Source organism: Acinetobacter haemolyticus (assembly GCF_900406815.1).
Taxonomy (GTDB): Bacteria; Pseudomonadota; Gammaproteobacteria; order Pseudomonadales; family Moraxellaceae; genus Acinetobacter; species Acinetobacter haemolyticus_A.
Genome location: NZ_OVCN01000018.1, coordinates 1 through 56,201, shown reverse-complemented (window position 1 = coordinate 56,201; position 56,201 = coordinate 1). Strand labels below are relative to the sequence as shown.

The window sequence follows — 56,201 nt, the reverse complement described above, 5'->3', positions numbered from 1 at the left end:
GAAACAAAATACACAAGCGTTTATGCAGGTAGGGGGTAAATTGGAAACCAATGAAGCCCCTGAAATCACGATTCAACGTGAAATTTTAGAAGAGATTGGTTGTGAGTGTGAGATCCAGCAATTTGTTGGAAAATTTGAAACAGCTGCTGCCAACGAACCTGATCATAAATTGGTGAGTTATCTCTATACGGTTGAGTTAAAACAGCAACCTCAAATTGCGGCTGAAATTGCAGAAATGAAATGGATAGATTTGGATGATCAGTCTACGTTACTCGCTCCTTTAACCAAAGAGGTGGTGATCCCGTGGATGTCTAAAAAACAGCTGTCAGAGGCGAGTGTTTAACCCCACCAGCAGCTAGACAAACAGCATAAATCTTTTGGCAGCCCAATTGGTGTAATCTCTGGGATAATGCATCAATTGAGCTGCCTGTCGTAATCACATCATCTACGATCAAGACTGTTCGATAACGGATTTTATTGGGTGGATGCGCAACAAATTGATGTTCAATATTTTCCAAACGTTCTAAGCGTGATAAGCCTTTTTGTGAATGCTGAGCCAAACGTTGCACAGGCTGCCAGACGGGTATATTTAATGTTTGGGCTAAGGCTTGAGCCAATAATAAAGATTGATTAAAGCCACGTTCGACTAAGCGATCTGTAGAAATCGGCATCGGAACAATGGCTTGAACTTTAGGAAGTTTAACTTGTTGTAATATACCACTGAGCAATCTCTGGTGATGTAGCTTCTGCTCATATTTAAATTGTTGAATAATGCGGTTGATGGGATACTGATAATGGCAGGCAACAAAAACCTGTTGCTGATTGCGTTCAATTTTTTGTTGTAGCCAAGGCATCTGTTCCCAACAATTTTTGCACACCCCAAAGTATTGTTTAGTTCCTATTTCGCATAAATCACAAGCAGTGAAGTGATCCAGAATTCGTTGGGTTTGATGGTTGAGTAACTTAAACATAGGCATATCTTGGTGCTTCAGGTAGCCAGCGTTTTAATAAACCATCTGCATGTTGTGGATAGTCTTTCAGAATCTGTTCTGCAACGTAATGTGCTTGTGTGAGCAAATGATCATCGCGTTCTAAGCGCGCAACACGGAAACCCATGTCTCCCGTTTGTTTGGTTCCGAGTAATTCACCAGGTCCACGAATTTCGAGATCTTTTTCTGCAATCACAAAGCCATCATTACTTTCTCGTAATATGGAGAGTCGTTCCTGACCATTTTGCGATAATGGTGTTTTATAAAGAAGGGCACAGAAACTCGCAGTCGCGCCTCGTCCCACACGGCCTCGAAGTTGATGTAATTGGGAAAGGCCTAAACGTTCTGCATTTTCAATCACCATAATCGAAGCATTAGGAACATCCACTCCTACTTCAATGACTGTGGTGGCAATCAACAGTTGTAATTGATTATCTTTAAAGGCTTGCATAACAGCTTGTTTCTCATCGGCTTTCATTTTGCCATGTACAAGTCCGACATTTAGATCAGGGAAACGTTCTTTAATTTCTTGATTGGTGGCTTCTGCAGCTTGAGCATCAAGTGTTTCAGATTGTTCAACCAAGGTACAGACCCAATAGGCTTGTTTACCTTCACGACAATTTTGGGCAATTCGCTGTAGTACTTCTTCACGACGATCTAGCGGAATGGTTACGGTTTGAATGGGTGTACGTCCTGGTGGGAGTTCATCAATCACTGAGGTATCTAAATCACCGTACGCACTCATAGCTAAGGTGCGGGGAATGGGTGTCGCCGTCATGACGAGTTGGTGTGGTGTAAATTGATCCGCACCTTTATTGCGTAAGGCAAGGCGTTGGTCAACACCAAAACGATGTTGTTCATCAATAATCACCAAACCAAGCTTAGAAAATGCAACATTGTCTTGGAATAAAGCATGTGTACCGACGATCAGTTGCGAATGGCCTTCTCTAATGTGCTGTTCTGCTTGGGTTCGAGCTTTGCCTTTTTGTTTACCAGACAACCATGCGACATCGATGCCTAAGGGTTCAAACCAGCGTTTAAAATTCAAATAATGTTGTTCTGCTAAAATTTCAGTCGGTGCCATGAGTGCGACTTGCCACTCTGCTTCAAGTGCATGACACGCTGCGATAGCTGCCACAAGTGTTTTACCTGCACCAACATCACCTTGAACCAACCGTAACATGGGTTGCTGTTGTTTTAGATCTTGCAAGATTTCTTTGGATACGCGCTTTTGGGCATTGGTCATCTGAAACGGCAACGCTTCTAAGAGCTGTTTGGCTAAAACTTTACTGCTGGTAAATTGGGGGGCTGCAATTTGGCGAATATAGGCACGACGGGTTAATAGGCTAATCTGATGCGCAACCAATTCTTCAAAAATCAAACGTTGTTGTGCGGGATGAGAACCTTGATTGAGTTGAACCATATTGGCATCAATCGGTGGCTCATGGATATAATGCAGCGCTTGTTTTAATTCATAACCATTGCTGTATTTACTGGGTAATAGCTCTGCTAAATCATCACTATGATGTGCCAAAGCCTGCCGCACATATTCGCGTAATTTGGGCTGCGTGAGCCCTTCAGTGCTCGGATAGATCGCTGTCAGTTGTGTTTTAGGCAAAGGTGTGTGCTGTAGAATCACTTGTATCTCAGGATGATAAAGTTCAAGCCCCCGTGCACCTACTCTAACTTCACCAAATATGCGTAATCGATTTCCTACTTGAATACGATCAGTTAAGCCTTTGTAGATATGATAGAAACGCAAAGTGACTTTGCCAAAATCATCTTGTAGCAATGCTGCAAGAGATTTCTTTTTTCCAGGTGGAAAGTCGATAGAACGAACTTCGCCTTCTAGCAGGTAACTACGTCCGACCATGAGCTGATTCATCGGAATAATAGTGCTACGATCCTCATAGTCACGCGGTAGATGAAACAACAAATCATCCGTGCTAAAAATATGAAGCTTTTCTAATAAGGTCGCTGCGGCAGCACCAACGCCTTGTAACTGCTGGACTGAAGTCATTCTTGATCAAGGATATATATGCATATTTTATTTATTGGTTATGGTAAAACATCTCAGCGTGTTGCTAAACACTTATTTGAGCGTGGTCACCACATTAGCACAATTAGTCGTACACCGAAAACAGATTGTTACGCGACGCATTATACTCAAGATGTTCATTGCTTGGATGTGACTGACCTAGCACCGATTGATGTGGTTTATGTGATCTTAGCCCCGTCTCAAAGTGGTATAGATGCGTACCAACACACTTATGTGGATAGCATTAAACCGATTGTACAAGCGCTAGCCTCGCATCCTGTAAAACGTATCGTGATTGTATCTTCAACACGTGTCTATGGTCAGAATGCAGGGGAGCGAGTTGATGATGATTCTGAAATCCAACCAGTTGATGAGCAAGGACACTTATTACGGAAGATGGAATTACTTTGGCAGTCCTATTATCCACTGCAGAGTATTATTGTTAGACCGACGGGGATCTATGGCATCTCGATTGCACGATTGAAGCGTTTGGCTGAGCAGACTTTAAGCTATCCAAACCTGCATTTTAGCAATCGTATTCATATCGATGATTTAGCGAAATTTTTAGCATTGTTGGTCGATCTGCCCCATGTAGAAGCCAGTTATATTGTGTCTAATAATCAGCCATTGCCAATGCATGAAATTTTGCAGTGGTTTCAACAGCAGTTAGATTTACCTCTTTTAAAACTTCTCACTGAGCAGCAAACAGGCAAACGAATTTATGCAACCAGATTAATGCAGACAGGTTTTAAATTTGACCATTTGATTTGCTTTAATGACTACGCAGCAGCCTTATCGGCACATAGTAATGCTGAAAAATTAGATTAAACTAAAAACAATATTAAGGTGTTTTTGATATTTAAGCGCCCATAATACTTGGTATGGATTTTGGATTTTAAATACCAATAGATTCCGTAAAGGAACTGCCTGAATTGTGCACAGGGTTTGCAGCGAGGCATTGAAGGTCAATGATGAAAAAAATAATGTGTTCGATGTTACTTGGTCTGATGGCAACAATCAGTTGGGCTGGAGAGCAGACATGGTGTGTATTTGATCCTTTAAGTACTCAAGGTGATATAAGCCGTCGTTTGCAAGATGTACATGTGCATGCAATGCAAAGCCAAGTACAGTTGAAATTTAAAACGTTTAAAAATGAACAAGAGGCGATTAAAGCATTTGATCAAAAAGAATGTTCAGGTTTGGTTGCCTCAAATTTTAATACCTATCGTTATAATCGATTTATGGGTAGTACTGCCGCCATTGGTTTAATTCCCAATAATCGAACCGCACGTGTATTTTTACAGTTATTTACCAATCCGAATGTTGAAAAGCGCATGCGAGAAGCTGAGTATGAAGCGGTTGGAATGATTCCTGTGGGTACGGTTTATATGATTATGAATACCCAAAGGATTAATAAAGTTTCACAGCTTAGGAATAAGAGTATCGGCATTTTGGTAGATAACCCTCCGCAGTTGGCACTAGCGCAAAGTGTTGGGGCAAAACCTACGTATGTGGACTTCTCAAATGCGATTGATTTATTTAAACAAAAGAAAATGGATATTTTAGCTTCGCCAGCCTATGGTATTTTGCCGTATAACCTGAAACAAGAATTTGGAGAATCGACTCAAGTGGTCAATTTTCCTATTGCATATTTCGCAGTCAATATTGTAATCAGACCACAAGCTTACCCTACAGGATTTGGTCATACGATTCGCGCATGGTTTGCAAAAAATAGCCATGTATTGGCTGCACAAGCGATGCAGTGGGAAAACCATTTGCCTGCCTATTATTGGGCAGATATTTCGAGTTACGAAAAGCAGGGCTATGATGCATTAGTCACCAGAATTCGCAATCGCTATGTTGCATCGGGATATTATGATGCTTATTTGGTTGAACTGATTCGGCGATTACGATGTCTGGATGACCCCAAATATATAGAATGTAGAAAGTAGGGATGAATAAAAACGGCAACTCAAAGTTGCCGTTTTATTTTTACTGCACCTATGCTTTTTTACGTTTTAAACGTCGTTTTGCTTGTTGTGATGCCATCGCTTCTAAAGCAGCGGCAAGCTCTTCATCACTAAATGTGGTGATATGTTGCAGCATTTGCAAAGTAGTCTCATCCAGTACCAGTTGAGCACCTGCCGCCATTTCACTAAAGTTATCATCGTATTCAATGAAGCCTTGTTCATTGTTGCGAATATAGTTTTGCTGAGTCAGTACCTTGATAAAACTTTGGAACAATGATTTATCGAAGAATTCAGGTGAGTTGAACTCATAAAGTACAGAGAGTCGTTGACCCAATAAATGACTCAGTTCTTCAACTTGTTTGGTCGAGATATTGCCAGAGCCACGTTGTGTAATGAGCGCAAGGGTCATGTAATAACGCTCTAAACTTTGTTTTACTGGCATCGCCAAAGTGAGAAGTTTTTGATGCTCTTCGCTATTTGGTGTTGGGCTGAATAGATTGCCATCATGATCTTGGAAAATTAACCCGATTTCTGACAAGGCATCGATATAGGCACCGATCTGTTGTTGTAACTCAGATGACTGCCATTTCATAAACAATTCAGCTTTTAAGAATGGATATAAGGTGCGAATGACATTACTTAAATCTGTTTTGTGAATCTTGCCATTATGTTCAACCAAAGATGCAACCAATGAAGGTAGGACAAAGGCATGTAAAATGTTATTGCGGAAATACGTTAGTAATACGGCTTGATTGTCTTCGATCGCAATAATATCGCCTAAGACATGTTGAACGCGTTTGATGAGTTTAAGTTTTAAACCGTATTCGATAATCTCTTTACCTGATAACGACGTCACTTGGGTACGTTGATCATAAGGCTGTTTAGCGGCAAGGTCACGGTAGATATCTAGTTGCTTTGCGCAAATTTCTTCATCTAAAGTATGTTTTGGTGTCGCTAATAAAATTAAAGACAATAGCGATACAGGGTTGATCACTACTGCGCGGTTAATGTTTTCTAAGATACGGTTTGCTGAATCAGAGACAACGCGAGAAATTTCAATTGGTGCTGGTGCATCATTCTTTTCAATTTGAATCTTGTCAGCATTGTGCTGTTTTAATACATCATCTAAGAATACAGGCTCACCGAAGTTCACATGTACTTTACCAAAGATACGTTCAATTTTTCGCAATGACTTGAGAATACCAAAAATGGATTCAGCTTCTTTAGGTTTACCTTGCATTTCACCAACATAGGTTGAACCTTCCATTAAACGTTCATAACCAATATAGGTCGGAACAAAGGCAATCGGTTTGGCGCGACCACGTAAATGTCCGTGTACGGTCATTGCCAACATGCCTGTTTTTGGTGGTAATAAGCGACCTGTACGTGAACGTCCACCTTCAATAAAGTACTCGATCGGGGTGTTGCGAGATAAGATGTTGTATAAATATTCTTTAAACACAGAGGTGTAGAGCGCGTTTCCGCGGAATGAACGGCGAATAAAGAAAGCACCACCACCACGTAATAGCTGACCAACAAAAGGTAAATTGAGGTTATCACCGGCTGCAATATAAGGAATCATCAGACCACGTTTAAAAATCACGTAGGACAGTAATAAATAGTCAATATGGCTGCGATGACATGGGGTATAAATAATTTCGTAATCTTTGGCAAGTTCACGAACAGTACTAAAGTTATGTACGTCTACACCATCGTAAAGCTGTGTCCATAATCGTGTTAAGGCCATATCAGCAAAGCGAACTGCCGAGGCTGAATAGTCTGATACAATTTCATTTACATAACCAATCGCACGTCGCTCTGCTTCGAGCATACTAATTTTATGTTGAATACTTTCACGGCGAATCGCATCTTGTACGTCAGGTGCTTTCACTACAGACTGCATTACATTACGACGATCTGATAAATCTGGGCCAAGTACCACTTCACGCTGTTGGTCGAGGTAGCTATCCAGTGAGCTTGCAATATAAGTAGCTGGCGAAACATTTGGATGATTGGTTTTGGCGTACTCAACCAATTCTCGTAAGGATTGTGGTTCATGGAACTCTAAATACGATTGGCGACCATGTAAGCCTATATTTACCAATTGTTTTACAGTGCTTGGGGTTGCCCAAGTGTCTGAAAATAAAAGCTTAAACCAAGAGTCTTCTTTATCAGGGGAGCGTCCCCATAGCACAGTAACAGGGATGAGTTGTACTTCGATTTCTGGATTTTTTTCGAGTGCTTCAATGAGTTGTAAAAGACGAGGTGGGAAGGTTTGTGTATTAAAAAGAATATTGTCATTTTGATGTAAAAAAAGAACAGAATTTTTTTCTTGATAATCGCCAAAACTCAAAGGATCCAAAGCGGGTTTGAGTTGTAGACGACGGGTTTCACCATCAACCACCAGTGCATTACTATGAGAGTGGTTTTGTAATACATAACACACGACTTTTTTTGCATCGTTTGTGCTTTGTTCTGTGGTGGACTCTACAGGAACTTCACCAAGAATATGTGGTGTAACCACAAGGTCAAGTAACTTACTCGAAAGTTGGCGATACATTTGACCAAATCCAGTCTTGGACATTACAAACTCCTAAATGATAACCCTAAGCAAATGCATAGCGCTGCAATCTAAACAGCACAAGGCCATGTCCAATACACAAACATGAACACGACATTCTGCGGTATTCTTACATAAAACGGTATGTTGTTTTCTGACAAAATATAGCGTATTTGGTAGATTTTATCGTTAAAAAACGTATTTTTAGCGGTTATAAATATAAAGTTATACTGAGAAAAACATTTATATTGAGTGCTAACTGTATTAATCGATAAATCTCGATTAATATAATTGTTCTTGTTTCGTGCTAGTCCTTATTCTCACTAGGACCTTGCTTTTGCTTGAATTATCTCTCCCTAATTGTTGTTAAAAAGGTGATTAAATGAATGCGTTAACGCAAGAACTCGTCGAGCTTTTGACGCTAGAAAGGCTGGAAGCCAATATCTTTCGGGGTAATAGTCGTAATTTGGTTGGCAAACGTGTGTTTGGTGGACAGGTCTTGGGGCAAGCATTAAGAGCAGCATCCTATACGACCAATCGTCCAGCGCATTCGCTTCATGCATATTTTCTCTATGGTGGAGATGTAGACGCACCGATTATTTATGAAGTTGATTCTCTTCGAGATGGAAAAAGTTTTGCCAGTCGTCAAGTGCGTGCTATTCAGCATGGACGTATTATCTTTTCGGCAATGGTATCTTTTGCCAATCCAGAAGAAGGATTGAATTACCAACACAAAGAGCCTGAATATCCTGCACCAGAAAATTTAAAATCTGAAAATGAATTAAAAGAAAGTATGCTCAACTTCGTGCCAGAGAATGTTCGAGCAAGTTTCATGCGTGAACGTCATGTTGAGATTCGTCCAGTTCAGCCTGTCAATCCTTTTCAGCCACAGCCTGAAGCGCCATTTTATGCGCATTACATTCGTACACATGGTGATATTGCAAAAAATCTTGATGAGATATCGTTACATCAGGCGATTGTCGCATTTTATTCTGATTTTACGTTAATGACCACAGCATTACGTCCACATGGTTTATCTTGGATTTCTCCAAATCTTCAGTGTGCAAGTATTGACCACACGATTTATTTTCATCGTCCTTTGCGTGCAGATGAATGGATGCTCTACGAAATGGAAGCAACCGTGAGTGCAAGTTCACGTGGACTGAATTTTGGTCGTATGTGGCAAAATGGTCAGCTGGTTTGTAGCACGGTTCAAGAAGGTTTGATTCGGCTCAGAGAAATTGAAACGCAGTAACGATTAAATTAGATTAAAGCCATTATTATGATGGCTTTTTTTAAGATGCAAATGTGACAAAAAATTGCTCGATTGTTATGTTTGAGCATGCGATAGTACTGAAAAGTTAAAATGCTTTCATACCGATAATGAATTTAAATACCCAGATCTTATTTGCAGCCATTTTAGGCGTAGTGTTTGGCTTCCTGTTAAACGCCTTCCCTGAAACAGCATTTGTAGAGCATAGTCTTTATGGCTTAGGAATTTTAAGCAGCATTTTCATTGGTCTTTTGAAAATGTTATTGATTCCATTGATTTTTAGTTCAATTGTTGTGGGCGTATCTAATCTACAAGCAGGTGGACAATTTGGTCGTGTTTGGAAGATCGCGGCATTATGTTCCATTACAACGACCACACTAGCGCTCATTTTAGGTATAGGATGTGCTCATCTCTTTGATGTGGGTAAAGGTGTTGATATTCAGCTTTTTCAAGCGGATATGCAGAGTCATCAAAGCCCTGATACTTTGACTCCTTCGAGTTTTCTAAGCAATTTTGTCCAAAACACCTTAATCAATCCATTCAAAGCATTTAGTGAAGGGAATGTATTGGCTGTTGTAGTATTTGCCTTATTTTTAGGTGTGGCCTTGGTACAAGGGGGAGAACGTTTCGCACTGGTACGGAATAGTTTTCAGCAGTTTTTTGAAATAATGATGATGCTGGTTGGGTGGGTGATGAAACTTGCTCCGATTGGTATTTTTGCTCTGTTGGCGAAACTGATCGTGACAGAGGATCTTTCTGTCTTGAGCCGCTTAGCTGAGTTTGCTGCGGTGGTGACAGGGACGACGATTTTTCATGGTCTTGTGGTACTACCACTTTTGCTATGGATTTTTGGACGCATGGATCCGATCACATTCTTTCGTGGGGCCAGAACGGCTTTAGTAACTGCTTTTGCCACGAGTTCTAGTTCGGCGACGATGCCATTAAGCCTAAAATGCGCGCAAGAAAATCTAGGTGTTCGGCCACAAACTGCAGGCTTTGTAATCCCTTTGGGGACGCAGCTGAATATGGATGGAACTGCACTCTATGAGGCAGCTGCAGCTTTATTTATTGCAAATTTAATGGGATTGGAGTTATCCATTACACAACAAATTATTGTGTGTTTAGTGGCAATCATTGCATCTTTAGGTGCGCCAGGAATTCCGAGCGCGGGGATGGTCACCATGATTATGGTGCTTCAGTCTGTTGGCTTACCTGCGGAAGCGATTGCCATATTATTACCAATTGATCGTTTATTAGATACGGTACGTACTGTGGTCAATGTTCAGGGGGATATGATGATTAGTGTTGTTGTGGATCGACACGCATCGGAGTCCACAACAGATCAAGGGTAAGCTGATGCAAAATTTGCATCAGTTTTATTTCTTAACTAAAAAATTGGCACATCAATATAGTAGATACATTTATGTGAAATGGTTGAAAAGTGAATTAAAAAATAATGATTAAATTTTCTAATAGGCAGATTTAAAACAATAAAGTGTGTGAATATTAATTTAATAAAATAGGTTTATTAAAATTAAAGTTATGAAAATAAAGTAATTTATTTCGAAATTCTTAATATTTTATGGATAATCATTCTTGTTTGCACTATCATTTGTCAGTTTTCGTTTGGTGTCTTTTTTAGCCGTTGATTGAAGTAAGGGGTTGGAAGAGATAATCCATATTTTGCTGCTTCGGGGGAAGCTATGAAAAACCGTTCTTTTCTAAAAAATCCAATCGTGATGAGTGGCTTATTGTTTGGTGGTTTCGCGCCTATGTTGCATGCTGCAACTGAGCAAGATCGAAAAACTGTAGTACTACCAACTATTCAGGTAATCGGCTCACAAGATGATGCAGTCTCAAAAATTCCTGGCGCGGCTGTGATTGTGGATCAAGAGCAGATTCAGCAGTTTGTTCCAACATCGACAGAAGATATCTTAAAGCGTGTTTCTGGCGTATATGTGAAACCTGAGGAAGAATCGGCTGTTGTCGCAAATATTGGTATGCGCGGTATTAGTTCAGCTGATTATAAAACCTTAATTTTAGAAGATGGTGTACCTGTTGCACCGGGTTTGTTTGTTGGAAATGGCCGTTATTACAATCCACGTGTACAGCGCATGGATAGTATTGAAGTACTAAAAGGTTCTTCGGCATTACGTTATGGACCATCGAATATCGGTGGTGTAATTAACTATCGTACCAAGCAACCAAAAGATGGTGCTTTGGTGGATGTATCGATTGGATCTTGGGAAACCTATAAAACAACGGTTGAGCTCGGTGGTAGTTCTCCAAATAAAGACAGCAATTTTGGCGCAATTTTAAGTTGGGCGAAAAGTGATGGTTTCATGGACAAAGGCTATGAAATGAAAGACGCTGTGATCAAAGCAGGCACGGCGATTGGTGATAACCAATGGTTAGGTGTTAAATTTACTCATTATGAGAATGATGCCAATATTTCATATCGTGGACAGTTCTTGGGTGAATATGATGCTAAGAAAAAGAATAACCCAGCACCAGATGACTGGTATTTGACAGAACGTAATTCATTCGATATTAACCACCGTTGGAATATCAATGCGGATACAGAACTTCAGACTCTAGTGTATTGGAGTGAAATGAACCGTGACTACTGGCGTTATGAGGTTGATAAAATTAACCCAATTACTGATGATGGGCGATGGAATTACCGTAATGGACCAGGAACACGTGGTAATGAAAAAGGTGGTCAAGATAATTGGGATTTGCGTGGCAATAACCGTGCTTTTGAACGTATTGGTGCTGAAACTCGCTTGGTGGCAAAACATGCGCTATTTAATATTCCAAGTGAGGCTGAAGTTGGTCTACGCTTGATGAATGAAAAAATGGATGACATTACTATTGATGCAACACGCGCAATGCCACGTACAGGTAGTGTTAGTAAAGACACTAAAGATTCAGCAAAAAGTGTTGCATTATATGCACAGAATCGTTTGGATATAACGGATCAACTATCAGTAACACCTGGTTTGCGTATTGAACGTTATGAACAAGAGCGTTTAGATAAGAAAAAGAATGAAACAGTCAAAACTTCAAATACTGAAGTGATGCCTGGTCTGGGACTTACTTTCCAATTAGTTCCTGCAGTACAGCTCTATGGTAGTGTATACAAAGCATTTTCTCCTGCTTTGAATGGCGATTCCCTCAGTGGTATGAAAGATCAAAAACTGGATGCAGAAACTGCAGTTAGTTGGGAGTTCGGTTTAAGAGGGCAGCAAGATATCTTTAAATATGAGTTGACTGCCTTCCGAATGGATTTTGACAATCAAATCATCCCTGCGAACAGTAATTCTGATTTCCAAACAACTAATGGTGGTAAGACTTTTAACCAAGGTCTTGAGGGTGCGATTAATGTTGAGTTAGAAAACGGTTTTGATATGTTTGCTAATGTGACTTGGGTTGCAGATGCTAAGTTTAAAGGTGACCGTTTTAATAAAAATGGCACGCTTAAATCAAAAGATGGTGATCGTGTACCATACACACCAGAATGGATTGCAAATCTTGGTTTTGGTTATACTTATGCTGGTTTGCGTACACAACTGAGTGCAAATTACACGGGCTCTCAATTTACTGATGATTTGAATACTAAGCCAATTACAGAAAACACGTCAGGTTTCTTTACGGGTAAAATCAATGGTTATACGACTGTTGATTTAACCTCTCGTTATACTTTGAATGATCAAGTTGAGTTCTATGGTGCAGTAAAGAATTTAGAAGATAAGCGCTATATTGCGAGCTTACGCCAAGGTATCTACGTAGGTCCTGAACGTTCGTTTGAAGCTGGTGTTCGCTATCGTTTCTAATTGTATTTGCTGATTGTGAAAAACCCCTCATCCTAGGATGAGGGGTTTTTTGTATAAGGAAACAATAATTTGTTTTAAGCTGCTTGTTGTAAAGCGCGCTTTGCAGCAGGTGAGCTGTTTAAATAGTTGACCGCATCTTGGGTATTTCCTTCTTTGACAGGATCATACCACGGCATGAGGTAATCAATTTGTTGTGCAACGAGCCAAATTGGATTTGGGAGGATTTGGTCATCTTTGCGGCCTTGTTTATACCATTCAATCCAGATCCAAGGTTTAAATAAACTTGGTTTTTTATCCGCAAAGCGAGGATCTTGGCTCATGATATGCGCTGCGCCATCTACCCATAAACCTAGTACGCCGATAATCACCGCAACACTGAGATAATAACGAGCAATATAGCCACCGCCTAAATGGCGATAAAGATCAAATGCAACAGTACGGTGTTCGATCTCTTCAGAGCCATGCCATTTGATGAGATCGATCATCTCAGGGTCTGCGCCTAATTCTTCCCAACGTTTATTGTAAAGTGCATATTTACCCAGTACACAAGTCATATGTTCGACAGTTGCAATGACACCTAAACGGAATAAATCCCATTGATGCTCTAGAAACTGTGGCACTTCTTTATCAAAAGGCTTGTCTGCAAGCGCTTTAGTGAAAAGGAAGTCCATAATATCTAAGTTACGTTGAATATCTATATTGCGCTGGCTTAGATATTCCTTGTTTGCAGAAGTGTGTGCCACAGCGTGCATCGCTTCTTGACGAATAAAAGCTTGGACATCTTGCTTTAATTTTTCATCGGTAATTTGCGGGAGTACTTTGTTGTACAATCGGCAAAACCAAAATTCACCAGCAGGTAATATGTTATTAATTTCATTAATAAAATAACTTGCAAAAGGTTGGTTTGGAATCCAGTCTACTGGTGTTTTTTCCCAGTCAAATTTTACTTTGCGTGGGAGAATTTTATAGTCAATCGAAGAACCAAGAACTTTGTTCTTCACAAATGATAGTAATTTCATCGTTTAGTCCTAATCGATAGTGCAATGAACCAACACTAAGCAGTATATGAAAACTCCCTAGTGTTTGTGTTTAGCAATACAGGACAATTAAAAATTATTTTATGCATCAAGTTGCATGAAAAGCGCAATTTACTCTTCAGCGTCTGTTTCTGAGGCTTCAGGAATCTGATCAAGGTCAAATTCAGTGGGTTGATCGAGGGTGTAATTTAAGCGTCCTGCCATAACACTGGCGAGCTCTTCTAAACCAATACGATTCAGAGATGAAAACAGTTGAATCGAGAAATCTAATTTCATTTTCTTCAATTGTTGTTTTACATCAAGTAGGGTTTTATTGGCTGGACCACGATTCAGTTTGTCCGCTTTGGTTAAAAGAATATGCACAAATAAATGGCGAGAGTGAGCCCATTCCAGCATCATCAAATCAAAGTGCTGTAGAGGATGGCGAATATCCATCAATAAGACTAGACCTTGTAGGCTTTTGCGATGGATTAAATAGTTTTCGAGTTCTTTTTGCCACACAATTTTCATCGATTCAGGCACGGCCGCATAACCATAACCCGGTAAATCCACAAGGCGTTGATCTGGGTTGCCTAAACTAAAAAAGTTGATCATTTGTGTACGACCCGGTTTTTTAGAGGCGCGTGCTAATTGCTTTTTATTGGTCAGTGCGTTGATCGCGCTAGATTTACCTGCATTTGAGCGTCCTGCGAATGCAATTTCATATCCCGTATCTTCTACGCACAAAGCCAGTTTTGGCGCACTCATTAAAAACTCAGCTTGACGTAGCCAATTCAAAGACTGTACCGCATATTCAGTCAATGCAGGATCAGTCTTTTTTTCATAACTGATTTTTTGTTTGGGTGCGAGTTTGGCTTTGGTGTCTTTTGATTGTTGACGCTGACGCATAGAAGCTTACTTTTGAATTGAAATAGCAAAGCTATTATAAAGGATGTCAGTCAATCGTGCGAATCTGGTGGTTATGCTTTTTGAATGAGTTCTAGAAACTCAATATTTGAATGCTTCGAAGATGGAAGAATGCCGTGCTGTATGACCTCACCAAGCGTATATTGATTTAGACTTTGATAAAAACTTTCTAAAGCTTGGTCTAAAATTCCTTTGAGCCCGCAATGTGAGCGTAAAACACAGGGTGGGGTATTGCATTCAACAATGTGTTGATGACCTTGCAGAGTGCGTACGATCTCACCGAGTTTAAGACTTTTTGCTTCAGGATTGAGGCGAAGACCGCCTCCTTTACCACGAATCGTGACAATCCACTGTTGCTTTCCCATAAAATGAACCACTTTAACCAAATGGTTTTGGGAGACATGTAAGTCTTTTGCAATATCTGCGATTGTATAAGGCACATCACTCGGACGAGCGACATACATTAAAATTCTCAGCGCATAATCAGTAAACTTATTGAGTTGCATTGGATTTCACTCAATCTATTGCTTTAAATACAAAGGGCTAGTCTATCATAGACTAGCCCTGTGCAAAATGCAGTGTCGATTAGCTGAGTTTGACCCCACCTGTACCAAAAGCTTCACTGTGAATGTTCTGGGCAGGAACACCGCGCGCGATTAAAGCTTTATGTTGTTCCGCCATAAATGGCATAGGGCCGCATAAGTAATAATCTGCATTAATAGGTAATAAAGCCGCATCTACATTGCTGAGGTCTAAACGCCCAGCAATATCATAATCAATACCTAATATATCGCCGTCATGTGGAAATTCATAAGCTGTAAACGTACTAAGACGGGGATACTTATCTTTAAGATCATGAATATGTTTTTTCATAGCATGTACTTGGCTACTACGACATGCGTGAATAAAGCTCACAGGCTGTGGCATATCTAAGGTAACAAGTTGATTTAACATCGCAATCATTGGAGTTAAGCCGACACCCCCACTAATAAATACATTACGTTTTGTATGATCAATCAGATAGAAGTTGCCTGTAGGTGCTGACACTTCAATTTGTGAGCCTTCGGCTAAGCTGTGTAGTGTATTGGACACCCAGCCCGCAGCTAAATTTTCTTTTTCATCTTCACGTTTGACTGAAATTCTTAAATAGTCAGCTTGAGGTGAGGTTGATAGCGTATATTGACGTGGTTGTCTTAACCCTAGCTCAGGTACAAATACCCGCACAGAGATGTATTGACCTGCTTCATATTTGGGTAAATCACCACCATCGACAGGAGCTAAATAGAACGAAGTAATTTCATCGCTTTCAATCACTTTTTGAGCGATTTTAAAATTACGCCAACCTAGCCAGCTCCCCTTTGTTTGCTGGTGTTGATCATAAATCGCTTTTTCTGTGCTGATAAATAAATCAGCCAATTGCCCGTATGCCGCAGCCCATGCATCAATGAGTGGATCATCCATAGAGATACTCAAGACCTCACTGATCGAGTGCAGCAGGTTTTCGCCCACAATGCTGTAATCAGGTGCTTGGATATTGAGGCTGACATGTTTATGCGCAATCAATTCAACTACTGGCAGCAATACTGATGGATCTTCAATATTTTCTGCATAAGCGAGAACGGCACCTGCAAGTGCTTGAGCTTGAGCACCACTACGTTGATGACCCATATTGAAGGTTTCTTTTAAGTCAGGATTGTTCCCTAACATGCGGTTATAAAAATAACCAGTGAGTGCCACGCCATTTTCACGAAGAACAGGGACGGTTGCTTTTACGAGTTCAATTTGCTGCGGAGTCATGTTTGATCTCTCTTGGCTATCATTTTATAAGATATATTTAAAATACATCTTATAAAATGTATTTGCAATACATCTTATGATAAAAGCCATAAAAAAATTAAGGGATAATTTATTATCCCTTAATTTATAAGCAGATGTGGTTGTTATTTACCAAATAAAGATCCAAGTAAACCTCTGACAATCTTTTGTCCTGAGCTTCCCCCTAGACTACGTGCAGCACTTTTCGCAAAAGTCCCTACAATGTCTTGTGTGAGTTTTTCTCGATCGCGTTGTGCTTTTTCAGCGGCTCGTTGTTGCTCACGTGCAAAACGTTCTTGTTCTCTGGCTTGTTGTTTGGCTAAAGCGTCTTGTTCTTTTTCCTGTTGTTTTGCCAAGGCATCGGCTTCTTTTTGTTGAGATAGTTGCAAGACTTTCTTTTGTAGCATTTCATACGCGCTGTCTCGGTCAACGGCTTGATCGTAAATACCTGCAACAATACTCTGTGCAATGATAACTTGACGTTCTTCCGGTGTAATTGGGCTAAAGGATGAGTAAGGTGGCATCACCCAGCCGCGCTCAACAATTTGTGGTGTTCCTTGCTCGTCGAGGCAACTCACGAGTGCTTCACCTACAGCAAGCTCGGTAATCGCTTGATCAACTTTAAACTCTGGATTGGCACGGAATGTATCTGCTGCTGTTTTGACCGCTTTTTGATCTTTTGGCGTGAATGCACGTAAAGCATGTTGTACGCGATTACCTAATTGCCCAAGTACACTCTCTGGTAGATCCAGTGGATTCTGAGTAATGAAATAAATTCCGACACCTTTAGAGCGGATCAAACGAACTACTTGTTCAATCTTTTGTTGCAAAGCTGTGCTGGCATTATCAAAAAGTAAGTGTGCTTCATCAAAGAAGAAAACCAATTTAGGTTTGTCCATGTCACCCACTTCTGGAAGCTGTTCAAATAACTCGGATAACATCCAAAGTAAGAAAGTGGCATATAACTTTGGTGTATTCATAAGCTTATCCGCAGCTAAAATGTTGATATAGCCGTGACCGTTGGTATCGGTCTGAATAAAGTCTAAAATGTTGAGACTCGGTTCACCAAAGAATTGTTCGCCACCTTGATCACCTAGTGCTAGTAAATTGCGTTGAATGGCACCAAGACTTGCGGGAGAGAGGTTGCCATATTCAGCTTTAAGTGCCGAAGCATTTTCACTGACATAGCTCAACATCGATTTTAAATCTTTAAAATCAATTAATAATAAACCTTGATCATCTGCGATTCGGAAAACTGCTGAAAGCACACCTTCTTGTGTGTCATTGAGATTGAGCATTCTGGCTAATAATAAGGGTCCAATCTCAGAAATGGTGGTACGAATAGGATGACCTTGCTCACCAAATAAATCCCAAAAAATGACAGGTGATGCTGCAAAAGGGATATCGCTGATTTTGAGTAGACTAAGGCGTTCTTCAAATTTGGGATTGCTCGAACCTGCCTTGGCGAGACTCGAGACATCACCTTTAGCATCAGCAAGAAATACAGGCACACCAAGGCGAGAAAAACTTTCTGCCAATACTTTTAAGGTAACGGTTTTACCTGTTCCTGTTGCACCTGCAATCAAACCATGTCGGTTGGCAAATTTAGAATGTAGAACAATATCTTGTGTGGTATCTGTGGTTTTTTTAGCAATAACGATGGGTGTATTCATTCTTCACCTATTCTTGATTTCATTCCAGTTGTTTTAATGCATTTTGAATATCTTGGATTAAATCTTCAGCATGTTCTAGTCCAATACAGAAGCGAACCAATAATCCTTGTTGTAAATGTGTATTTTCAAGTGTGCGCATCTGTTTTAAGTCGTACAGCATGACTAAGCTGATAGGCCCACCCCAACTAAAACCTAGTTTGAAGAGGTCTAAGCTATCGCAAAATTTTCGAACGGCGGTCAGGTCATATTCAGGCTTAAAGATGACACTGACAAGACCTGCACTTTTTCCTGTGGTGCAAATTTGTTTCCAAAATGCATGGCCAGCAGAGTCTGGAAGGCTTGGATGGAGTACTTGGGCGAATTGAGGTTGTTGCTTTAACCAGTTCATTAAAGTAAGCGCATTTTGTGCTTGTTGGTCATATCTAAAGGACATGTGTGCCAAACTACGTTGAATTTGAGCAGTGTCATCACCTGAAACAGAAATGCCTTGAATGGCATGCATACGGAACAATTTGTGATGTAAAGCTTGATCACGTGTCACCACTGAACCCATTAATATGTCGCCACCACCACTTGGATATTTGGTTAAAGCATGAACAGTGATATCAATTGAAAGGTGTTCATCTGAAAAATCAAAAGCATTAAATGCAAGGCCCGCCCCCCAAGTATTATCCAGTGCAGTCAGCACGTTGGCTTGTTGGGCTTTTTTAACTAAATTTTTTAGATCGGGAAATTCTAAGGTAACTGAACCTGCTGCTTCTAGCCAAATTAGCTTGGTTTTCTCTGTCGGTTGGAAACTGTCAGCATCAATTGGATTGTAAATGCTAACAATGATGCCGTAGCGTTCTTGCAGATTTCTTAAATGTTCTAAATTAGGGCCATAAATATTATCAGCGACCCAGACTTCATCTCCCTTGCTTAATATTGCACTATTCACGAGATTAATCGCGGATAGACCACTCGGTGCAAGTAAGCAATATCGCCCCCCTTCAATCTGAGCAATATTATCGGCTAGAGTGAATGTTGTGGGGGTGCCATGTGTGCCATAACTATAGTCATAGGCATCGGTCCAGTGACGATCAAAAAGGTGCGCTGTCGACTGGAAAATGATGGTGGATGCACGAAATAGGGGAGGTTGTATGGTTTCAATGTATTGAGGGGCTTGGCGTGGTGCATGAATAAGAAGCGTTTGTCTATTTTTATGTGTAGTCATGGGGCAAAATCAAAACGATATGATGATCTAGGTTAAGATAAAAGTGATCTATCTGCCAGTAATTTGCAGCTTTTGTACAGAATCGGTACGGGCATCATGCTTTGGAATAAAACTGGCGTTATTTTTGCTAAGAATTATTATCATTCTAACGATAATAGGTTTTAGCGCATGAAGTCGCATTTAAGAGTGCATTATTTTCAGCACATCGCCGGTGAGGGTTTTGGAAGTTGTTATGAATTTCTAAAGGCACATAAAGCAAAAATCACAGCCACTGAATTTTTTGCTTTGCCTGTAGATTTGCCGCTTGAGCTAGAGGCGTTGCCGCGTGTGGATGAGGTGGACTTGCTCATTATCATGGGGGGAACCATGAGTGTAAATGATGAAGCGAACTATCCTTGGTTGAGGCTGGAAAAACGCTGGTTACGCCGCTATTTGGCAGCAGGAAAACCCGCCATTGGTCTATGCTTAGGTGGGCAGTTGATTGCAAATGCTTTAGGTGCTGCTGTAAGCCGCAATCCTCATCAGGAGCTAGGTTGGATGGATGTTGGGCGTGCTTCACATATTCCAGAAACATGCTTCCAATTTCCTGAGCGGATCAATATCTTACAGTGGCATAGTGAAACTTTTGAAATCCCGAAGGGGGCAGTACATTTGGCAGAAAATAAAGTTTGTCGAAACCAAATGTATCAAATTGGACGCAATGTGCTTGGTTTTCAATTTCATCCAGAAATGACACCACATGCATTGGAGTTGTTGATTGAAAATGAAGAAGAAATGGCAATTTTTGATGGCGAGTACGTTCAACCCATATCGGAGCTAAAAAGGACACTAAAAAGTAGATTCGAACAAGGTAATCAGTTGTTGAATCGAGCGATAGAATATGTTGTAGGTGTTTAAAGAGGATAAAATTATAAAAAATAAAAAACAGGAATTGCATAAGACTTAAACAATCGCTATAATGGGCGACCCTCAAAAGGAGGGCGTTTTCTACGAAGAAAGTAGTTAACGCATTACAGTCGTGGCATCGATCACGACCATAGTGATTTTCACTGCCCTTGACACTTACCAAAAAAAGGTGAGGTGCGTCATGGGTGATTCTTTATATATTTGGCTTGGAGTTTACTGGTATGTCTAACCAGAGAATTCGTATCCGTTTGAAGTCTTTTGATCATCGTCTGATTGATCAATCTGCTCAAGAGATCGTAGAAACCGCTAAGCGTACTGGCGCACAAGTGTGTGGTCCAATCCCGATGCCTACTCGCATCGAACGCTTCAACGTTCTTACTTCACCACACGTCAACAAAGACGCTCGTGATCAGTATGAAATCCGCACTTATAAACGTTTGATCGATATCGTTCAACCAACAGATAAAACTGTTGATGCATTGATGAAGTTAGATCTTGCTGCTGGTGTTGATGTTCAGATCGCTTTGGGTTAAGGCTTTCGGTTAATTAACTCTAAGTTAATTAGGCCGCTTTTTTAGAGGTTTATGCACATGGCTATTGGTTTAGTCGGTCGCAAATGTGGTATGACTCGCGTCTTTACAGATGCTGGTGTATCTGTACCTGTTACAGTTATCGAAGTCGATCCAAACCGCATTACGCAAATCAAAACACTTGAAACTGATGGTTATCAAGCAATTCAAGTAACTACTGGTGAACGTCGCGAATCGCGCGTAACGAACGCTCAGAAAGGTCACTTCGCTAAAGCGGGTGTTGCTGCTGGTCGTTTAGTTAAAGAGTTCCGTGTTACTGAAGCTGAGCTTGAAGGTCGTGAAGTTGGTGGTTCTATCGGTGTTGATTTGTTCACAGTTGGTCAAATTGTTGACGTAACTGGGCAATCAAAAGGTAAGGGCTTCCAAGGTGGTGTTAAGCGTTGGAATTTCCGTACGCAAGATGCTACTCATGGTAACTCTGTATCTCACCGTGTATTAGGTTCTACAGGTCAAAACCAAACACCTGGTCGCGTGTTCAAAGGCAAGAAAATGGCTGGTCACTTAGGTGATGAACGCGTAACAGTTCAAGGTCTTGAAATTGTATCTATTGACGCTGAACGTTCTGTTTTAGTTGTTAAAGGTGCTATTCCTGGTTCAACTGGCGGCGACGTTATCGTGCGTCCTACCATCAAGGCCTGAGGGGAAATACTGTGAATTTAAAAACTGTTTCCGGCTCTGCTGTTGAATTGTCTGAAGTTGCTTTCGGACGTGAATTTAACGAAGCTCTTGTACACCAAGTTGTTACAGCTTATTTAGCTGGTGGTCGTCAAGGTACTCGTGCTCACAAATCACGTGCAGATGTTTCTGGCGGTGGTAAAAAACCATTCCGTCAAAAAGGTACTGGTCGCGCTCGTGCGGGTTCTATTCGTAGCCCGATCTGGGTTGGTGGTGGTAAAACTTTTGCTGCTCGTCCACAAGATTGGTCTCAAAAAGTAAACCGTAAGATGTATCGCGGTGCAATGCAATGTATCTTAGCTGAACTTGTTCGCCAAGATCGCCTTGTATTAGTTGAAGAGTTTGCTGTTGCGGCTCCAAAAACTAAAGAATTGCTTGCAAAACTTACCGACTTGAATGCAACTCGCGCATTGATCATTACAGATGCTGTAGATGAGAACTTGTATCTCGCAGCTCGCAACCTTCCACACGTTGATGTGGTTGATGCTACTGCTATTGATCCTGTTAGCTTGATCGCATTTGATAAAGTTGTAATGTCTGTAGCTGCTGCTAAGAAAATTGAGGTAGAACTCGGATGAACAACGAACGTATCTATCAAGTCCTATTAGGACCAGTATTCTCAGAAAAAGCACAAGTTTTAGGTGATACTGCTGGTGTTCAAGTGTTCAAAGTTGCATTAAATGCAAACAAACTTGAAATCAAAAAAGCAGTTGAACAGCTCTTCGGTGTTGAAGTTGTAAAAATTAATACAACGATCACTAAAGGTAAAACAAAACGCTTTGGTAAAACATTAGGACGTCGTTCTGATGTGAAAAAAGCATACGTCACCCTGAAAGCTGGCCAAGATGTAGAAATGGCTGACTTGGGCGATACCGCTGAAAACGCAGCGGAATAAGGACGAAAATTATGCCAATTCAAAAATGTAAGCCAACGTCTCCAGGACGTCGCTTTGTAGAGAAAGTGGTTCATAGCCATCTTCACAAAGGCGCACCTTATGCACCGTTGGTAGAAGCAAAAAAACGTACTGGTGGTCGTAATAACAATGGTCACATCACTACACGTCATGTAGGTGGTGGTCATAAACAACACTATCGTATTGTTGACTTTAAACGTAATAAAGATGGTATTCCAGCGACTGTAGAGCGCATTGAGTACGATCCTAACCGTACAGCTCATATTGCTTTATTGAAATATGCTGACGGTGAACGTCGTTATATCATTGCTCCTAAAGGTTTACGTGCGGGTGATAAAGTTCAATCTGGTAACGATGCTCCAATTCGTCCAGGTAACTGCTTACCACTTCGTAACATGCCTATTGGTTCTACACTTCATAACCTTGAACTCAAAATCGGTAAAGGTGCTCAATTAGCGCGTTCTGCTGGTACTTCAGTTCAGTTGTTAGGTCGTGATGGTTCTTACGCTATCGTTCGTTTACGTTCTGGTGAAATGCGTAAAGTCCATGTTGAATGTCGTGCTGTAATTGGTGAAGTTTCTAACCAAGAAAGCAACCTTCGTTCATTGGGTAAAGCTGGTGCTTCGCGCTGGCGCGGTGTTCGTCCTACCGTTCGTGGTATGGCGATGAACCCAGTTGACCATCCACACGGTGGTGGTGAAGGACGTAGTAAAGGTATTCAACCTGTAAGTCCATGGGGTCAAAAAGCTAAAGGGTACAAGACACGTACCAATAAGCGTACGACTAAGATGATTATTCGCGACCGTCGCGTCAAGTAAAGGAATCTGACTAATGCCTCGTTCATTAAAAAAAGGTCCATTCGTCGACGCGCACTTGTTCGCTAAGGTTGAAGCGGCTATTGCAGCAAACAACCGTAAGCCGATCAAGACTTGGTCTCGTCGTTCAATGATCCTTCCAGACTTTGTTGGTTTAACAATTTCTGTTCACAATGGTCGTAACCACGTTCCAGTAATTGTTACTGAGCACATGGTTGGTCATAAACTAGGTGAATTCGCGCCAACTCGTACCTATCGTGGTCACGGTGTTGATAAGAAGTCTAAACGTTAATAGGTGCTATGATGGAAGTAACTGCTAAATTACGCGGTGCCGCTATCTCGGCACAGAAGGCACGTTTAGTTGCTGATTTGATTCGTGGTAAATCGGTTGCACGCGCGCTAGACATTTTAAACTTCAGCAACAAGAAAGCAGCTGTGCTCGTTAAAAAAGCACTTGAATCTGCGATCGCGAATGCTGAACACAATAACAGCTTAGATGTTGACGATCTTAAAGTAACTACGATTTACGTTGATGAAGGCATGAGCCTTAAACGTATCATGCCGCGTGCTAAAGGCCGTGCAGATCGTATTACTAAGCGTACTTGTCACATCACCGTTAAGGTAGGGGTTTGATATGGGTCAGAAGGTTCATCCAATCGGTATCCGCCTGGGTGTTGTGAAACGCCATAACGCTAACTGGTATGCGAGTCCGAAACAATACGCTGAATACTTGCTTAAAGATCTTCAAGTTCGTGAGTTTCTAACTAAGAAACTTAAAAACGCGATGATCAGCAACATTCTTATCGAACGTCCTACAGGCGCTGCTAAAGTAACAATTAGCACTGCTCGTCCTGGTATCGTAATCGGTAAGAAAGGCGAAGACATTGAAAAATTACAGCGCGAACTCACCAATATTATGGGTGTTCCAGCGCAAGTTAGCATCAACGAAATCGATCGCCCAGACTTAGACGCTCGTTTAGTTGCTGAAGCAATCGCTTCTCAATTAGAAAAGCGTGTAATGTTCCGTCGTGCTATGAAGCGCGCGGTTCAAAACACCATGCGTGCTGGCGCAAAAGGTATCAAAGTTGAAGTTTCTGGCCGTTTAGGTGGTGCAGAGATTGCTCGTACTGAATGGTATCGTGAAGGTCGTGTACCTTTGCATACACTTCGTGCTGACATCGACTATGCAACTATGCGTGCAGAAACAACTTACGGTACGATCGGTGTTAAAGTTTGGATTTTCCGTGGCGAGATTTTAGGTGGCATGAAACAAGTCATGAACCCTGCTCCTGCTGAAGAGCGTCCAGCTAAACGTGGTCGTGGACGTGGTGAAGGTCAAGAGCGTCGTGGTCGTCGCGGTGACCGTGCTGCTGACAAGGGAGAATAATCCATGTTGCAACCTAAACGTACCAAATTCCGTAAAGTGCACAAAGGCCGTAACACTGGTCTAGCGCATCGTGGTAGTACAGTATCATTTGGTTCGATTGCAATTAAAGCAACTGAACGTGGTCGTATGACTGCGCGTCAGATTGAAGCTTGCCGTCGTACCATCAGCCGTCGTATTAAGCGTGGTGGTAAAATCTTCATCCGCGTATTCCCGGACAAGCCAATTACCGAAAAACCATTAGAAGTTCGTATGGGTAAAGGTAAAGGTAGCGTGGAATATTGGGTTTGTCAGATCCAACCAGGTAAGATCCTGTACGAAATTGAAGGTGTTAACGATGAGTTAGCGCGTGAAGCTTTTGCTTTAGCTGCTGCTAAACTTCCGTTTAAAACCACTATCGTGACTCGGACGGTAATGTAATGAAAACTAAAGATCTACGTGAAAAATCGGTAGAAGAGTTGAAAGCTTTGCTTGATGAGCAACAGCTTAACCAATTCCGTCTTCGTATGGCGAAAGCAACTGGTCAATTAGGCAAATCGCATGAAGTGCAAATTGCTCGTAAGACAATTGCTCGTATCAAGACACTCCTTACCGAAAAACAGGGGAACGGACAATGAGTGAAAAAACAGTCCGCACGTTAACCGGCAAAGTCGTAAGTGACAAAATGGACAAGTCTATTGTTGTACTTATTGAACGCCGTGTTCAACACCCGTTGTATGGCAAATCAATCCGCCGTTCAACTAAACTACACGCTCATGATGAGAACAATGTTGCTAAAACTGGCGACTTGGTAACCATCAAAGAAAGCCGCCCAATTTCTAAAACTAAAGCTTGGACTTTAGTGGAAGTCGTTGAAGCAGCTGCTGAGTAATTAGACGTTCTTGTTGCATCATCGGACAATTTCGAGTACTCTTTGAGCCTTTCGAAATTGTGACCGGTGATGCTCGGTTTTGGAGTAGGGCAATGATTCAAACCGAAAGTATGCTCGACGTAGCAGACAACAGTGGTGCACGCCGCGTACAATGTATTAAAGTACTTGGTGGTTCACACCGTCGTTATGCTTCAGTTGGCGACATTATTAAAGTTACTGTAAAAGAAGCAATCCCACGCGCACGTGTTAAAAAAGGTGACGTGATGAATGCTGTAGTTGTTCGTACAAAATTCGGCATCCGTCGTCCAGATGGTTCAGTTATTCGTTTCGACGATAACGCAGCTGTTATTTTGAATAACAACAAAGCTCCGATTGCTACTCGTATCTTCGGACCAGTGACTCGTGAACTTCGTACTGAACAGTTCATGAAAATCATTTCATTGGCTCCTGAAGTTCTATAAGAGGCAATCATGGCTAAGATTAAAAAAGGCGATCAAGTAATTGTGATCGCAGGTAAAGAAAAAGGCAAACAAGGTGTTGTTTTGTCTGTTTCTGAAGATCGAGTTAAGGTCGAAGGTCTTAACTTAGTGAAGAAGCATCAAAAGCCAAACCGTGTAACTGGCGCTGAAGGCGGTATCGTTACTCAAGAGGCAACGCTTCATATTTCAAACGTGGCAATTTTTAATGCTACAACCCAAAAGGCTGACCGTATTGGTTACCAAGTGATTGATGGCGCGAAAACTCGTGTTTACAAATCAAATGGTGAATCAGTGGCGGTAGCGAAGTAATAGGTTGAAAAGGCAATGGCCAGACTTAAAGCACGTTACAACGACGAACTTAAAGCGAAGTTACAAGAAGAACTTGGCGTTAAGAACGTGATGGATATTCCTCGCATCACGAAAATCACTCTTAACATGGGTGTAGGCGCAGCTGCAACTGATAAGAAATTATTAGATGGTGCTGTTGCTGATATGCAACTCATTGCTGGTCAAAAACCAGTTGTGACCCTTGCGCGTAAATCAATCGCTGGTTTCAAAATCCGTGACGGTTGGCCGATCGGTTGTAAAGTTACTTTACGCGGCGACCAAATGTACGAATTCTTGGATCGTTTGATCTCTATCGCAATCCCTCGTATTCGTGACTTCCGTGGTTTCTCTGCGAAATCATTTGATGGTCGCGGCAACTACTCTATGGGTTTAAAAGAGCAAATCGTTTTCCCTGAAATCGATTTTGACAAAATTGATCGTATCCGTGGTTTAGATATCACGATTACGACCACTGCTCGTAGCGATGACGAAGGCCGTGCGCTTATGCGTGCATTCGGCTTCCCGTTCAAATAAGAGGTCGATATGGCTAAGAAAGGTATGATTAATCGCGAATTGAAACGCGAAAAGACAGTTGCTAAATACGCTGCAAAACGTGCTGAATTAAAAGCAACGATTGCAAATGTAAATGCGAGTGACGAAGAACGTTTCGAAGCGACATTAAAGTTACAGGCATTGCCACGTAACGCATCTCCAGTACGTCTTCGTAACCGTTGTGGTTTAACTGGTCGTCCTCATGGTTACTTCCGTAAGTTCGGTTTAAGCCGTAACAAATTACGCGATACAGTAATGCAAGGTGATGTGCCGGGCGTTGTTAAGGCAAGCTGGTAAGGAGCGACTAAATGAGTATGCAAGATACCGTTGCCGACATGTTAACACGTGTTCGTAACGCACAAATGGCGAAGAAACAAACTGTTTCTATGCCGTCTTCTAAGTTGAAAGTTGCAATTGCAAATGTACTTCAACAAGAAGGTTATATTTCAAATGTAGAAGTGGCTCAAGAAGAGATCAAATCTACTTTGACTATTACGTTAAAATATTTCGAAGGCAAACCAGTTATCGAAACCGTTAAGCGTGTAAGCCGTCCAGGTCTTCGCCAATACCGCGGTAAAGATAAAATTCCTAGCGTTAAGCAAGGTTTAGGTATTGCAATTGTTTCTACAAGCAAAGGCATCATGACTGATCGCGCTGCACGTGCTGCGGGCATCGGTGGTGAAGTTATTGCTTTTGTTTCTTAATAGGTGATTCCTCATGTCTCGTGTGGCTAAAGCCCCAGTAACTGTACCGAATGGTGTAACAGTTACTCAGAACGGCCGGCAGGTCGAAGTGAAAGGCAGCAAAGGTACATTGTCTTTCAACCTGCATGCGCTGGTCGAGCTAAAACAGGAAGAAGGTAAACTTCAACTTGCTCCGGCTAAAGAGTCGAAAGACGCTTGGATGCAGGCTGGTACTGCTCGCGCTGTATTGAACAACCTTGTAAAAGGTGTTAGCGAAGGCTTCGAACGTAAGTTACAGCTTGTTGGTGTTGGTTATAAAGCTGCGGTTAAGGGTACTGTTGTAAACCTTAACCTTGGTTACTCACACCCGATTGACTACGCTTTACCGGAAGGTGTAACAGCGGAAACTCCAACTGCAACTGAAATCATTTTGAAATCAGCAAACAAGCAGTTGTTAGGTCAAGTGGCAGCGGAAATCCGTGCATACCGTGCTCCTGAACCATATAAAGGTAAAGGTGTTCGTTATTCGGATGAAGTTATTCTTCGTAAAGAAGCTAAGAAGAAATAAGGCGCGAGGTTCTTATGAACGAAAAGAAACAAACCCGTTTGCGTCGTGCGAAAAGCACACGCTTGCACATTCGTGCATTGGGTGCGACTCGTTTGTGTGTAAACCGCACTCCGCGTCACATCTATGCGCAAGTTATTTCAGCGGATGGTGGCAAAGTTTTAGCGCAAGCTTCAACTTTAGATGCATCTTTACGTAGTGGTACTACTGGTAATGTTGAAGCGGCTACGAAAGTTGGTGCTTTGATCGCAGAACGTGCTAAAGCAGCTGGCGTTACTAAAGTTGCATTTGACCGTTCTGGTTTTAAATATCATGGTCGTATCAAAGCCTTGGCTGATGCTGCTCGTGAAGGCGGCTTGGAGTTCTAATCATGGCGAAAGTTGAACAAAACGAAGGTCTCGTTGAAAAGCTGGTTGCCGTTGATCGTGTAGCCAAGGTAGTAAAGGGTGGTCGTATCTTCTCTTTCACAGCACTAACTGTTGTGGGCGATGGTAATGGTCGTGTAGGTTTTGGTCGTGGTAAAGCACGTGAAGTTCCAGCTGCTATTTCTAAAGCACTTGAAGCTGCTCGTCGCAACATGATTACTGTAGACCTTGCGGGGACTACTTTACAACACCCTGTGAATGCTCGTCATGGCGCAAGCCGTGTATACATGCAACCTGCTTCAGAAGGTACTGGCGTAATTGCTGGTGGCGCGATGCGTGCTGTTCTTGAAGCTGCAGGTGTACATAACGTACTTGCTAAATGTTATGGTTCTACTAACGCTGCTAACGTAGTAAACGCGACTTTTAAAGGTTTGCGTGATATGACTTCTCCTGAGAAAGTCGCTGCGAAACGTGGTAAGTCAGTAGAAGAAATTCAAGGGTAATCAATCATGAAAACGATTAAAGTTACCCAGACTAAGTCTTCTTCACATCGCTTGAAAAATCACAAGCTTTGCTTACAAGGTTTAGGTCTGCGTCGTATTGGTCATACTGTAGAAGTGCAAGATACGCCTTCTAACCGCGGCATGATCAACAAAGTTTACTATATGGTTAGTGTAGAGGAATAATGCCATGACTCTGCGTTTAAATGAGCTTGCACCTGCTGAAGGTGCAAAGCGTGAAAACCGTCGTTTAGGCCGTGGTATCGGTTCTGGCGTTGGTAAGACTGGTGGCCGTGGTGTCAAAGGTCAAAATTCACGTAAAAGTGGTGGTACTCGTCCAGGCTTTGAAGGCGGTCAAACTGCGTTATATCGTCGTTTACCAAAATTCGGTTTCACTAGCCAAATCGCTTTGAAAACTGCTGAAGTACGTTTGTCTGAGCTAAACAAAGTTGAAGGTGATGTTGTTTCACTAGAAACTTTGAAGGCTGCGAATGTTGTTCGTCGTGACCAAGTTCGTGCTCGCATCGTGCTTTCAGGTGAAATCACTCGCGCGTTCACTGTACAAGGTGTAGCGTTGACTAAAGGTGCTAAAGCTGCTGTTGAAGCTGCTGGCGGTAAAGTCGAGGAGTAATCTCGAGTGTCTATGACTCCTAGTTCTTCTGGTCATGTAAACATGATGAAAGGCCAACCGTTTCATGTGAAATACCGTGAAATTATTCGTCGATTAATGTTTTTAATTGGCGCGTTATTGGTCTTTCGACTAGGAGCGCATATTCCGTTGCCGGGCATTGATAGTGTGGCACTAGCAAGCTTTTTTAAGGCCAATGAAGGTACCTTCTTGGGCTTATTTAATATGTTTTCTGGTGGTGCATTAGAACGCATGTCAATTCTAGCGTTAGGGATCATGCCATACATCTCTGCATCGATTATCGTGCAGTTGATGTCAACAGTGGTTCCTTCGTTAGAAGCTTTGAAAAAAGAAGGCGAGCAAGGCAAACGTAAACTGAATCAATATACGCGTTACGGCACTCTATTTCTTGCACTCGTGCAGGGTATAGGGATGTGTGCTGGTCTGATTAGTCAGGGTATTACTTTGACTTCAGGCTTGGCATTCTATGTTCCAGCAGTGACTTCGCTTGTTGCAGGAACAATGTTTTTGATGTGGTTGGGTGAACAGATTACCGAACGTGGTGTTGGTAACGGTATCTCAATGATTATTTTTGCTGGTATTGTAGCTGGCTTGCCAAACCTTGTAATTCAGTCGTTCACGTCTGTACAAAATGGTCAAGGTAGCTTAATTGGTTTGGCGGTATTCGGTTTATTATCGTTAGCTGTCTTAGCCGCGATTGTGTTTATTGAAAAAGCACAACGTCGTATTCCAGTAAATTATGCTCAAAAACAACAGGGCCGTCGTGTATTTACTGCACAGCAAACACATTTGCCATTAAAAATTAATATGGCAGGTGTGATTCCAGCGATTTTCGCTAGCTCACTGTTATTATTTCCAGCGAGCTTGGGGCAATGGTTAGGAAGTGCTGATCCAAATGCAGGATTTGTTAAGCGTAGCCTGCAAGATCTGGCATTGGTGTTATCACCTGGACAGCCGTTATATTTAATGCTCTTTGGTGCGTTAATTATCTTCTTCTGTTATTTTTATACGGCGCTTGTTTTTAGCCCGAAAGAAGTTTCAGAGAATTTGAAACGTAGCGGAGCATATGTGCCTGGTATCCGCCCAGGTGAGCAAACGGCTCGTTATTTAGATCATATTCTTAACCGTTTGACATTTATTGGTGCTATCTACATTACCGTAGTGTGTTTAATGCCTATGGTGCTACAAAGTTCGTTTGGTATTCCATTCCATTTGGGTGGGACATCTTTACTGATTGTAGTTGTAGTTGTGATGGACTTTATGGCGCAACTTCAAGCGCACTTGACCTCGCATCAATATGATAATCAAACGTTAATGAGAAAAACGACTGCTCATCCGCAGGGATAAGCGCACTTAGAGGTTTTCATCATGAAAGTACAAGCTTCTGTAAAGAAAATTTGTGGTAGCTGTAAAGTTATCCGTCGTAATGGGGTTATTCGCGTAATTTGTAGCGCAGAACCTCGTCATAAGCAGCGTCAAGGTTAATTTAATTAAGACCTGTTGATTTCAGTAGGCTAATTAGGTTATTATCCGCCCCTCAAGATTTTTGTGGGGCGGTTGATTATCTTGACTGCCTTTTTGGAGAAAATTGAATGGCTCGTATTGCCGGTGTAAACATTCCGGATAACAAGCACGCTGTTATCTCTCTCACGTATATTTTTGGTATCGGTCGCCACACTGCTAAGAATATCTTAGCTGCTGTAGGTATTGCTGGAACTACGAAAATTCGTGAATTAGATGATGCTCAGCTTGATGCGATTCGTGCAGAAGTTGCTAAGGTTCCGACCGAAGGTGATTTACGTCGCGAAATTTCCATGAACATTAAACGTTTAATGGATTTAGGCTGCTACCGCGGTCTTCGTCATCGTCGCAGCTTGCCTGTTCGCGGACAACGCACCAAAACTAACGCACGTACCCGTAAAGGTCCGCGCAAACCGATTAAAAAGTAAGATTTCTGGAAGCTAAAAGATGGCTAAAGATACTCGCACACGCAAGAAGGTCTCTCGTACCGTCTCTGAAGGTGTTGCACACATTCACGCGTCTTTTAATAACACCATTGTTACGATTACCGATCGTCAAGGTAATGCATTGGCTTGGGCCACCTCAGGTGGACAAGGCTTCCGTGGTTCACGTAAATCAACTCCGTTTGCTGCTCAGGTAGCTGCTGAAGTTGCTGGTAAAGCAGCTTTAGATTACGGTTTGAAAAACCTAGACGTCCTTGTAAAAGGTCCTGGTCCAGGTCGTGAGTCTGCGGTTCGTGCATTAGGCGCAGTGGGTTATAAGATTAACAGCATTACCGATGTGACTCCAATTCCTCACAACGGTTGCCGTCCACCTAAAAAACGTCGCGTGTAAGGAGAAACATTCATGGCTCGTTATATTGGTCCAAAATGCAAACTCTCTCGTCGCGAAGGGACAGACCTGCAACTTAAATCAGGCGTTAAACCGTTTGATGTAAAAACCAAAAAACACAATAAAGCACCTGGTCAACATGGTCAGGCTCGTGGTGGTAAGCAATCTGAGTATTCACTACAATTACGTGAAAAACAAAAAGTCCGTCGTATGTACGGTGTGTTAGAGCGTCAATTTAGTAACTACTATAAAGAAGCAGCTCGTGTGAAAGGCGCAACAGGTGAAAACTTGTTGAAATTGCTTGAAAGCCGTCTTGATAACGTAGTTTATCGCATGGGTTTTGGTTCTACACGTTCAGAAGCTCGTCAGTTAGTTTCTCACCGTTCTATTACTTTAAATGGTCGTCGTGTCAACATTGCGTCTATTCAAGTAAAAGCGGGCGATGTAATTGCGGTTCACGAAGGCGCTAAACAACAATTGCGTATTAAAAATGCAATTGAATTGGCTGCTCAACGTGGTATCCCTGCTTGGATGGAAGTTGACCATTCTAAGCTAGAAGGTACGTTCAAAACTGCACCTGATCGTTCTGATTTACCTGCTGAAATCAACGAAAGCTTGATTGTAGAATTGTATTCTAAATAATCCTTGAGGTAGCAATAAATGACGCGTACTGCAAACGAGTTTCTAACTCCGCAAGCGATCAAGGTCGAAGCGGTGAGCGGGACCTCGGCAAAAGTGATTCTGGAACCTTTAGAGCGTGGCTTTGGTCATACTCTAGGTAATGCTTTACGTCGCATTCTATTGTCTTCTTTGCCTGGCGCTGCTGTGGTTGAAGTTGAGATAGAAGGCGTCGAGCACGAGTACAGTACTTTAGAAGGCTTGCAGCAGGACATCGTCGAGCTCTTGCTGAACCTAAAAGGATTGTCTATTAAGCTGTTCGATCAAAATGAAGCATATTTAACATTAGAGAAACAAGGTGCAGGTGACGTAACAGCAGCCGACCTTCGTTTACCTCATAATGTTGAAGTGGTTAACCCTGATCATTTAATTGGTACTTTGAGTGCTAGTGGTTCATTGAAAATGCGCCTTAAAGTTGCTCAAGGTCGTGGTTATGAAACATCTGACTCTCGTTTCCCAGAAGGCGAAACTCGCCCAGTGGGTCGTTTACAGTTAGATGCTTCTTATAGCCCGATTAAACGTGTTTCTTATACCGTTGAAAATGCGCGTGTAGAACAACGTACCGATCTTGATAAGCTAGTGATCGATCTTGAAACAAATGGAACTGTTGATCCAGAAGAAGCTATCCGCAAAGCGGCAACAATCTTGCAACAACAAATTGCAATTTTTGTTGATCTTCAGAAAGATCAAACTCCTGTTGCTCAAGAACCTCGCGAAGAAGTTGACCCAATTTTGCTTCGTCCAGTAGATGATCTCGAGCTAACTGTTCGTTCTGCTAACTGTTTGAAGGCAGAAAATATTTACTACATTGGTGATCTTGTTCAACGTACTGAAGTTGAGTTGTTAAAAACTCCTAACTTGGGTAAAAAATCGTTAACAGAGATCAAAGATGTTTTGGCATCGAAAGGTTTACAACTCGGCATGCGTTTAGAGAACTGGCCACCAGCTAGTCTCCGTATGGATGACCGTTTTGCCTATCGTAGCCGTTAATTAAGTAGGACTATCACCATGCGTCATCGTAATAGTGGTGTGAAATTAGGCCGTACAAGCAGCCACCGTAAGGCGTTGTTTCAAAACTTAACGAATGCTTTAGTTGAGCATGAGTTAATTAAAACAACTTTGCCTAAGGCGAAAGAACTTCGTCGTGTTGCTGAGCCTTTAATCACTTTGGCAAAAAACGATACAGTAGCAAACCGTCGTTTAGCGTTTGCTCGTACTCGTTCTGCAGCAACTGTTGGTAAGTTATTTACCGTTCTTGGCCCTCGTTACAAAGAGCGTAACGGCGGTTATCTACGTGTTCTTAAAGCGGGCTTCCGTGCAGGTGATGCTGCACCGATGGCTTACGTTGAACTTGTAGATCGTGAAGTAAAATAATACTTCTACGTACAAGAACAGCTCAGTTGTTCAAAAAAGGTCGGTGTAATAACCGACCTTTTTTATTGTTTAACAAAAAGTCTTATAGATTAATTTAATTAGCAGTTTTAGTTCACATGATCTTTCTATGTTTAACAGCGTTAATATAAACGCATAAAAGAGACATAACTTATCGTTTGATTTTTAATCTATTACAAAAAATAAAGGAAAAGTAGTAATGTACTCTAATTAGTTTTTATTATGAATTACTTGGAGTTATATTATGTCACGACCTGAAATACCTAACTTAAGAACGTGGCCCCGTAATCTCAGTACGGCTCAAGGCGGTGGTCTATCTACAATGCAAGATGGTGGAATGTCTACATTGCAGTACGGCGGAATGTCCACATTACAGTACGGTGGAATGTCCACATTGCAGAACGGTGGAATGTCCACATTACAATATGGCGGATTATCGACTTTACAGTATGGCGGATTATCAACGTTACAGTATGGTGGATTATCAACATTACAGTATGGTGGATTATCAACGTTACAGTATGGTGGATTGTCCACATTGGATGGTGGTGGTATGTCAACTTCTTCAAATAATGTATATCGTAGCAATATCCCACCATGGCCAGTTTTTTTATTAGAATTAGAAAAAAGAGGCTATTCAGGTCAAGCTCAATTAATTAGACGTCATATTCCATCATTTTTATATCCTGAGAATTTTTTCTAGTTAAAACTTCTTTGTAACGTACAGAATAGGTTTTATGCCGAGTGTCGCCTAGAGTTTTTTTTATATTACTTAGTATGTCAAATCATTCTAGTGTCTAGCACATTAGAATGATTTTAATTTTTTATGAATATTTTAAATATTATTTTCTAATGAATTCGAGCAGATAAAATGCCTAAACACTGCTATCTTCTCTTTTAACTAAGAGACTCTGATAAAAGAAACCCAAGCAAAAATCTCAGGATTTTTTAACCACTTTTTTTCTCAAAATGTCCCGAACTGACATAAAAAAACCGATGAATGACTAAACTTGACATTGTGTATTGTCAAATTTGTGCTTTAATAAAGACATGGTTTATACAGGGTATAAAAAAAATGGAAAAGCAAGTTGATGTATTAATTATTGGTGCAGGTATCTCAGGAATAGGGTTGGCCGTGCATCTCTCTAAAAACTGTCCACAACGCCAATTTGAAATTTTAGAGCGTCGTGATAGTTTTGGTGGGACTTGGGATTTGTTCCGTTATCCTGGTATTCGTTCTGACTCAGATATGTCTACATTTGGCTTTAACTTTAAACCTTGGGCGAAAGAAAAAGTCCTGGCAAGTGGTCCAGAAATCAAAGGCTATCTTTCTGAAGTTATTGATGAGTTTAAGCTAAAAGAAAAAATCCATTTTGGTCATCGTGTTCTTTCTGCAAATTATGATTCTGCTAAGAAAAAGTGGCTTGTTGAAATCGAAGATAGCAACAATAAAAAACAAACTTGGTCAGCAAATTTTGTAATGGGTTGTACCGGTTACTATAACTATGATCGAGGTTATGCGCCACAATTCCCAGAGCAAGATAAATTTAAAGGTCAATTTATCCATCCACAACACTGGCCTGAAAATCTAGATTATACAGGTAAGAAAGTCGTAATTATTGGTAGTGGCGCGACTGCGATTACCCTCGTGCCTTCTATGGTTAAAGGTGGTGCAGGGCATGTAACCATGTTACAGCGTTCTCCTACTTATATTGCGACAGTACCTTCGATTGACTTTGTGTATGAAAAAACTCGTAAATTTATGTCAGAAGAAACAGCATATAAATTTACTCGTGCTCGTAATATCGGGATGCAACGTGCGATTTATGCATTAGCGCAAAAGCATCCAAAAACTGTGCGTCGTTTATTGCTAAAAGGCATCGAGTTACAGTTGAAAGGTAAGGTGGATATGAAGCACTTTACACCAAGCTATAATCCTTGGGATCAACGTTTGTGTGTTGTGCCTGATGGTGATTTATTCAAAGCATTGCGTCAAGGTCAAGCAAGTATTGAAACTGATCAAATTGAGAAGTTCACTGCAAATGGTATTCAGTTAAAATCTGGAAAACATTTGGAGGCTGATATTGTAATTTCAGCGACTGGCTTAGAAATTCAAATCTTGGGTGGCGTAAAAGGCTCGATTGATGGTCAGCCGATGAATACCTCACATCATATGTTGTATCAAGGCGTGATGGTAAGTGATGTGCCGAATATGGCTATGATCATTGGTTATATCAATGCTTCTTGGACATTAAAAGTTGATATTGCCGCTGATTATATCTGCCGCTTGCTCAATCATATGGACAAGAATGGCTTTGATGAAGTGATTGCGCATGCCGATCCTGCTCAGTTTGAACAAGATACGATTATGGGCAAACTCTCTTCGGGTTATATCGCTCGTGCGGCGGATATTATGCCAAAACAAGGCAAGCAAGCACCATGGAAAATTTCTAACAACTACCTTTCTGATCGTAAAGAATTGAAAGATGCCAAATTCAATGATGGTGTTTTACAATTCCGTAAACGTGATGAACAAGCAGATCGTAAACCTAAATTAGTGTCTTAATTTATATTTGATCCGAGCAAGAACCCTGTGTAGACACAGGGTTCTTTTGTTTTAAATAGGGATCCTTATTATTAAAATATCGCGTATATTGAGCTGATTATAAAATCATGTATTTAGGACAATTCAATGAAAAAATTATGGTTTTTGGGGATATTATTCTTTAGTAATACAACATTTGCGGATGATCTAAAGCAAAAACAGAAATTGGCTCAACAATTGGTTTCCATTGATGGTACTGAGCAAGGTTTACAGAGCACTGATAAAATGATTCTAGAACAGATTCGGATGCGTTTACCTAAAGATCTACCAGAGAGCTTTTATGTAGATTTGACTAAGAATTTGAATAGTGAGCAACGTAAGCAATTTATTGTGCAACGTTATGTCGAGACTTTTAATCAAAAAGAATTGCAAGCGGCATTAAATTTTTATCAATTACCTGAAGGCAAAGCATGGGCAAATAAAGCCAGTGAAGTTGGAAGCGAGGTCGCACATTTCACGACACAACATGCTCGTATTGCATTAAATGAAACGATGCAACAGCATAGTGAGCATCCGAAGGTTAAGCAGTTGATGGTTCGGATGAATCCAACATCTCAATCATCTGAAACGCCACAATCAAAGTAAATAAAAAAGGGATAGCGCATGAAACGCTATCCCTAGTTTTTTAATCAAGTAATTAAAGGGTACGTGAAATTAATTCTTTCATAATTTCATTGGTACCCGCATAAATACGGTTTGCTCGATTGTCGATATAGGCACGTGCAATAGGATACTCAAGCATATAACCATAGCCCCCGTGCAATTGTAAGCACTCATCTACAACTTTTGAGAACATATCTGAAATTTTGTATTTAGCCGCTGCAGCCGCATCTACACCTAAACTTTCTTCGAGTTGTAATTCCATACAACGATCTAAATAAGTACGGCAAAAATCGATTTCTGTGCGTAATTCTGCCAATTTAAATCGTGTATTTTGGAATGTTCCAATCGGTTTACCAAAAGCTTTACGGTCTTTGGTGTATTGTACAGTGTGAGCAAATGCAGCTTCAGCTCCTGCTTGGCAAATGATCGCAACGAGCATACGTTCCCAAGCTAGCTCTTTCATTAGCATCATAAAGCCCATGCCTTCCATACCAAGAAGGTTTTCTTTTGGTACGCGAACATTATCGAAGAAAAGTTCACAAGTATCCTGACCTTTCATCCCAATTTTATTCAAAGGCTTGCCTTTGCTAAAACCAGCACGGTCTGCTTCAACAATGATTAATGATAAATTGGCAGATCCTTTTTCTGTGTTGCCAGTTTTACATACCACAATTGCCATATCACAGAGATAGCCATTGGTAATAAAGATTTTAGAACCATTGATGACATATTCATCGCCATCAAGTACGGCTGTTGTGCGAACTGCTTGTAGATCTGAACCCGTACCTGGTTCAGTCATAGCGATGGCAGTGACGGTTTCACCTGTTGCCATTTTAGGTAACCATTTTTGTTTTTGCTCTTCGTTACCGAAGTTATTGATGTAATTGGCAACAATATCTGAGTGCAAAGAAAAACCAGTACTAGAATCCATCGCATAAGCTTGTTCTTCAATCAGAATCATGCTGTATAAGCGATCTACACCTGAACCACCGTATTCTTCTGGCATGGTGGTACAAAGTAGACCCAGCTCACCAGCTTTATTCCATAGATCACGGTCTACATGTTGTTGTTTTTCATATTTTTCAATATTTGGAACAACTTCTTTTTCATAGAATTTACGCACAGTCTCACGAAATGCTTCATGATCTGAAGTAAATAATTTTCGCGCTAGCATGTTTGGAATTGGACGAATTGCACCTGATTGCATTTGTTATTTTTTCCCTAAATCGTTGAAGTTACAAATTCATCATCACGATACAAGAAATCGAAAATATTGGACAATGTGATCAATGCTCAATTTAATTGATGTATTTGGTCACTTCTTAAAAATCGCTGCGAACTTCAGTAGGGATCGAGTACACTATGGGACACATTGTTGCATAGTGGAACAGAGAATGTCTGAAGAATTGACACTAGAAGAACGTAAAGTAATTTATCGTGCGCGTCGGGGTTTGAAAGAAATCGATGTGTATTTTGATCCTTATGTGAAAAACTGTTATCTCACCGCCGATGCAGCTGAGAAAGCATTATTTGCAGAGCTCGTCGATCAAGAAGATCCAGATTTACTAGATTGGTTTATGGAGGTGGGTGATCCGCCTCGTGCAGAGTTAAAAGCGTTCATTTTAAAATTAAAACAGTATGTCCACGGCTAATCGTGTTTTTGTGTTGAAACGCAGTCGTTTTGCACTTGCGTTTCAATTTTTAATTTTCATTGTACTTATCCTTTTATTGTATAGCCTGCTTCCTTGGTTTTTATGGCTTATTAGTTTTCCTTTGATGCTGTTTGCTTGGCTATTATTTTTAAAACAGCCTCAGCTAAAACGCTTTGAATATTTAGATGATCAGCTTTGTTCCTTTTGTTTTAGTGATGAGATAACGGACATTCAGCAAAGAAAAATTCGAAAAATGATCGATCATCAATGTTACATCGTGATCTATTTTTATGATTCGCAATACCAATCTTGCGTAATTTGGTGGGATCAATTATCCCCGTTGCAGTGGAAAATCCTAAAAACATGGGTAAAACTTGTATAATTGTTAGACAATTGTATGACTGTATATTATTAATAAAATATTATAATTCAAAAGTTTATAAGATATATCGCCTAAAATATTTAAAATTGTTAGATTAAATACTCTAAAAAATCCTGAAAATGAGGATTGTCAGACAATCTGGCGATCCAGTTTGATTTATTTTCGTTAAAGTACAAACACCAACGTAAAGTATGGTGGAGGTCCAAAATGATGGAAATTCCAACATGGTCGTTTCTGGTGATTGCAATCATTTTTGCAATTGTAGTAGGAAGAGCAGGAACTTTACTCAGGGAACTTCTTGAAGCACGTCAATCTAAGGTTGAAGTGAACAAGAGAAAGAGATTGAAAGTGTCATCAATATATCATTCTCCCATGAATACTGATGATGAACATCAATCGAGTATCTATCAAAAGTAGATACATGAAGTGTAGGAGGTCTCTATGGAGATTTCAATGTGGATGTTTCTAGTAATTGCAATTGTTATGGCGATTGTAGTAGGAAGAGCTGGAACGTTACTCAAGGATTATTTTCAATAAAACTAAAATATAAGAGTTTCACGATTTTACCAGTTAATAAGTAGCATGTGCTGAACCGTCGCAATGCTACTTTTTTTTGCCTGAAATTTCTGTATCCCCGAATATCTGTCAATTCATTGATCTGTGAAGTGTGTCAAAATAAGTGTGTCAAAATTAGAGCAATTACTCTTTAACTCGGGTATTGCATCTGATAAGGTACATTTAAAAGGAAAAACAAATCAATTAGAGGACAGGAAGCATGTCTAAATTCCAAAAAATTGGACAAGGTGTAGCGGTCGCATTATTTACAACATCAATGTTAACGGGATGTTCTTATGTCATTAAAACTGGGGCAAACGTTGCTTTAGGTTTTAGTGAACGCCATATCGTACCACCAATTCTTGCAATGGATGATGCAGATATGGTGTGTAATACAGGTAATGCTTTAACTCCAGCAATTATGTCTACCAAAGATATGGGGGCAGATCCGACGCGTATGGCGGTTCTGATGTATTCTGCTGCGGGGTTGTGTGCAGAAAATAAAGCATTAGAAGCTGAATTGCGTTATTTACGTGCTGCAAAATCAGGTCAAGTCTCAGAAGCACAAGATGCACGTATTGAACAAAAACGCTGGGCAGCACTGGCGGCTGAGCGTCAATATGCGGGTTATCAATTATTCGCGAATCGTTGGGAAAGCAAATATAAATATAAGTTGGGTGAATCATGCCCAACGATGCGTAATGATCTAGATCAAACTGTTTACTTACTGGGGATGGTTAGTGGCTTGCAAGCAATGACTAACGATATCAACTCTGGTGGTGCAGTTCATGTGCCTAAAGATATTGCCGGTATTGTTGAACGAGGAATGGCATGTCTAGACAATGAAAAGTATTGGGGTGCTCCAATGGCGACCCGTGCAGTGATTTGGACATTATTACCAGGTGCTGGTGATGGCAAGCCTGAACCTTATGCAACCATGAAACAGTCTATGCAAATTGGTGAAAAGAAAGGTGTTCGTTTAGCCCATGCACTATATGCTGTGGCAGCTCAAGCGAGCGGTGATGATACAAAAATGCGCGATGCACTACGCTCGTATGCTGCTGCAACAGGTGAAGATAAACCAGCGAATCCACAATTTAAGTTGATTGATCAAATGGCGGGTGCCATGGTGAAAGGAATTGCGGATCGTTATTGGACTGAAAATACGGGTGTAAGAGCGAGTGATGAAGGTTTGACATCATTCTGGGATGAAACCAAAGAAAGTTCATCTGAGTTAGACGATTTATTTGATGGTGGCGAATAAGCATCTGTTCTACAGAAGCAATATGGCGAAGTAACCTGAATTAAACGACCTTTTACAATGTTGGTTAAGCAAATTATCTATGCTTTGTAAATCGTAAAAGGTCTGTTTTTTCTAGAGGGGTACATAAATGAAAGATCAAATATGGATACGGAAAGTCATTTTGATCGCTGTCTGTGTGTCAGTGGCAGCATGTTTGCAAGTATTTGCTGATCATTTCATTTATTGGAAATCCAGTTTATTAACCGAGTTTTGGCGGTTGTGGACTGCACACTGGGTGCATGTGGGTTGGATGCATTTCTTATTGAATATGTTGGCTTTTTCATGTTTACCTTTCATTTTTCCTCATGTGCGTAATTGGCATCTGGTTGCTTTATTATTGCTTCTCCCTCCATTTATTAGTCTCATTTTTTATTATTATTTACCGTATATTGAAGCATATGCTGGATTATCTGGTGTTTTACATGGGCTTTATACGGCGGTCAGTATTGTTTATCTGCAATATCAAAATGAGCGTAAGTTTGCGGTGTTGGTGTTAGTGTTAATCGCCGCAAAGTTGATTTGGGAAAATACTTTTGGACAAACAGGCACAGCACAGTTAATTGGCAGTCCAGTTTTAACTGAAGCACATTTGATTGGTGCCATTGGAGGTGTGTTGTGTGGATCAGGTTATTTACTTTTAGTTGGAAAAGATAAAGAACAGACACATTGATAAAAAAATCCATAAAAAAATAATTGTAGCCATTTTTTTTAATAAAAGATTGCTGCAAATTTAGGCGGTTTAAAAGGGATTGGTGTTAAGAGGGTAAATTCATTTATCTATCAACCATAGACATCGCATGATTCAACATCTTTGGATGGATGTTGATAACAATAAATTGGAATAGACATGCAAAATGATCAAGAGAAAAAGTCTGGATTAGGTCTGCTGAGTTATATCTGGACAGAGTGGATATCAGCCTTTGTTATTCTCATCTTACTCTTAGTAACACTTGTGATTGGTACAGGTGAGATGATTCATGGGCAGTTATTACGTATGGGCGAACGTCTATACGGTGATCCGAATATTGGAATGCAATATTCGTTTCTAAGGGCTGAGCCAAGCAAGCCAACCTGTGATCGTAATCCAAATATCGATGCACAAGTTCAAGAGCAAATGAAGATCAATGCTGCAGATGAGTTTGCAAGCATGTTTGGTGTTGCTTCAGAATCCGATGTTCGTTCTTCATTACTTGCTGCACAACAGCAGTGTGAAGAAAAATATGTTTTCTATGACAAAGCAATGGCCCACATTGAAGCAAATCCGAGTGTTCGTACTTACCGTACAATAGAGACGTCCTTTTTCGGCATCTTTAAATTCGGCTCTGAAAACCGTGCATTATTGTTAGTCATTATGGTGGTGTTTGCTGCTATTAGCGCAACGATTAAATCACATCATATTGGATTACGTAGCCCAGCAACCCGAATCGATTTCCGTATTTATAATACGGCAATGGTATTAGGTAATGGTTTACTCACTTCTTCTGTGATTAGCCAATACAACTCAGTGCTTAATTCTGGGGTGCCTTTTGCCTCTGGCATGAATGTGATTTATTGGTTATGGATGATTTTATTTGGATCATTAACCTTAATTAGTTTATTCCATTTAATTAAATCACCACCACCAACGCGTGAAGGTGGCAATGTTGGTTTAGCCTTCTTGAGTATCCCACTGTATGCCTATATGGCGATTATTACTGGGGTAGCATTTACCTTCTTCATGGATTATCCAATGGGGCAAGGGATCTATCTGGGTCAGTTGGTTGAATTTTCGAATATCTTCTTAAATCTTGCCTTGTTTATTTGGGCAGGTATGTTGCTTAAGCAAACACGTATTGTTGACTTATTCTTAAATATTTTACGTCCGTGGAACTTAGCACCAGAAACCCTAACATGGTTAATCTTGATTGCAGCTGCGTTACCAACCGCCTATACAGGGGCATCTGGTATCTTCGTTATTGCAGCGGGTGCGATTATTTATAAAGAAGTCTGGAATGCCGGTGGCCGCCGTCAGTTTGCATTGGCTGCAACAGCACTTTCAGGTTCATTGGGTGTGGTTTTACGTCCATGTTTATTAATCGTTGTTGTAGCCTCTTTGAATAAAGAAGTGACAACGGATTTACTTTATACACATGGTATGTATGTCTTCTTATTGACTTCAACCTTGTTCTTAATCATTTCTTTGTTCTTTGCTGAGCAAAAATTCCGCATTTCACCACCGAAAGTTGCTTTGCCTAAATCATTGCGTGCGTTTGTTCCTGTAGCACCGTATATCGTAATTTTTGTTTTAATCTGGTTGTTCTACAAACATGCGTTATCAACAGAGCTAAATGAGTTTACTGCACCAGTGATGATGCCAGTGATTCTGTTGATGATGGTATTGTTTGATAAGTTGCGTAAAGAACCTGCTCCGCTTGCTCCTGTTGGGCATTGGGACAGTACTTTGAATACCTATACTGCACCATCAGATGGTTCACAACCAACACCAAAAGTGAATCCTGCGGATGATCCACGTAATCCAGAGCGTAATGTTCCATTTGGAAAAGCATTGCATACCTCTACTATTGAAACAGTAGGGCATATCGGTGCATTGATTATCCTGATGGCATTGTCTGTCAGCGTAGGTGGTTTCTTAGAACATATTGAAGTGATGGAAGCCTTCCCGCGTGACATCAGTAGTATGTTTATTGTGATCAGCCTCGTTGTGGTGTTCATGGTTCTCGTAGGGATGATCATGGATCCATTCGGTGCGGTAATTTTGATTTCTGCAACGGTTGCACCTGTCGCTTATCAATATGGTATAGATCCTGTTCACTTCTGGATGATTGCATTGATTGGCTTCGAGCTAGGCTATGTCACACCACCTGTTGCCTTGAACCACTTATTGGCACGACAAGCAATTGGTGATGATGAAGTGCGAGCAGCGGATGAGGAAGTGAAGCATCTGTCTTTCTACTATCGTTTCGAGCGTTGGATATTACCGTTATTGGTAATGGTTCCAGCGATCCTGATTGTTGCGTACGTGCCTTATTACTTTAAGTTGTTTGGTTGGTATCAATAAGCAGTGAATAAAAAAGCACCTTCGGGTGCTTTTTTATGGCATGTATAAATGCTGAGGATATTTGAAAAAATTTTTTATATTGTAGTCTTCAATCGTATAAAGAAGATTACTTGGCTTTTTGCATGACAGGGCTACATAATAAGATGGCAATTAAAATAAAACCAAAACCAATCAAGCTGTACAAGTCAGGTAATTCGTTCCAAAGTAAAAAACCCCAAATACCCGCAAAAATAATCGCGACATAGTTGATTGGAGCGATCTGTCCTGCAGGGGCTAGACGATACGCATGAGACATAAATAGTTGACTGACATTGGCGAGGACACCAGCCGCAATTAGAAAGAATAACTCTTCAAGTTGATAGGGGCGCCAAACCCAAAACATCGGGATCCCTGAAAGTAACGCACCGATAAAGCAAAAATAAAATACGATGCGCTCTGGGGGCTCGGTCTGGGTAAGCGCTCGGACAGTCACAAATGCCATCGCTGCACATAAACTAGAGGTGATCCCAATGATTGATAGCCAGTTCAGGAGTCCTTGATTGGGTTTCGCTACGAAAAACACTCCAATAAAACCGAGTGCTGCTGCACAAAGCATCAGTATGCTAATGCGTTCTTTAAGAAAGAGCCAAGCAATAAAAGGAATAAAAATTGGAGAAGAGTAGGTAAAAACCATCGCATTGGATAATTCAAGATGAGCAATTGCATAGAAGAATCCATACATGGCTGCTAGGCCGATAATACTTCGCCAAGTATGCATCCAGATTTTATCTGTTTTGACAAAATTAATGCCCTGTCTACAAATGAAAGGCAGGAACAGGACCAATCCAACCAAATTTCTGAAAAAGACGATCGTGTAATTATCAACAGTATGGGATGCAAAGCGGATGCATATTCCCATAAGTGAGAATAAAAATGCCGAGAATGTCAGGCATGCAATTGCAAGAAAGACAGGGTGGCGCTGACTGACGATAGGCATAAAATAAAAATGCTAGAAGGATGATCACATTCTAGCAAATCGAGTGGATTAAAAGCTGTTTTAAGATGCTTGTGTTTGGAGCAGTTGTGCTTCTAATAATTTGATTTGTTCTTCTTTGAGTTTAATTAAGCTATCAGCATCATTGTGTTGGGCTTGTAACTCTTGCTTCTGGTCTTTGAGTTGATGTTGGATATCATCTAATTTAGCCATTTCTTCTTTTGCTAAACTCTCATTTTCTGGCACAGCCGCCTTGAGTATCGTTTCTTCAACCAATTGAATCGGAGCTGGTTCACTTTCTTCAGTTATATTACTGGTCATAGCAGCACTGGCTGCTTCAACATTTTCTGATGAAGTTGTGGTGAGATCAGGTTGATTCACGGTTATTTCAGTTTCTGCTGTATGGTCAGATAAAAGCAATTGTGCAGTAAAAAATATAAGCACAACGAGGCTAATCCCACCAATGATCATCCATAATAATTTGGAGTTATTTGTTCGGGCTGGTGACGTCATTTTTTTAACCTTCTAGTCAAAATGACGAGGTTTGAACTGTATCACCCCAATTTCATCTGGCTCAGCGGATTGCGACTCTTCCACATGGGTCGGACGGTTTTCGCTATAAGCACATTCGATACATTCAATCCACTCGTCATCCACAGTGATGATTTTAACGACACGATCCAAAGCCCCACATTTTGGGCATTTCGCGCCCGCGATGAATTGTCTTTTCATGTCAGTTAATACCATCCTGTGAACAATAATGACATAGTTTAAGCGGTTTTATCTGCCTTCGTCCAACCTTGATGACGCAATAATGCATCTATTTTTGGTTCTCTTTTTCTGAAATTGCGAAACGCATCAAGTGCTGTATCTTTTCCGCCAACTGCTAGAATAAACTTTCTAAATTCTTTTCCAGTCTCAGTATTAAAAATGCCTTCATTTTCGAATCGATCAAAGGCATCACTGGCTAAAACTTCTGCCCATTTATACGAGTAATATCCCGCAGCATAACCGCCTGCAAAAATATGGCTGAAACTGTGTTGGAAACGGTTATAAGGAACAGCAGGAACAACCGCGAATTTATCTCGGATATCATCCAAAGTTGCTTGGATCTGCTGGCTGTTTAATGCAGGTGCCTGACGATGGATGCTTAGATCAAACAATGCAAATTCAATCTGACGTAGCGTTTGCATACCTGATTGGAAGAAACGTGCGTTCAACAATGCAGTTAACAATTCTTGCGGTAAGGTTTGCTTGGTTTCAGTATGTTCGCTGAGCACGTCTAGACTTTCATTGTCCCAAGCCCAGAATTCCATGAACTGACTTGGTAACTCCACTGCATCCCATGCAACGCCGTGTGTACCTGCAACCGAGATATTATCCACTTCGGTGAGCATGTGGTGTAAGCCATGACCAAATTCATGGAATAAGGTAATGACTTCATCATGCGTGAGTAGGGCAGGCTGATCGCCAATTGGCGGAGTAAAGTTACAGACCATATAGCAAATCGGTTTTTGTAGACCATTTGCGGTTTGCACACGAGAACGGAAACCACTCATCCATGCACCACCGCGTTTGCCATTACGGGCATAAAGATCGAAGTAGAAACCGCCCACCACTTGACCTTGATCTTCAATTTCAAAATAACGCACATCATTTTGCCAAACAGGTGCCTGACGTTCAACGATCTGGATACCATAAAGACGTTGCACAATCTGGAATAAACCGTCCACAACTTTTGGAGCTGGGAAGTAAGGTTTAAGTGCTTCTTGAGAAAGATTGAATTGCTGCTGTTTTAACTTCTCAGAGTAATAAGTTGCATCCCATGGTTTGAGTTCTTCGATACCATCCTGTTGTGCAATTGCTTTCAGTTCAGCAATTTCAGCAAGTGCTGGAGTGCGGGCATGCCCTGCCAGATCCACCAAAAACTTATCGACGGTATCAACATCAGGTGCCATTTTGCTAGCCAGTGAATATTCAGCAAAATTATTGAAGCCAAGTAGCTGTGCCATTTCTTGACGTAAGCTCAGAATTTCTTCCATCACAGGGGTATTATCAAATTCAGTCTTTTCAGACTGCTCTGAAGCACGAGTTACGTAGGCTTTGTAGAGTTCCTCTCTAAGTTTGCGATCATCAGCATAGGTCATAATCGCAAAATAAGCGGGGAAGTCGAGTGTGGCAACTGCTTGATCAAGCTCACGCTGTTGTCCGTATTGCTTTAATAATTCAACACTACTTTGTGGTAAGCCTTTGAGCTGTTCTTCTGTTAATGGTTTGAAATAAGCTTGCGTTGCATCGAGTACATGGTTAGAGAAATCTGAAGACAGTTGTGATAAACGTGCTGAGATTTCCGCATAACGTTTTTTGGCTTCGCCTTCAAGTGCAACGCCTGAAAGTTTGAAATCACGTAAAGCGAGTTTAATGGCACTTTGTTGAGCTTCACTCAGGCTTTGAAACGTAGCGCTGTCATGAATCTGTTGGTAAGTTTGATACAACGCCGTATGCTGTCCAAGCTGAGTGTAGTATTCGCTTAAACTTGGTAAAAGTGCCTGATACACCTCACGGGTTTCGGCATTGTTCATCACGGCATTCAGATGCGACAAAATGCCCCATGATTCACTCATGTTATTTTCAAGTTGATCGACTTCAGTCAATGTAGCCAGTTGTGCTTCGGTTCCTTGTGGAACCTCATTGAGTTGATTTAGGAAGTTTTGACCGTTTTGAATGGTATCTTCAATTTGTTGTTTTAAGTCGGCAAGTTGAATCTGATCAAACTGGGGAACGGGAAGTGTCGCTTGCTGTAGTGTCATTGTATTTTTGCCATATCATCTTTAAATATAGTTATAGATGTAGGGCTTAAAGGTGGAGAAATCAAGGTTGATTTATTATTTATTCGATAGGTTTTGGGTTGTGATCTGAATTTCATCAATTGATAGTATATATGTGCCGAAACGACTTTGACGAGTAGTTAGCTTTAATTTGAGTTGATGATTTTTATACGCTTCATATTCTTTCAAAGTAATTCTGAAAATAGGAATTCCTGCATAAACTGTTTGGAAAGAATAAAAATCTGTATTTCTGGAGTGTTTTTTTACGGCAGTCGCTGATGCTTCTACGATTTGAGGCTGTCCAAGCATATATGTCCATATCATTGGAAAAGTGCCTGCTAAGTTGAACCAAAATATAGGAAGAATAAACAAAGGAAAAATAACTAACACGTGAAGTTTAGGCTGCTTTTGCACGCGTCGCCATTGTCGTGGAATCATCCACTCTTGATTCATTTTTAAATTGAGAAAGTAAAGCATGAGCAATACATAGAAAAAGCTAGCAATTACCAAGCCGACAAACTTTACTGTTAATGTAGGTGAAAAGTTCCCTTTAAATATATAAATAGCCGTACTAATACTTAAAAAGAATAAACAAGCGAGTACATAGTAATGATAATAATATTTTGTGATTTGGTAATGAGGCATTAGGAATTTATTTGTATTTTGAAATTGTTTATTTATGCATTATATAACAAAAAATAGGAGAGCCGAGGCTCCCCTTTATTTTTATAAATTACTCACTTTTTGCTTTCGCATTGGACTTTTTCTTTTTCACTTTCTTCTTTGCCTTTTCTTTACTTTCAGGCTTAGCCGAAGCCTTCTTAGCTGGTTTTTTACTATAAGAACTTGGTTTGTTCTTATCCTTTTTCTTACGCACAGGCTTTTCGCCGTCTTCACTGACTTTAGCTTTCGTCGATGAAGGTGCTTTGCCGAATACCTCTTCAGTAGTTTGGGCGCGATTCGTGGTGGTTGTACGTGGTGCTTTTTGGCGAATTACACGACCCAAATGAGTCAACTGTTGTACCAATTGGAAGTCGATCTTACGTTCCTCTAGATTCACGCCTGCAACCTGAATCTTGACTTCATCACCAAGGCTAAAGGATTGACCACGATTCTGACCAATGAGGCTTTGGCTTGCCTGATCATAAAGGAAGAAGTCTTCACCGAGCTGACTCACATGAATCATGCCATCGACATACAGATCTTTCAGGGTCACGAATAGACCAAACTCAGTCACGGCACTGATCACCCCAACGAATTCATCACCTAGATGTTGTTGCATGTAGTGACATTTCAGCCATGTGGTTACACTGCGTGAAGCTTCGTCAGCACGACGTTCTGTTTGTGAGAAATGCTCGCCTGCATCATCAAGCGCCGCACCTGATAGTGGATAAACTTTTTTATCGAGATAAGCCTTGATGGCACGGTGTAATAATAAGTCTGGATAACGACGAATTGGCGAAGTGAAGTGCGTATACGCCTCATAAGCAAGACCGTAGTGTCCTGAGTTCTTCGCACCATAATAGGCTTGCATCATTGATCGTAACAAAACGGCATGGATACTTGGCGCATCTAGACGGTCTTTTGTTGCTTCAATGACAGCTTGGTAATCCGCTTGTGTTGGTTGCTCAGGGAACGGTAAACCAAGCAATTTCACAAAATCACGAACTTTTTGAATACGAGAAAACTCTGGTGCTTCATGTACACGATACAACATCGGAATATCATGTTCTAAGCAATACTCTGCAGCTGCAACGTTAGCCAATAACATACATTCTTCAATGAGTTTATGTGCATCGTTACGTGTGCGTGGCAAGATTTCCTTGATTCCACCTAACTCGTCAAAGGTCATGTAGGTTTCAATGGTTTCAAATTCCATTGCATGACGTTCAGCTCGTAGGCCTTTAAGCGTTTGATAGAGTTGGAATAGTGTGTTTAGTGATTTATGAATGGTTTTATCTTCAGGAATCGCATCGGTTACTCCCTCAAAATATTGACCAACTTGGGTGTAGGTCAAACGTGCTTTGGAATGCATCACCGCAGGATAGAACTCATAACCTGTCACTTTACCTGCACGTGATAGTTTTAAATCACAAACCATACATAAACGGTCTACATGCGGATTTAGAGAACATAATCCATTCGACAAGGCTTCTGGTAACATTGGCAGGACGAAGTGCGGGAAATAAACCGATGTGCCACGATCTTCGGCTTCTTCGTTTAAAGGCGACTCTAAACGAACATAATGGCTTACATCTGCGATTGCCACCACAACACGGTAACCGCCTCCTGGGCGCTTCTCCGCATACACGGCATCATCAAAGTCACGGGCATCTTCACCATCAATGGTGACCAGTGGTAGATCTCGTAAATCAACGCGATTTTTTATGTCTTGTGCAGAAGGTTCCTTAAAGCTTTCAGCTTCTTTAATCACTGCTTCTGGAAACTCATAAGGCAAACCAAACTCTAAGATGGTTTGTGGAATGATAATCTCTGTATCTGCTTTGTCTGCCATGGATTGAACCACATGGCCAGTTGCAAGTTCCTCACGAGTTGGATAATCATCAATCGCAACACGCAACATATCACCCACTTTGGCGTTGGCATGTTCAATCAGTTCTTTTTCTAGTGTAATCGGTTGATGCTGATTTGGATTACTTGGTTGAATAAAGTATTCACCTTGATGTTCAGCAACTTTACCAATGATTTGTTTCACGCGGCGCTGTACCACTTCAGTAATGAAGCCCCAAGCTTTACCTTTGCGATCAACTGAAGTCTGACGTACTTTAACGCGGTCACCATTAAAAACGAGACGCAACTCACGTTCAGGTAAGAGGACATCATCTTGTCCCGTGATATTTGCAGTACCTAAACCTTTACTATTGATATAAACCGTTGCTTCGTAGCTAGGCGCATCTGTTGCGGGCTGATATTTAAAACCATCCTTCATCAGTTGACCATCACGAACCATCGCACTTAAACGATGGTTCAAGGCATCAATACTTTTTTGGTCTTGAATATTAAAATGCTCAACGAGTTCTGCGTGAGATTGCGCAGTTTTTAATTGTTCTAATGTAGTAAGAATAAGAGTTCGGCTCGGAATAGGATTATCGTAACGTTCAGCTTCTGCTTTTGCTTCGGGATCAACCCAATTTGTAGTCATATCGTTTCATTTCACATCTGGCAGATCACTTTAGCATAAGACATTCAAACTTAGACTGCACGTCAAAGATTGCAAGATTGTGTTTATGTCATGGATCTGTATAAAAGAGATGCCTATATTAACAAGTGAAAAGCAAAAAAATGCTGAAAAAATACCAAAATTGTTTAAAAAATATTTGATTGATTTAAAAAAACAGAAAAAATAGGGTTCTTCCCTTGTGTAATGGGGATTTAGTTTGTATTATTGCGCTCGTGTTACGGTGAGATGGGTGAGTGGCTGAAACCACATCCCTGCTAAGGATGCATACGGGTAACTGTATCGAGGGTTCGAATCCCTCTCTCACCGCCACTTTACTTAAGGCGCTCATAGCTCAGCTGGATAGAGCACTTGGCTACGAACTAAGGGGTCGGGAGTTCGAATCTCTCTGAGCGCACCAAGTAAAGATTTAAAAGTAACACACGCCTGCATAGGCACATAAGTAATGCGCTCATAGCTCAGCTGGATAGAGCACTTGGCTACGAACTAAGGGGTCGGGAGTTCGAATCTCTCTGAGCGCACCAACTTAATGAAATTAACCGCTTAATTGCGGTTTTTTTGTGTCTGAATTTTCTTTTGCAGTATTTTATCGAAGAAAAGATATAAATATCCGACTGTTCCCAAGACACCAACCATACGAACCACATGAAATGCAGTCACGATTGGAACACCGAGTTGCAGAACCTTGGCTGTGATCGTCATTTCAGCGACACCACCGGGCGCAAGTCCTAAACCAAGGGTGGCGATAGGAAGATCCGTCCATTGCATCAGTGTATAAGCTAGCAGCCCAGTTAAGAGTAATGCGCCTAGATTACAAAGTGCCACAATGCTTAAATAACGCGGGGCGGTTTTAAAAAATCCAGGTTTAAATTTATTACCTAATGACCAACCGAGTAAGACTTGCCCTAGATGAATAATCGGTGTCGGAATTGCGGATAGATGAATATCTTGTGCTGTAAAGAAGATAGCAACCAATAATGCACCAAAGGTCCATGGATTAGGGAGTTTAAACTGAATAAAAATACGACTGGCAATATAAGAGATCAAGACCAAGCCGAAAAAACCAAACCAGTTCACTTCGAGATGTTTTGCGATTTGATCCGTATCAAAACCATGCCAGCCCATAAATTGGTAAAAGAAAGGCACAATCACCACCACCATTAATACGCGTAATGTATGAGCTGATGCAACTTGATCAACGCGTGCCTGATAGTGTTCTGCGAGATGAGACATCTCATTTGCCCCACCAATTGCAGAAGCAAACCATGCGGTTTTAAAGTCGACTTTTGCCCAGCGTTGCAATATAAAGGCACCGATTGCACCGAGTAATAATGCAAACAACAGGCCGATCAGTAATACCAGCCAATGTGATGCGATTAGGTGAATCATCTCTGGTGTGAAATATAAACCGAGCGTGAGTCCAATGATGGATAATCCAATACTGCGTGCAGAATTATGACATTCGATGGGGGCGTGATTTATTTTAAGGAGAGCGGTGATGAATAATGGCCCGAGCAGCCATGGAATAGGTAAGTGTAGCCACTGTGCAACAAGTGCACCTAAAAATGCAAGGCTTAGACTCAAAGCATACTTTAGATACAATCGCATAAATCAAATCGCATAAATAAAAGGTAAATGACCGATAGATTTTATTCTCTATCGGTCAACATCATTTAAATCGCTCTGTGACGGTTACGTAACCAGCGGATCAAAGGAAGTACGATCATGATACCTGCTAAAATCCATAATACTTTGGTGATGTAGCCATCGAACAAGATTGACAATTCACCTTGAGAAATAGATAGTGCACGACGTAAGCTTGATTCCATAAGCTCACCTAATACAAAGCCTAAGATCAGGGCGGATAATGGGAAGTTGAGTTTACGTAAAATATAACCAAAAATACCCAATCCAACCATCAGAACCAAGTCGAATACTGTGCTATGTATTGCATACACACCAACGAAGCTGACTGCTGCGATTGCAGGAAGAAGAATAAAGTTTGGAACGCTCAACAACTTGGCAAAGAAACGTACCAACGAAATATTCATGATCAATAATAAAATACTGGCAATGAATAATGATGCAATTAGTCCCCAAACAATCGTTGGTTGTTCAGTGAATAACTGTGGGCCTGGGGTGATATTGTAAAGCGTTAAAGCACCTAACATCACGGCTGTGGTACCTGAACCTGGTACACCTAGAGTTAACATTGGAATAAATGAACCACATGCCGAAGCATTGTTGGCTGCTTCAGGTGCTGCAATACCACGTAAATCGCCGTCACCAAATTTTCCATCTTTTCCCGCAAGTTTTCGTTCACTGGTATAAGACATTGCGCTGGCAATTGTTGCGCCTGCGCCCGGTAAAATGCCGACAATGAAGCCAAGTAGCGAACTACGAATCGTGGTTTTTAGGGTGAACAAAAATTCTTTTAGGTTGAAAAGACTGCGTTTACCTTGTCCAAGTGCTTTCTGTCCAATCGCTGTTTTTTCTAACATAATCAGAATTTCACTGATACTGAAAAAACCGATCACGATGGTAGTGAACTGAACGCCATCACTGAGGTTTACTGAGTCAAATGTAAAGCGATAGACACCTGTCACTGCATCGACACCAACGGTAGCAAACAGTAATCCGATCAAGGCTGCTACGGCTGTTTTAATCGGTTGATCACCCACGAGGCCACTTAAACAGGTCAGAGCAAATACCATTAAAACGAAATATTCAGCTGGTCCGAAAACAATTGCCCATTTTGCTAAAAGGGGAGCAAATAATACGATCCCGATAATTGCAATTAAACTGCCAATAAATGAGCTCATCGCCGAGAGTGACAGCGCAATCCCTGCTTTTCCTTGTTTAGCAAGTGGGTAACCGTCCATGGTGGACATAATTGCTGCTGCATCTCCAGGGACATTGATTAGAATGGCGGAAATTCGTCCACCATATTCACATCCGAGATAAACGGCTGCCAGTAAGATTAATGCACTCTCAGGGGGGAGTCCTAAGGCATAAGCAAAAGGAAGGAGTAATGCAACACCGTTAATTGGACCGAGACCAGGCAATAAGCCGACAATCGTACCAATGAATGCACCAATCAGTGCAATGAATAGGTTTTGTGGGGTTAATGCGACTTGAAAGCCGTACATTAAATATTCAAAAACGTCCATTAATTCTTCCTTGATTAACTAAAAAATCCTAATGGCAGTGGTACATCTAATATGTAGTCAAATAACCCATATAAGAGGCAGCCAAAAACAATGCCTGTGATTAGTGATGCTTTTAAACTTCCTCCGAAGAGGGTGCCGACAAGGAAAAACATGATGGCTGTTGCAATAGGGAAACCTAAGAACTCAAAAGTAATGGCATAAATCAGCATAAACAGCATCAACAAACCGATTTTTTTTAAGACGGATGGGGTGTATCCCAGATCAATAAATTCAGCGAGTTTTTGAGGTCTAAAGGTAAGATATAAACAACATGAAATTAAAAGTAATAACAGGAGTACAGGATAAGGACGTGGTCCTAACGGGTCATATGCAATGGGTGCGACATAGCCCCAAGCCAAGTAGAGTAGGCCAAGACTGACGAGTCCTAAGGTCCCTGAAAAAATCCTTTCTGCGGACATAGATCATTCCTTTTTCATTAAAATTCAGGAACACTTCAACCCTGAGTTTCATTCTATGAAAGATCAGTGATTGAAATGTTTTCTGGGTTTTAAGTGCTATTTTGTAACGAGGTCGAACTCTTTAGATAACGCTCTTAATTGATTGGTTTGTTGGATTACAAACTGATCTAATTCTTCACCTGTCATGGAGAGCGGGAGTAGCTCAAACTGTTGACGTGATTGCTCAAATTTTGGATCTTGCATCATTTTTTCAAATGAAGTTTTCCACCATTGATAAGCTTCGTCACTAACTTTTGGACCAACGTAATATCCACGTACAACTGGCCATTGAATGTCATAACCTTGTTCTTTTGCAGTCGGAATGTTTGCTAATTCATTTGGTAGACGTTCAGGAGCAAACACGGCTAGAGCACGTACTTTTCCTGATTTAATATGAGGGATGACTTCAGCAATTCCAGCGCTGACCACTTGGATGTGATTACCCAGAACAGATGTTACCGCCTCACCGCCGCCTTCTAGGGCAATGTATGTCATGTCTTTAGGATTTACACCTGCAGCTTTTGCAAGCATCGCAGTTTGCATCCAGTCCTGACCGCCCACACTACCACCTGCGCCGAAGCTCACGGATTTCGGATTTTTCTTGAGTGCAGCAACTAAGTCGTTAAGATTTTTATATGGAGATTCTGCATTGACCGCAACCACGCCATAATCTGTCCCGACAATCGCTAACCAGCGAACATCTTTTTCCGTATATTGGCCAAATTTTCCTTGGGCAAGGTTGAGTAATGAGCCGGTAGAGAATGCAACAATTGCATTGTCATTCGCAGGGTCGTTAGCAACAATTTTATTGTATGCTACAGCGCCTACACCACCGGGCATATAGGTTACACGCATAGGAGAATTTAAGAGTTTGGTTTCTTTGAAAGCATTTTGTGCCAGTTTACATGTGAGATCGAAACCACCGCCTGGTTTTGCTGGGGCGATACATTCTGGGCGTTTGGGTTCTCCAACTTCACCTTTATTTTTTCCACATGCTGTTAAACCGAATCCTAAGGTCACTAAAGTGCTGGTTAATATAATTCCTCTTAACATCTTAAATGTTTCTCCATAAACGATTATATTTATACGCACAATAATAGTGCATATTTATATTGGCTTCTTTGCCATAATTAAATAAAGTTACATGCGTAAAATTGAGCATTATTCTTTTGGAATCTGGGGTGCTCTTTATCACATTTTGATAACTTTAAATCAGGGTGTTCATCATAAAATTAAACAGAAAAAGCATAGCATCAACTTATATCTTGTGATGATTCATTTTGGAAATATAAAATTATGGATAATTTATTTGAAAAATATATGAATTTAAGTATTTAAAATTAAAAATATTTTTTATATGAGATCAAGGT

At 40.9% G+C, this 56,201-nt stretch carries 63 protein-coding genes, 3 tRNA genes and 1 pseudogene (1 of these 67 running past the window's edge); 47 read left to right on the top strand and 20 right to left on the bottom strand.

The window, feature by feature from the left end; all coding sequences use genetic code 11:
- Positions 1-343 carry the 3' portion of an NUDIX hydrolase gene (locus DK207_RS12965; RefSeq protein WP_171293687.1) on the top strand. 65 nt of this gene lie to the left of the window's left edge, so the window shows 343 of its 408 coding nt (coding positions 66-408); its start codon lies off the left edge, out of view; the stop codon is at positions 341-343.
- Here the strand turns inward: DK207_RS12965 and DK207_RS12960 are convergent.
- Both DK207_RS12960 and recG read right to left on the bottom strand, forming a co-directional pair.
- Positions 312-971 (bottom strand): ComF family protein, encoded by a 660-nt coding sequence (locus DK207_RS12960; protein WP_109441521.1) that lies wholly within the window; start codon positions 969-971, stop codon positions 312-314. The genes DK207_RS12965 and DK207_RS12960 overlap by 32 nt on opposite strands.
- Positions 964-3,009 carry an ATP-dependent DNA helicase RecG gene (gene recG / locus DK207_RS12955; RefSeq protein WP_109441520.1) on the bottom strand — a complete coding sequence of 682 codons (2,046 nt, stop codon included), beginning with the start codon at positions 3,007-3,009 and terminating at the stop codon, positions 964-966. Before recG ends, DK207_RS12960 begins: the two co-directional genes overlap by 8 nt.
- Positions 3,010-3,027: 18 nt before the next feature.
- Here recG and DK207_RS12950 point away from each other — a divergent pair, with 18 nt between their 5' ends.
- Both DK207_RS12950 and DK207_RS12945 read left to right on the top strand, forming a co-directional pair.
- Positions 3,028-3,855 (top strand): NAD-dependent epimerase/dehydratase family protein, encoded by an 828-nt coding sequence (locus tag DK207_RS12950; RefSeq protein ID WP_100833176.1) that lies wholly within the window; start codon positions 3,028-3,030, stop codon positions 3,853-3,855.
- Positions 3,856-3,998: 143 nt separating this feature from the next.
- A complete protein-coding gene (locus DK207_RS12945; RefSeq protein ID WP_109441540.1) occupies positions 3,999-4,979 on the top strand; it encodes a putative solute-binding protein in 981 nt (326 codons plus the stop codon).
- Between the two features lie 49 nt (positions 4,980-5,028).
- Here the strand turns inward: DK207_RS12945 and plsB are convergent, their stop codons facing one another.
- A complete protein-coding gene (gene plsB / locus DK207_RS12940) occupies positions 5,029-7,581 on the bottom strand; it encodes a glycerol-3-phosphate 1-O-acyltransferase PlsB (RefSeq protein WP_075314676.1) in 2,553 nt (850 codons plus the stop codon).
- Between the two features lie 358 nt (positions 7,582-7,939).
- Between plsB and DK207_RS12935 the strand changes: the two genes are divergently transcribed.
- The 3 genes from DK207_RS12935 (at position 7,940) to DK207_RS12925 (ending at position 12,666) form a co-directional block, all read left to right on the top strand.
- The gene (locus DK207_RS12935; RefSeq protein WP_005088334.1) at positions 7,940-8,812 is read left to right on the top strand and encodes an acyl-CoA thioesterase; all 873 of its coding nucleotides are present in this window, start codon (positions 7,940-7,942) and stop codon (positions 8,810-8,812) included.
- A 128-nt stretch (positions 8,813-8,940) separates the two neighbouring features.
- Positions 8,941-10,182 carry a dicarboxylate/amino acid:cation symporter gene (locus tag DK207_RS12930; protein ID WP_075314678.1) on the top strand — a complete coding sequence of 414 codons (1,242 nt, stop codon included), beginning with the start codon at positions 8,941-8,943 and terminating at the stop codon, positions 10,180-10,182.
- Positions 10,183-10,533: 351 nt separating this feature from the next.
- Positions 10,534-12,666, top strand: a complete 2,133-nt coding sequence (locus tag DK207_RS12925) for a TonB-dependent receptor family protein (protein WP_109441519.1) — start codon at positions 10,534-10,536, stop codon at positions 12,664-12,666.
- Positions 12,667-12,740: 74 nt separating this feature from the next.
- Here the strand turns inward: DK207_RS12925 and DK207_RS12920 are convergent, their stop codons facing one another.
- From DK207_RS12920 to DK207_RS12895, 6 genes are all read right to left on the bottom strand, one after another.
- Complete coding sequence (locus tag DK207_RS12920) at positions 12,741-13,685, bottom strand: metal-dependent hydrolase (protein WP_004641087.1); 945 nt, start codon at positions 13,683-13,685, stop codon at positions 12,741-12,743.
- A 129-nt stretch (positions 13,686-13,814) separates the two neighbouring features.
- On the bottom strand, positions 13,815-14,591 hold the full coding sequence (gene yihA / locus DK207_RS12915) for a ribosome biogenesis GTP-binding protein YihA/YsxC (RefSeq protein ID WP_004641084.1): 777 nt from the start codon (positions 14,589-14,591) through the stop codon (positions 13,815-13,817).
- A 71-nt stretch (positions 14,592-14,662) separates the two neighbouring features.
- Positions 14,663-15,115: an RrF2 family transcriptional regulator gene (locus DK207_RS12910; RefSeq protein WP_004641082.1), complete on the bottom strand. Its 453-nt coding sequence runs from the start codon at positions 15,113-15,115 to the stop codon at positions 14,663-14,665.
- A gap of 79 nt (positions 15,116-15,194) precedes the next feature.
- A complete protein-coding gene (gene hmpA / locus DK207_RS12905; protein ID WP_109441518.1) occupies positions 15,195-16,406 on the bottom strand; it encodes an NO-inducible flavohemoprotein in 1,212 nt (403 codons plus the stop codon).
- Positions 16,407-16,549: 143 nt separating this feature from the next.
- Positions 16,550-18,097 carry a helicase HerA-like domain-containing protein gene (locus tag DK207_RS12900; RefSeq protein ID WP_109441517.1) on the bottom strand — a complete coding sequence of 516 codons (1,548 nt, stop codon included), beginning with the start codon at positions 18,095-18,097 and terminating at the stop codon, positions 16,550-16,552.
- 19 nt (positions 18,098-18,116) lie between these two features.
- Positions 18,117-19,310, bottom strand: coding sequence for a PLP-dependent transferase (locus DK207_RS12895; RefSeq protein WP_100833180.1), 1,194 nt, complete (start codon positions 19,308-19,310; stop codon positions 18,117-18,119).
- A gap of 168 nt (positions 19,311-19,478) precedes the next feature.
- On the opposite strand from DK207_RS12895, the gene DK207_RS12890 reads away from it, so the two are divergent.
- The 32 genes and pseudogenes from DK207_RS12890 (at position 19,479) to DK207_RS12735 (ending at position 37,196) form a co-directional block, all read left to right on the top strand.
- The gene (locus DK207_RS12890) at positions 19,479-20,207 is read left to right on the top strand and encodes a type 1 glutamine amidotransferase (RefSeq protein ID WP_004641076.1); all 729 of its coding nucleotides are present in this window, start codon (positions 19,479-19,481) and stop codon (positions 20,205-20,207) included.
- A gap of 230 nt (positions 20,208-20,437) precedes the next feature.
- Entirely contained in the window at positions 20,438-20,749 is a 312-nt protein-coding gene (gene rpsJ, locus DK207_RS12885; protein WP_000070912.1) for a 30S ribosomal protein S10, read from the top strand.
- A 57-nt stretch (positions 20,750-20,806) separates the two neighbouring features.
- A complete protein-coding gene (gene rplC, locus DK207_RS12880; protein WP_005086841.1) occupies positions 20,807-21,445 on the top strand; it encodes a 50S ribosomal protein L3 in 639 nt (212 codons plus the stop codon).
- A gap of 11 nt (positions 21,446-21,456) precedes the next feature.
- On the top strand, positions 21,457-22,059 hold the full coding sequence (gene rplD / locus DK207_RS12875; RefSeq protein ID WP_004641072.1) for a 50S ribosomal protein L4: 603 nt from the start codon (positions 21,457-21,459) through the stop codon (positions 22,057-22,059).
- Entirely contained in the window at positions 22,056-22,376 is a 321-nt protein-coding gene (rplW, locus tag DK207_RS12870) for a 50S ribosomal protein L23 (RefSeq protein WP_004641070.1), read from the top strand. The genes rplD and rplW overlap by 4 nt, the downstream gene beginning before the upstream one ends.
- An 11-nt stretch (positions 22,377-22,387) precedes the next feature.
- Positions 22,388-23,212 carry a 50S ribosomal protein L2 gene (gene rplB / locus DK207_RS12865; protein ID WP_004641068.1) on the top strand — a complete coding sequence of 275 codons (825 nt, stop codon included), beginning with the start codon at positions 22,388-22,390 and terminating at the stop codon, positions 23,210-23,212.
- 13 nt (positions 23,213-23,225) lie between these two features.
- Entirely contained in the window at positions 23,226-23,501 is a 276-nt protein-coding gene (gene rpsS, locus DK207_RS12860) for a 30S ribosomal protein S19 (protein WP_004641066.1), read from the top strand.
- A gap of 11 nt (positions 23,502-23,512) precedes the next feature.
- Positions 23,513-23,842: a 50S ribosomal protein L22 gene (rplV, locus tag DK207_RS12855; protein WP_005086837.1), complete on the top strand. Its 330-nt coding sequence runs from the start codon at positions 23,513-23,515 to the stop codon at positions 23,840-23,842.
- A 1-nt stretch (position 23,843) separates the two neighbouring features.
- A pseudogene (gene rpsC, locus DK207_RS12850) lies at positions 23,844-24,660 on the top strand (30S ribosomal protein S3).
- The gene (gene rplP, locus DK207_RS12845) at positions 24,600-25,013 is read left to right on the top strand and encodes a 50S ribosomal protein L16 (protein ID WP_004641059.1); all 414 of its coding nucleotides are present in this window, start codon (positions 24,600-24,602) and stop codon (positions 25,011-25,013) included. The pseudogene rpsC and the gene rplP overlap by 61 nt, the downstream one beginning before the upstream one ends.
- Positions 25,013-25,210: a 50S ribosomal protein L29 gene (rpmC, locus tag DK207_RS12840; protein ID WP_000849927.1), complete on the top strand. Its 198-nt coding sequence runs from the start codon at positions 25,013-25,015 to the stop codon at positions 25,208-25,210. The genes rplP and rpmC overlap by 1 nt, the downstream gene beginning before the upstream one ends.
- Positions 25,207-25,464, top strand: coding sequence for a 30S ribosomal protein S17 (rpsQ, locus tag DK207_RS12835; protein WP_004641057.1), 258 nt, complete (start codon positions 25,207-25,209; stop codon positions 25,462-25,464). Before rpmC ends, rpsQ begins: the two co-directional genes overlap by 4 nt.
- Before the next feature lie 92 nt (positions 25,465-25,556).
- A complete protein-coding gene (rplN, locus tag DK207_RS12830) occupies positions 25,557-25,925 on the top strand; it encodes a 50S ribosomal protein L14 (RefSeq protein ID WP_004657680.1) in 369 nt (122 codons plus the stop codon).
- A 9-nt stretch (positions 25,926-25,934) separates the two neighbouring features.
- Positions 25,935-26,252, top strand: a complete 318-nt coding sequence (rplX, locus tag DK207_RS12825; RefSeq protein WP_004641054.1) for a 50S ribosomal protein L24 — start codon at positions 25,935-25,937, stop codon at positions 26,250-26,252.
- Between the two features lie 15 nt (positions 26,253-26,267).
- Positions 26,268-26,804, top strand: a complete 537-nt coding sequence (gene rplE / locus DK207_RS12820; RefSeq protein WP_004641052.1) for a 50S ribosomal protein L5 — start codon at positions 26,268-26,270, stop codon at positions 26,802-26,804.
- Positions 26,805-26,813: 9 nt separating this feature from the next.
- Positions 26,814-27,119 carry a 30S ribosomal protein S14 gene (gene rpsN, locus DK207_RS12815; RefSeq protein ID WP_004641050.1) on the top strand — a complete coding sequence of 102 codons (306 nt, stop codon included), beginning with the start codon at positions 26,814-26,816 and terminating at the stop codon, positions 27,117-27,119.
- A gap of 11 nt (positions 27,120-27,130) precedes the next feature.
- Positions 27,131-27,526 carry a 30S ribosomal protein S8 gene (gene rpsH, locus DK207_RS12810; protein ID WP_004641048.1) on the top strand — a complete coding sequence of 132 codons (396 nt, stop codon included), beginning with the start codon at positions 27,131-27,133 and terminating at the stop codon, positions 27,524-27,526.
- Positions 27,527-27,539: 13 nt separating this feature from the next.
- Positions 27,540-28,073, top strand: a complete 534-nt coding sequence (gene rplF / locus DK207_RS12805) for a 50S ribosomal protein L6 (RefSeq protein WP_004641046.1) — start codon at positions 27,540-27,542, stop codon at positions 28,071-28,073.
- Between the two features lie 14 nt (positions 28,074-28,087).
- Positions 28,088-28,438, top strand: a complete 351-nt coding sequence (gene rplR, locus DK207_RS12800) for a 50S ribosomal protein L18 (protein ID WP_004641044.1) — start codon at positions 28,088-28,090, stop codon at positions 28,436-28,438.
- A gap of 2 nt (positions 28,439-28,440) precedes the next feature.
- Positions 28,441-28,938: a 30S ribosomal protein S5 gene (gene rpsE / locus DK207_RS12795; protein ID WP_001141025.1), complete on the top strand. Its 498-nt coding sequence runs from the start codon at positions 28,441-28,443 to the stop codon at positions 28,936-28,938.
- Between the two features lie 6 nt (positions 28,939-28,944).
- Entirely contained in the window at positions 28,945-29,121 is a 177-nt protein-coding gene (gene rpmD, locus DK207_RS12790; protein WP_000849088.1) for a 50S ribosomal protein L30, read from the top strand.
- A gap of 4 nt (positions 29,122-29,125) precedes the next feature.
- Positions 29,126-29,566, top strand: a complete 441-nt coding sequence (rplO, locus tag DK207_RS12785; RefSeq protein ID WP_004641042.1) for a 50S ribosomal protein L15 — start codon at positions 29,126-29,128, stop codon at positions 29,564-29,566.
- A gap of 45 nt (positions 29,567-29,611) precedes the next feature.
- Positions 29,612-30,931, top strand: a complete 1,320-nt coding sequence (gene secY / locus DK207_RS12780) for a preprotein translocase subunit SecY (RefSeq protein ID WP_171055818.1) — start codon at positions 29,612-29,614, stop codon at positions 30,929-30,931.
- A 21-nt stretch (positions 30,932-30,952) separates the two neighbouring features.
- Positions 30,953-31,069, top strand: a complete 117-nt coding sequence (gene rpmJ / locus DK207_RS12775; protein ID WP_000867907.1) for a 50S ribosomal protein L36 — start codon at positions 30,953-30,955, stop codon at positions 31,067-31,069.
- Between the two features lie 107 nt (positions 31,070-31,176).
- On the top strand, positions 31,177-31,533 hold the full coding sequence (gene rpsM, locus DK207_RS12770) for a 30S ribosomal protein S13 (RefSeq protein WP_004641038.1): 357 nt from the start codon (positions 31,177-31,179) through the stop codon (positions 31,531-31,533).
- A 19-nt stretch (positions 31,534-31,552) separates the two neighbouring features.
- Complete coding sequence (rpsK, locus tag DK207_RS12765) at positions 31,553-31,939, top strand: 30S ribosomal protein S11 (protein ID WP_004641037.1); 387 nt, start codon at positions 31,553-31,555, stop codon at positions 31,937-31,939.
- A gap of 12 nt (positions 31,940-31,951) precedes the next feature.
- Positions 31,952-32,578, top strand: a complete 627-nt coding sequence (gene rpsD, locus DK207_RS12760; protein WP_075314690.1) for a 30S ribosomal protein S4 — start codon at positions 31,952-31,954, stop codon at positions 32,576-32,578.
- An 18-nt stretch (positions 32,579-32,596) separates the two neighbouring features.
- Entirely contained in the window at positions 32,597-33,604 is a 1,008-nt protein-coding gene (locus DK207_RS12755; RefSeq protein WP_004641033.1) for a DNA-directed RNA polymerase subunit alpha, read from the top strand.
- Between the two features lie 18 nt (positions 33,605-33,622).
- Positions 33,623-33,988: a 50S ribosomal protein L17 gene (rplQ, locus tag DK207_RS12750; RefSeq protein ID WP_004641032.1), complete on the top strand. Its 366-nt coding sequence runs from the start codon at positions 33,623-33,625 to the stop codon at positions 33,986-33,988.
- A gap of 262 nt (positions 33,989-34,250) precedes the next feature.
- Positions 34,251-34,709: a hypothetical protein gene (locus DK207_RS12745; RefSeq protein WP_109441516.1), complete on the top strand. Its 459-nt coding sequence runs from the start codon at positions 34,251-34,253 to the stop codon at positions 34,707-34,709.
- A 372-nt stretch (positions 34,710-35,081) separates the two neighbouring features.
- On the top strand, positions 35,082-36,572 hold the full coding sequence (locus DK207_RS12740; RefSeq protein ID WP_109441515.1) for a flavin-containing monooxygenase: 1,491 nt from the start codon (positions 35,082-35,084) through the stop codon (positions 36,570-36,572).
- 126 nt (positions 36,573-36,698) lie between these two features.
- Entirely contained in the window at positions 36,699-37,196 is a 498-nt protein-coding gene (locus DK207_RS12735) for a DUF2059 domain-containing protein (protein WP_109441514.1), read from the top strand.
- 52 nt (positions 37,197-37,248) lie between these two features.
- On the opposite strand, the gene DK207_RS12730 is transcribed toward DK207_RS12735, so the two are convergent.
- Positions 37,249-38,421 carry an acyl-CoA dehydrogenase family protein gene (locus tag DK207_RS12730; RefSeq protein ID WP_109441513.1) on the bottom strand — a complete coding sequence of 391 codons (1,173 nt, stop codon included), beginning with the start codon at positions 38,419-38,421 and terminating at the stop codon, positions 37,249-37,251.
- 187 nt (positions 38,422-38,608) lie between these two features.
- Here DK207_RS12730 and DK207_RS12725 point away from each other — a divergent pair, with 187 nt between their 5' ends.
- From DK207_RS12725 to DK207_RS12700, 6 genes are all read left to right on the top strand, one after another.
- Positions 38,609-38,866, top strand: coding sequence for a succinate dehydrogenase assembly factor 2 (locus DK207_RS12725; protein ID WP_109441512.1), 258 nt, complete (start codon positions 38,609-38,611; stop codon positions 38,864-38,866).
- On the top strand, positions 38,853-39,248 hold the full coding sequence (locus tag DK207_RS15970) for a hypothetical protein (RefSeq protein ID WP_109441511.1): 396 nt from the start codon (positions 38,853-38,855) through the stop codon (positions 39,246-39,248). The genes DK207_RS12725 and DK207_RS15970 overlap by 14 nt, the downstream gene beginning before the upstream one ends.
- 210 nt (positions 39,249-39,458) lie before the next feature.
- Entirely contained in the window at positions 39,459-39,665 is a 207-nt protein-coding gene (locus DK207_RS12715) for a hypothetical protein (protein WP_171293688.1), read from the top strand.
- 358 nt (positions 39,666-40,023) lie between these two features.
- Positions 40,024-41,067, top strand: a complete 1,044-nt coding sequence (locus DK207_RS12710; protein WP_109441509.1) for a hypothetical protein — start codon at positions 40,024-40,026, stop codon at positions 41,065-41,067.
- A gap of 127 nt (positions 41,068-41,194) precedes the next feature.
- Complete coding sequence (rrtA, locus tag DK207_RS12705; protein WP_109441508.1) at positions 41,195-41,776, top strand: rhombosortase; 582 nt, start codon at positions 41,195-41,197, stop codon at positions 41,774-41,776.
- A 177-nt stretch (positions 41,777-41,953) separates the two neighbouring features.
- Positions 41,954-44,164 carry a TRAP transporter large permease subunit gene (locus tag DK207_RS12700; protein WP_109441507.1) on the top strand — a complete coding sequence of 737 codons (2,211 nt, stop codon included), beginning with the start codon at positions 41,954-41,956 and terminating at the stop codon, positions 44,162-44,164.
- A gap of 106 nt (positions 44,165-44,270) precedes the next feature.
- On the opposite strand, the gene DK207_RS12695 is transcribed toward DK207_RS12700, so the two are convergent.
- From DK207_RS12695 to rnr, 6 genes are all read right to left on the bottom strand, one after another.
- Positions 44,271-45,140, bottom strand: coding sequence for a DMT family transporter (locus DK207_RS12695; protein WP_109441506.1), 870 nt, complete (start codon positions 45,138-45,140; stop codon positions 44,271-44,273).
- A 60-nt stretch (positions 45,141-45,200) separates the two neighbouring features.
- Positions 45,201-45,650, bottom strand: coding sequence for a hypothetical protein (locus DK207_RS12690; protein WP_109441505.1), 450 nt, complete (start codon positions 45,648-45,650; stop codon positions 45,201-45,203).
- A gap of 12 nt (positions 45,651-45,662) precedes the next feature.
- A complete protein-coding gene (locus tag DK207_RS12685) occupies positions 45,663-45,869 on the bottom strand; it encodes a YheV family putative metal-binding protein (RefSeq protein ID WP_109441539.1) in 207 nt (68 codons plus the stop codon).
- Between the two features lie 38 nt (positions 45,870-45,907).
- Positions 45,908-47,947: a M3 family metallopeptidase gene (locus tag DK207_RS12680; RefSeq protein WP_109441504.1), complete on the bottom strand. Its 2,040-nt coding sequence runs from the start codon at positions 47,945-47,947 to the stop codon at positions 45,908-45,910.
- A gap of 75 nt (positions 47,948-48,022) precedes the next feature.
- Positions 48,023-48,610 (bottom strand): hypothetical protein, encoded by a 588-nt coding sequence (locus DK207_RS12675; protein WP_109441503.1) that lies wholly within the window; start codon positions 48,608-48,610, stop codon positions 48,023-48,025.
- A gap of 88 nt (positions 48,611-48,698) precedes the next feature.
- Positions 48,699-51,128 carry a ribonuclease R gene (rnr, locus tag DK207_RS12670; RefSeq protein ID WP_109441502.1) on the bottom strand — a complete coding sequence of 810 codons (2,430 nt, stop codon included), beginning with the start codon at positions 51,126-51,128 and terminating at the stop codon, positions 48,699-48,701.
- A 258-nt stretch (positions 51,129-51,386) separates the two neighbouring features.
- On the opposite strand from rnr, the gene DK207_RS12665 reads away from it, so the two are divergent.
- The 3 genes from DK207_RS12665 (at position 51,387) to DK207_RS12655 (ending at position 51,688) form a co-directional block, all read left to right on the top strand.
- Positions 51,387-51,476 (top strand) — tRNA-Ser (locus DK207_RS12665).
- 11 nt (positions 51,477-51,487) lie between these two features.
- Positions 51,488-51,564 (top strand) — tRNA-Arg (locus DK207_RS12660).
- A 47-nt stretch (positions 51,565-51,611) separates the two neighbouring features.
- Positions 51,612-51,688, top strand: a tRNA-Arg gene (locus tag DK207_RS12655).
- A gap of 19 nt (positions 51,689-51,707) precedes the next feature.
- Here the strand turns inward: DK207_RS12655 and DK207_RS12650 are convergent.
- From DK207_RS12650 to DK207_RS12635, 4 genes are all read right to left on the bottom strand, one after another.
- Positions 51,708-52,772, bottom strand: coding sequence for an AbrB family transcriptional regulator (locus tag DK207_RS12650; protein WP_109441501.1), 1,065 nt, complete (start codon positions 52,770-52,772; stop codon positions 51,708-51,710).
- Positions 52,773-52,837: 65 nt separating this feature from the next.
- On the bottom strand, positions 52,838-54,334 hold the full coding sequence (locus DK207_RS12645) for a tripartite tricarboxylate transporter permease (RefSeq protein ID WP_005086812.1): 1,497 nt from the start codon (positions 54,332-54,334) through the stop codon (positions 52,838-52,840).
- 14 nt (positions 54,335-54,348) lie between these two features.
- Complete coding sequence (locus DK207_RS12640; protein WP_005086811.1) at positions 54,349-54,792, bottom strand: tripartite tricarboxylate transporter TctB family protein; 444 nt, start codon at positions 54,790-54,792, stop codon at positions 54,349-54,351.
- A gap of 96 nt (positions 54,793-54,888) precedes the next feature.
- On the bottom strand, positions 54,889-55,884 hold the full coding sequence (locus DK207_RS12635; protein ID WP_005086808.1) for a tripartite tricarboxylate transporter substrate binding protein: 996 nt from the start codon (positions 55,882-55,884) through the stop codon (positions 54,889-54,891).
- Between the last annotated feature and the right edge of the window lie 317 nt (positions 55,885-56,201).

What these genes read in the sequence shown, in the direction of transcription:
- DK207_RS12960 (WP_109441521.1), bottom strand. Translation starts at nt 971, where the DNA reads ATGTTTAAGTTACTCAACCATCAAACCCAACGAATTCTGGATCACTTC.
- recG (WP_109441520.1), bottom strand. Translation starts at nt 3,009, where the DNA reads ATGACTTCAGTCCAGCAGTTACAAGGCGTTGGTGCTGCCGCAGCGACC.
- DK207_RS12950 (WP_100833176.1), top strand. Translation starts at nt 3,028, where the DNA reads ATGCATATTTTATTTATTGGTTATGGTAAAACATCTCAGCGTGTTGCT.
- DK207_RS12945 (WP_109441540.1), top strand. Translation starts at nt 3,999, where the DNA reads ATGAAAAAAATAATGTGTTCGATGTTACTTGGTCTGATGGCAACAATC.
- plsB (WP_075314676.1), bottom strand. Translation starts at nt 7,581, where the DNA reads ATGTCCAAGACTGGATTTGGTCAAATGTATCGCCAACTTTCGAGTAAG.
- DK207_RS12935 (WP_005088334.1), top strand. Translation starts at nt 7,940, where the DNA reads ATGAATGCGTTAACGCAAGAACTCGTCGAGCTTTTGACGCTAGAAAGG.
- DK207_RS12930 (WP_075314678.1), top strand. Translation starts at nt 8,941, where the DNA reads ATGAATTTAAATACCCAGATCTTATTTGCAGCCATTTTAGGCGTAGTG.
- DK207_RS12925 (WP_109441519.1), top strand. Translation starts at nt 10,534, where the DNA reads ATGAAAAACCGTTCTTTTCTAAAAAATCCAATCGTGATGAGTGGCTTA.
- DK207_RS12920 (WP_004641087.1), bottom strand. Translation starts at nt 13,685, where the DNA reads ATGAAATTACTATCATTTGTGAAGAACAAAGTTCTTGGTTCTTCGATT.
- yihA (WP_004641084.1), bottom strand. Translation starts at nt 14,591, where the DNA reads ATGCGTCAGCGTCAACAATCAAAAGACACCAAAGCCAAACTCGCACCC.
- DK207_RS12910 (WP_004641082.1), bottom strand. Translation starts at nt 15,115, where the DNA reads ATGCAACTCAATAAGTTTACTGATTATGCGCTGAGAATTTTAATGTAT.
- hmpA (WP_109441518.1), bottom strand. Translation starts at nt 16,406, where the DNA reads ATGACTCCGCAGCAAATTGAACTCGTAAAAGCAACCGTCCCTGTTCTT.
- DK207_RS12900 (WP_109441517.1), bottom strand. Translation starts at nt 18,097, where the DNA reads ATGAATACACCCATCGTTATTGCTAAAAAAACCACAGATACCACACAA.
- DK207_RS12895 (WP_100833180.1), bottom strand. Translation starts at nt 19,310, where the DNA reads ATGACTACACATAAAAATAGACAAACGCTTCTTATTCATGCACCACGC.
- DK207_RS12890 (WP_004641076.1), top strand. Translation starts at nt 19,479, where the DNA reads ATGAAGTCGCATTTAAGAGTGCATTATTTTCAGCACATCGCCGGTGAG.
- rpsJ (WP_000070912.1), top strand. Translation starts at nt 20,438, where the DNA reads ATGTCTAACCAGAGAATTCGTATCCGTTTGAAGTCTTTTGATCATCGT.
- rplC (WP_005086841.1), top strand. Translation starts at nt 20,807, where the DNA reads ATGGCTATTGGTTTAGTCGGTCGCAAATGTGGTATGACTCGCGTCTTT.
- rplW (WP_004641070.1), top strand. Translation starts at nt 22,056, where the DNA reads ATGAACAACGAACGTATCTATCAAGTCCTATTAGGACCAGTATTCTCA.
- rplB (WP_004641068.1), top strand. Translation starts at nt 22,388, where the DNA reads ATGCCAATTCAAAAATGTAAGCCAACGTCTCCAGGACGTCGCTTTGTA.
- rpsS (WP_004641066.1), top strand. Translation starts at nt 23,226, where the DNA reads ATGCCTCGTTCATTAAAAAAAGGTCCATTCGTCGACGCGCACTTGTTC.
- rplV (WP_005086837.1), top strand. Translation starts at nt 23,513, where the DNA reads ATGGAAGTAACTGCTAAATTACGCGGTGCCGCTATCTCGGCACAGAAG.
- rplP (WP_004641059.1), top strand. Translation starts at nt 24,600, where the DNA reads ATGTTGCAACCTAAACGTACCAAATTCCGTAAAGTGCACAAAGGCCGT.
- rpmC (WP_000849927.1), top strand. Translation starts at nt 25,013, where the DNA reads ATGAAAACTAAAGATCTACGTGAAAAATCGGTAGAAGAGTTGAAAGCT.
- rpsQ (WP_004641057.1), top strand. Translation starts at nt 25,207, where the DNA reads ATGAGTGAAAAAACAGTCCGCACGTTAACCGGCAAAGTCGTAAGTGAC.
- rplN (WP_004657680.1), top strand. Translation starts at nt 25,557, where the DNA reads ATGATTCAAACCGAAAGTATGCTCGACGTAGCAGACAACAGTGGTGCA.
- rplX (WP_004641054.1), top strand. Translation starts at nt 25,935, where the DNA reads ATGGCTAAGATTAAAAAAGGCGATCAAGTAATTGTGATCGCAGGTAAA.
- rplE (WP_004641052.1), top strand. Translation starts at nt 26,268, where the DNA reads ATGGCCAGACTTAAAGCACGTTACAACGACGAACTTAAAGCGAAGTTA.
- rpsN (WP_004641050.1), top strand. Translation starts at nt 26,814, where the DNA reads ATGGCTAAGAAAGGTATGATTAATCGCGAATTGAAACGCGAAAAGACA.
- rpsH (WP_004641048.1), top strand. Translation starts at nt 27,131, where the DNA reads ATGAGTATGCAAGATACCGTTGCCGACATGTTAACACGTGTTCGTAAC.
- rplF (WP_004641046.1), top strand. Translation starts at nt 27,540, where the DNA reads ATGTCTCGTGTGGCTAAAGCCCCAGTAACTGTACCGAATGGTGTAACA.
- rplR (WP_004641044.1), top strand. Translation starts at nt 28,088, where the DNA reads ATGAACGAAAAGAAACAAACCCGTTTGCGTCGTGCGAAAAGCACACGC.
- rpsE (WP_001141025.1), top strand. Translation starts at nt 28,441, where the DNA reads ATGGCGAAAGTTGAACAAAACGAAGGTCTCGTTGAAAAGCTGGTTGCC.
- rpmD (WP_000849088.1), top strand. Translation starts at nt 28,945, where the DNA reads ATGAAAACGATTAAAGTTACCCAGACTAAGTCTTCTTCACATCGCTTG.
- rplO (WP_004641042.1), top strand. Translation starts at nt 29,126, where the DNA reads ATGACTCTGCGTTTAAATGAGCTTGCACCTGCTGAAGGTGCAAAGCGT.
- secY (WP_171055818.1), top strand. Translation starts at nt 29,612, where the DNA reads ATGAAAGGCCAACCGTTTCATGTGAAATACCGTGAAATTATTCGTCGA.
- rpmJ (WP_000867907.1), top strand. Translation starts at nt 30,953, where the DNA reads ATGAAAGTACAAGCTTCTGTAAAGAAAATTTGTGGTAGCTGTAAAGTT.
- rpsM (WP_004641038.1), top strand. Translation starts at nt 31,177, where the DNA reads ATGGCTCGTATTGCCGGTGTAAACATTCCGGATAACAAGCACGCTGTT.
- rpsK (WP_004641037.1), top strand. Translation starts at nt 31,553, where the DNA reads ATGGCTAAAGATACTCGCACACGCAAGAAGGTCTCTCGTACCGTCTCT.
- rpsD (WP_075314690.1), top strand. Translation starts at nt 31,952, where the DNA reads ATGGCTCGTTATATTGGTCCAAAATGCAAACTCTCTCGTCGCGAAGGG.
- DK207_RS12755 (WP_004641033.1), top strand. Translation starts at nt 32,597, where the DNA reads ATGACGCGTACTGCAAACGAGTTTCTAACTCCGCAAGCGATCAAGGTC.
- rplQ (WP_004641032.1), top strand. Translation starts at nt 33,623, where the DNA reads ATGCGTCATCGTAATAGTGGTGTGAAATTAGGCCGTACAAGCAGCCAC.
- DK207_RS12745 (WP_109441516.1), top strand. Translation starts at nt 34,251, where the DNA reads ATGTCACGACCTGAAATACCTAACTTAAGAACGTGGCCCCGTAATCTC.
- DK207_RS12740 (WP_109441515.1), top strand. Translation starts at nt 35,082, where the DNA reads ATGGAAAAGCAAGTTGATGTATTAATTATTGGTGCAGGTATCTCAGGA.
- DK207_RS12735 (WP_109441514.1), top strand. Translation starts at nt 36,699, where the DNA reads ATGAAAAAATTATGGTTTTTGGGGATATTATTCTTTAGTAATACAACA.
- DK207_RS12730 (WP_109441513.1), bottom strand. Translation starts at nt 38,421, where the DNA reads ATGCAATCAGGTGCAATTCGTCCAATTCCAAACATGCTAGCGCGAAAA.
- DK207_RS12725 (WP_109441512.1), top strand. Translation starts at nt 38,609, where the DNA reads ATGTCTGAAGAATTGACACTAGAAGAACGTAAAGTAATTTATCGTGCG.
- DK207_RS15970 (WP_109441511.1), top strand. Translation starts at nt 38,853, where the DNA reads ATGTCCACGGCTAATCGTGTTTTTGTGTTGAAACGCAGTCGTTTTGCA.
- DK207_RS12715 (WP_171293688.1), top strand. Translation starts at nt 39,459, where the DNA reads ATGGAAATTCCAACATGGTCGTTTCTGGTGATTGCAATCATTTTTGCA.
- DK207_RS12710 (WP_109441509.1), top strand. Translation starts at nt 40,024, where the DNA reads ATGTCTAAATTCCAAAAAATTGGACAAGGTGTAGCGGTCGCATTATTT.
- rrtA (WP_109441508.1), top strand. Translation starts at nt 41,195, where the DNA reads ATGAAAGATCAAATATGGATACGGAAAGTCATTTTGATCGCTGTCTGT.
- DK207_RS12700 (WP_109441507.1), top strand. Translation starts at nt 41,954, where the DNA reads ATGCAAAATGATCAAGAGAAAAAGTCTGGATTAGGTCTGCTGAGTTAT.
- DK207_RS12695 (WP_109441506.1), bottom strand. Translation starts at nt 45,140, where the DNA reads ATGCCTATCGTCAGTCAGCGCCACCCTGTCTTTCTTGCAATTGCATGC.
- DK207_RS12690 (WP_109441505.1), bottom strand. Translation starts at nt 45,650, where the DNA reads ATGACGTCACCAGCCCGAACAAATAACTCCAAATTATTATGGATGATC.
- DK207_RS12685 (WP_109441539.1), bottom strand. Translation starts at nt 45,869, where the DNA reads ATGAAAAGACAATTCATCGCGGGCGCGAAATGCCCAAAATGTGGGGCT.
- DK207_RS12680 (WP_109441504.1), bottom strand. Translation starts at nt 47,947, where the DNA reads ATGACACTACAGCAAGCGACACTTCCCGTTCCCCAGTTTGATCAGATT.
- DK207_RS12675 (WP_109441503.1), bottom strand. Translation starts at nt 48,610, where the DNA reads ATGCCTCATTACCAAATCACAAAATATTATTATCATTACTATGTACTC.
- rnr (WP_109441502.1), bottom strand. Translation starts at nt 51,128, where the DNA reads ATGACTACAAATTGGGTTGATCCCGAAGCAAAAGCAGAAGCTGAACGT.
- DK207_RS12650 (WP_109441501.1), bottom strand. Translation starts at nt 52,772, where the DNA reads ATGCGATTGTATCTAAAGTATGCTTTGAGTCTAAGCCTTGCATTTTTA.
- DK207_RS12645 (WP_005086812.1), bottom strand. Translation starts at nt 54,334, where the DNA reads ATGGACGTTTTTGAATATTTAATGTACGGCTTTCAAGTCGCATTAACC.
- DK207_RS12640 (WP_005086811.1), bottom strand. Translation starts at nt 54,792, where the DNA reads ATGTCCGCAGAAAGGATTTTTTCAGGGACCTTAGGACTCGTCAGTCTT.
- DK207_RS12635 (WP_005086808.1), bottom strand. Translation starts at nt 55,884, where the DNA reads ATGTTAAGAGGAATTATATTAACCAGCACTTTAGTGACCTTAGGATTC.